The organism is Caldicellulosiruptor kronotskyensis 2002, from assembly GCF_000166775.1.
Lineage (GTDB): Bacteria > Bacillota > Thermoanaerobacteria > Caldicellulosiruptorales > Caldicellulosiruptoraceae > Caldicellulosiruptor > Caldicellulosiruptor kronotskyensis.
Genome location: NC_014720.1, coordinates 512,844 through 570,514, shown reverse-complemented (window position 1 = coordinate 570,514; position 57,671 = coordinate 512,844). Strand labels below are relative to the sequence as shown.

General features: G+C 34.9%; 51 protein-coding genes, 4 tRNA genes and 1 riboswitch (1 of these 56 only partly in view). Of the genes, 19 read left to right on the top strand and 36 right to left on the bottom strand.

The annotated features are described in order from the left end of the window. Nucleotides 1-562: the 3' portion of a metal ABC transporter ATP-binding protein gene (locus tag CALKRO_RS02270; protein ID WP_013429502.1), read on the top strand. It extends 188 nt beyond the left edge of the window; 562 of the gene's 750 nt are visible here — the last part of the coding sequence; its start codon lies beyond the left edge, outside the window; the stop codon is at nucleotides 560-562. A gap of 22 nt (nucleotides 563-584) precedes the next feature. Next, a complete protein-coding gene (locus CALKRO_RS02265; protein WP_013429501.1) occupies nucleotides 585-1,400 on the top strand; it encodes a metal ABC transporter permease in 816 nt (271 codons plus the stop codon). On the opposite strand, the gene CALKRO_RS02260 is transcribed toward CALKRO_RS02265, so the two are convergent. The 8 genes from CALKRO_RS02260 to truD form a co-directional block, all read right to left on the bottom strand. Then, entirely contained in the window at nucleotides 1,393-2,925 is a 1,533-nt protein-coding gene (locus CALKRO_RS02260; protein WP_013429500.1) for a YifB family Mg chelatase-like AAA ATPase, read from the bottom strand. The genes CALKRO_RS02265 and CALKRO_RS02260 overlap by 8 nt on opposite strands. Before the next feature lie 110 nt (nucleotides 2,926-3,035). Continuing rightward, nucleotides 3,036-3,111: transfer RNA gene (locus CALKRO_RS02255), tRNA-Lys, on the bottom strand. Between the two features lie 119 nt (nucleotides 3,112-3,230). Beyond that, a complete protein-coding gene (gene hepT / locus CALKRO_RS02250) occupies nucleotides 3,231-3,662 on the bottom strand; it encodes a type VII toxin-antitoxin system HepT family RNase toxin (protein WP_013429499.1) in 432 nt (143 codons plus the stop codon). A 31-nt stretch (nucleotides 3,663-3,693) separates the two neighbouring features. Beyond that, nucleotides 3,694-4,131: a type VII toxin-antitoxin system MntA family adenylyltransferase antitoxin gene (mntA, locus tag CALKRO_RS02245; protein ID WP_013429498.1), complete on the bottom strand. Its 438-nt coding sequence runs from the start codon at nucleotides 4,129-4,131 to the stop codon at nucleotides 3,694-3,696. Nucleotides 4,132-4,239: 108 nt separating this feature from the next. Then, entirely contained in the window at nucleotides 4,240-4,416 is a 177-nt protein-coding gene (locus tag CALKRO_RS13655; protein WP_167316271.1) for a hypothetical protein, read from the bottom strand. Between the two features lie 501 nt (nucleotides 4,417-4,917). Continuing rightward, nucleotides 4,918-4,993, bottom strand: a tRNA-Gln gene (locus CALKRO_RS02240). Between the two features lie 12 nt (nucleotides 4,994-5,005). Then, nucleotides 5,006-5,082 (bottom strand) — tRNA-His (locus CALKRO_RS02235). Nucleotides 5,083-5,140: 58 nt separating this feature from the next. After that, nucleotides 5,141-6,310: a tRNA pseudouridine(13) synthase TruD gene (gene truD, locus CALKRO_RS02230; RefSeq protein WP_041741516.1), complete on the bottom strand. Its 1,170-nt coding sequence runs from the start codon at nucleotides 6,308-6,310 to the stop codon at nucleotides 5,141-5,143. A gap of 144 nt (nucleotides 6,311-6,454) precedes the next feature. On the opposite strand from truD, the gene CALKRO_RS02225 reads away from it, so the two are divergent. Further along, nucleotides 6,455-7,522: a bis-aminopropyl spermidine synthase family protein gene (locus tag CALKRO_RS02225; RefSeq protein ID WP_013429496.1), complete on the top strand. Its 1,068-nt coding sequence runs from the start codon at nucleotides 6,455-6,457 to the stop codon at nucleotides 7,520-7,522. Between the two features lie 81 nt (nucleotides 7,523-7,603). Further along, nucleotides 7,604-7,792, top strand: coding sequence for a 50S ribosomal protein L28 (rpmB, locus tag CALKRO_RS02220; RefSeq protein ID WP_013429495.1), 189 nt, complete (start codon nucleotides 7,604-7,606; stop codon nucleotides 7,790-7,792). Between the two features lie 139 nt (nucleotides 7,793-7,931). On the opposite strand, the gene CALKRO_RS02215 is transcribed toward rpmB, so the two are convergent. The 8 genes from CALKRO_RS02215 to CALKRO_RS02180 all read right to left on the bottom strand — a co-directional run bounded on the left by CALKRO_RS02215 (nucleotide 7,932) and on the right by CALKRO_RS02180 (nucleotide 15,884). Then, nucleotides 7,932-8,123, bottom strand: a complete 192-nt coding sequence (locus CALKRO_RS02215; protein WP_148222751.1) for a hypothetical protein — start codon at nucleotides 8,121-8,123, stop codon at nucleotides 7,932-7,934. Between the two features lie 92 nt (nucleotides 8,124-8,215). Further along, nucleotides 8,216-8,974, bottom strand: coding sequence for an alpha/beta hydrolase (locus tag CALKRO_RS02210; RefSeq protein WP_013429494.1), 759 nt, complete (start codon nucleotides 8,972-8,974; stop codon nucleotides 8,216-8,218). A gap of 19 nt (nucleotides 8,975-8,993) precedes the next feature. After that, entirely contained in the window at nucleotides 8,994-10,007 is a 1,014-nt protein-coding gene (locus CALKRO_RS02205) for a LacI family DNA-binding transcriptional regulator (RefSeq protein ID WP_013429493.1), read from the bottom strand. A gap of 107 nt (nucleotides 10,008-10,114) precedes the next feature. Next, nucleotides 10,115-11,029 (bottom strand): hypothetical protein, encoded by a 915-nt coding sequence (locus CALKRO_RS02200; RefSeq protein WP_013429492.1) that lies wholly within the window; start codon nucleotides 11,027-11,029, stop codon nucleotides 10,115-10,117. Nucleotides 11,030-11,199: 170 nt separating this feature from the next. After that, on the bottom strand, nucleotides 11,200-12,417 hold the full coding sequence (locus CALKRO_RS02195) for a zinc-dependent alcohol dehydrogenase (RefSeq protein ID WP_013429491.1): 1,218 nt from the start codon (nucleotides 12,415-12,417) through the stop codon (nucleotides 11,200-11,202). A 92-nt stretch (nucleotides 12,418-12,509) separates the two neighbouring features. Continuing rightward, a complete protein-coding gene (locus tag CALKRO_RS02190) occupies nucleotides 12,510-13,760 on the bottom strand; it encodes an aminotransferase class I/II-fold pyridoxal phosphate-dependent enzyme (protein ID WP_013429490.1) in 1,251 nt (416 codons plus the stop codon). Between the two features lie 54 nt (nucleotides 13,761-13,814). Beyond that, a complete protein-coding gene (locus tag CALKRO_RS02185; protein ID WP_013429489.1) occupies nucleotides 13,815-15,476 on the bottom strand; it encodes a formate--tetrahydrofolate ligase in 1,662 nt (553 codons plus the stop codon). Between the two features lie 9 nt (nucleotides 15,477-15,485). After that, nucleotides 15,486-15,884 carry a thioesterase family protein gene (locus CALKRO_RS02180; protein WP_013429488.1) on the bottom strand — a complete coding sequence of 133 codons (399 nt, stop codon included), beginning with the start codon at nucleotides 15,882-15,884 and terminating at the stop codon, nucleotides 15,486-15,488. 203 nt (nucleotides 15,885-16,087) lie between these two features. Here CALKRO_RS02180 and CALKRO_RS02175 point away from each other — a divergent pair. The 3 genes from CALKRO_RS02175 (at nucleotide 16,088) to CALKRO_RS02165 (ending at nucleotide 17,457) form a co-directional block, all read left to right on the top strand. Next, nucleotides 16,088-16,180 (top strand) — tRNA-Ser (locus CALKRO_RS02175). Nucleotides 16,181-16,326: 146 nt separating this feature from the next. Beyond that, the gene (locus CALKRO_RS02170) at nucleotides 16,327-17,157 is read left to right on the top strand and encodes a sulfite exporter TauE/SafE family protein (protein WP_013429487.1); all 831 of its coding nucleotides are present in this window, start codon (nucleotides 16,327-16,329) and stop codon (nucleotides 17,155-17,157) included. Then, on the top strand, nucleotides 17,158-17,457 hold the full coding sequence (locus CALKRO_RS02165) for a DUF1634 domain-containing protein (RefSeq protein WP_013429486.1): 300 nt from the start codon (nucleotides 17,158-17,160) through the stop codon (nucleotides 17,455-17,457). 89 nt (nucleotides 17,458-17,546) lie between these two features. Here CALKRO_RS02165 and CALKRO_RS02160 read toward each other — a convergent pair whose 3' ends face one another. Next, entirely contained in the window at nucleotides 17,547-18,590 is a 1,044-nt protein-coding gene (locus CALKRO_RS02160) for a TDT family transporter (protein WP_013429485.1), read from the bottom strand. Nucleotides 18,591-18,755: 165 nt separating this feature from the next. Between CALKRO_RS02160 and CALKRO_RS02155 the strand changes: the two genes are divergently transcribed. From CALKRO_RS02155 to CALKRO_RS02140, 4 genes are all read left to right on the top strand, one after another. Next, nucleotides 18,756-19,559, top strand: a complete 804-nt coding sequence (locus tag CALKRO_RS02155) for an alpha/beta hydrolase (RefSeq protein ID WP_013429484.1) — start codon at nucleotides 18,756-18,758, stop codon at nucleotides 19,557-19,559. 43 nt (nucleotides 19,560-19,602) lie between these two features. Further along, nucleotides 19,603-20,205 carry a TetR/AcrR family transcriptional regulator gene (locus tag CALKRO_RS02150; protein WP_013429483.1) on the top strand — a complete coding sequence of 201 codons (603 nt, stop codon included), beginning with the start codon at nucleotides 19,603-19,605 and terminating at the stop codon, nucleotides 20,203-20,205. Nucleotides 20,206-20,324: 119 nt separating this feature from the next. Next, nucleotides 20,325-21,317 carry an FAD:protein FMN transferase gene (locus CALKRO_RS02145; RefSeq protein ID WP_013429482.1) on the top strand — a complete coding sequence of 331 codons (993 nt, stop codon included), beginning with the start codon at nucleotides 20,325-20,327 and terminating at the stop codon, nucleotides 21,315-21,317. Then, nucleotides 21,314-22,600 carry a 4Fe-4S binding protein gene (locus CALKRO_RS02140; RefSeq protein WP_013429481.1) on the top strand — a complete coding sequence of 429 codons (1,287 nt, stop codon included), beginning with the start codon at nucleotides 21,314-21,316 and terminating at the stop codon, nucleotides 22,598-22,600. The genes CALKRO_RS02145 and CALKRO_RS02140 overlap by 4 nt, the downstream gene beginning before the upstream one ends. 61 nt (nucleotides 22,601-22,661) lie before the next feature. On the opposite strand, the gene CALKRO_RS02135 is transcribed toward CALKRO_RS02140, so the two are convergent. Genes CALKRO_RS02135 through CALKRO_RS02125 form a run of 3 tightly spaced genes read right to left on the bottom strand, consistent with a single transcriptional unit; the run spans nucleotide 22,662 to nucleotide 25,322 of the window. After that, nucleotides 22,662-23,414: an aminotransferase class IV gene (locus CALKRO_RS02135; protein ID WP_013429480.1), complete on the bottom strand. Its 753-nt coding sequence runs from the start codon at nucleotides 23,412-23,414 to the stop codon at nucleotides 22,662-22,664. 16 nt (nucleotides 23,415-23,430) lie between these two features. Further along, nucleotides 23,431-24,750, bottom strand: coding sequence for an aminodeoxychorismate synthase component I (gene pabB, locus CALKRO_RS02130; protein ID WP_013429479.1), 1,320 nt, complete (start codon nucleotides 24,748-24,750; stop codon nucleotides 23,431-23,433). 8 nt (nucleotides 24,751-24,758) lie between these two features. Further along, nucleotides 24,759-25,322: an anthranilate synthase component II gene (locus tag CALKRO_RS02125; protein WP_013429478.1), complete on the bottom strand. Its 564-nt coding sequence runs from the start codon at nucleotides 25,320-25,322 to the stop codon at nucleotides 24,759-24,761. Nucleotides 25,323-25,558: 236 nt separating this feature from the next. Between CALKRO_RS02125 and CALKRO_RS02120 the strand changes: the two genes are divergently transcribed. Beyond that, a complete protein-coding gene (locus CALKRO_RS02120) occupies nucleotides 25,559-26,680 on the top strand; it encodes a DUF362 domain-containing protein (RefSeq protein WP_013429477.1) in 1,122 nt (373 codons plus the stop codon). 61 nt (nucleotides 26,681-26,741) lie between these two features. Then, a riboswitch (cyclic di-AMP (ydaO/yuaA leader) is annotated at nucleotides 26,742-26,892 on the top strand. A 6-nt stretch (nucleotides 26,893-26,898) separates the two neighbouring features. After that, nucleotides 26,899-28,257, top strand: a complete 1,359-nt coding sequence (locus CALKRO_RS02115; RefSeq protein WP_013429476.1) for a beta/alpha barrel domain-containing protein — start codon at nucleotides 26,899-26,901, stop codon at nucleotides 28,255-28,257. An 83-nt stretch (nucleotides 28,258-28,340) separates the two neighbouring features. On the opposite strand, the gene CALKRO_RS02110 is transcribed toward CALKRO_RS02115, so the two are convergent. The 12 genes from CALKRO_RS02110 to CALKRO_RS02055 all read right to left on the bottom strand — a co-directional run bounded on the left by CALKRO_RS02110 (nucleotide 28,341) and on the right by CALKRO_RS02055 (nucleotide 42,245). Beyond that, the gene (locus CALKRO_RS02110) at nucleotides 28,341-28,985 is read right to left on the bottom strand and encodes an L-ribulose-5-phosphate 4-epimerase (protein WP_013429475.1); all 645 of its coding nucleotides are present in this window, start codon (nucleotides 28,983-28,985) and stop codon (nucleotides 28,341-28,343) included. Further along, entirely contained in the window at nucleotides 28,970-30,082 is a 1,113-nt protein-coding gene (locus CALKRO_RS02105; protein WP_013429474.1) for a GntR family transcriptional regulator, read from the bottom strand. The genes CALKRO_RS02110 and CALKRO_RS02105 overlap by 16 nt, the downstream gene beginning before the upstream one ends. A gap of 103 nt (nucleotides 30,083-30,185) precedes the next feature. Continuing rightward, nucleotides 30,186-31,856: a ribulokinase gene (locus tag CALKRO_RS02100; RefSeq protein WP_013429473.1), complete on the bottom strand. Its 1,671-nt coding sequence runs from the start codon at nucleotides 31,854-31,856 to the stop codon at nucleotides 30,186-30,188. A 129-nt stretch (nucleotides 31,857-31,985) separates the two neighbouring features. Next, the gene (locus tag CALKRO_RS02095) at nucleotides 31,986-33,764 is read right to left on the bottom strand and encodes a chemotaxis protein CheA (RefSeq protein WP_013429472.1); all 1,779 of its coding nucleotides are present in this window, start codon (nucleotides 33,762-33,764) and stop codon (nucleotides 31,986-31,988) included. A gap of 4 nt (nucleotides 33,765-33,768) precedes the next feature. Beyond that, complete coding sequence (locus CALKRO_RS02090; protein WP_013429471.1) at nucleotides 33,769-34,608, bottom strand: CheR family methyltransferase; 840 nt, start codon at nucleotides 34,606-34,608, stop codon at nucleotides 33,769-33,771. Between the two features lie 3 nt (nucleotides 34,609-34,611). Further along, a complete protein-coding gene (locus CALKRO_RS02085) occupies nucleotides 34,612-35,088 on the bottom strand; it encodes a chemotaxis protein CheX (protein WP_013429470.1) in 477 nt (158 codons plus the stop codon). Beyond that, a complete protein-coding gene (locus tag CALKRO_RS02080; RefSeq protein ID WP_013429469.1) occupies nucleotides 35,089-35,556 on the bottom strand; it encodes a chemotaxis protein CheX in 468 nt (155 codons plus the stop codon). It abuts the gene before it with no gap. Between the two features lie 6 nt (nucleotides 35,557-35,562). Further along, the gene (locus CALKRO_RS02075) at nucleotides 35,563-35,925 is read right to left on the bottom strand and encodes a response regulator (RefSeq protein WP_013429468.1); all 363 of its coding nucleotides are present in this window, start codon (nucleotides 35,923-35,925) and stop codon (nucleotides 35,563-35,565) included. Between the two features lie 21 nt (nucleotides 35,926-35,946). Next, nucleotides 35,947-37,014 carry a protein-glutamate methylesterase/protein-glutamine glutaminase gene (locus CALKRO_RS02070; RefSeq protein ID WP_013429467.1) on the bottom strand — a complete coding sequence of 356 codons (1,068 nt, stop codon included), beginning with the start codon at nucleotides 37,012-37,014 and terminating at the stop codon, nucleotides 35,947-35,949. Between the two features lie 32 nt (nucleotides 37,015-37,046). Further along, nucleotides 37,047-38,483: a chemotaxis protein CheW gene (locus CALKRO_RS02065; RefSeq protein WP_013429466.1), complete on the bottom strand. Its 1,437-nt coding sequence runs from the start codon at nucleotides 38,481-38,483 to the stop codon at nucleotides 37,047-37,049. 17 nt (nucleotides 38,484-38,500) lie between these two features. Beyond that, nucleotides 38,501-40,396, bottom strand: a complete 1,896-nt coding sequence (locus tag CALKRO_RS02060) for a methyl-accepting chemotaxis protein (protein WP_013429465.1) — start codon at nucleotides 40,394-40,396, stop codon at nucleotides 38,501-38,503. Between the two features lie 133 nt (nucleotides 40,397-40,529). Then, nucleotides 40,530-42,245 carry a putative bifunctional diguanylate cyclase/phosphodiesterase gene (locus CALKRO_RS02055; protein WP_013429464.1) on the bottom strand — a complete coding sequence of 572 codons (1,716 nt, stop codon included), beginning with the start codon at nucleotides 42,243-42,245 and terminating at the stop codon, nucleotides 40,530-40,532. Between the two features lie 363 nt (nucleotides 42,246-42,608). On the opposite strand from CALKRO_RS02055, the gene CALKRO_RS02050 reads away from it, so the two are divergent. The 3 genes from CALKRO_RS02050 to CALKRO_RS02040 all read left to right on the top strand — a co-directional run bounded on the left by CALKRO_RS02050 (nucleotide 42,609) and on the right by CALKRO_RS02040 (nucleotide 45,365). Beyond that, on the top strand, nucleotides 42,609-43,136 hold the full coding sequence (locus CALKRO_RS02050) for a UPF0236 family transposase-like protein (protein WP_013429463.1): 528 nt from the start codon (nucleotides 42,609-42,611) through the stop codon (nucleotides 43,134-43,136). A 76-nt stretch (nucleotides 43,137-43,212) separates the two neighbouring features. Continuing rightward, nucleotides 43,213-44,265 (top strand): hypothetical protein, encoded by a 1,053-nt coding sequence (locus CALKRO_RS02045; RefSeq protein ID WP_013429462.1) that lies wholly within the window; start codon nucleotides 43,213-43,215, stop codon nucleotides 44,263-44,265. Between the two features lie 209 nt (nucleotides 44,266-44,474). Next, on the top strand, nucleotides 44,475-45,365 hold the full coding sequence (locus CALKRO_RS02040) for a polysaccharide deacetylase family protein (RefSeq protein ID WP_013429461.1): 891 nt from the start codon (nucleotides 44,475-44,477) through the stop codon (nucleotides 45,363-45,365). A gap of 13 nt (nucleotides 45,366-45,378) precedes the next feature. Here CALKRO_RS02040 and CALKRO_RS02035 read toward each other — a convergent pair whose 3' ends face one another. Then, entirely contained in the window at nucleotides 45,379-47,337 is a 1,959-nt protein-coding gene (locus tag CALKRO_RS02035) for a glycoside hydrolase family 127 protein (RefSeq protein WP_013429460.1), read from the bottom strand. 417 nt (nucleotides 47,338-47,754) lie between these two features. Between CALKRO_RS02035 and CALKRO_RS02030 the strand changes: the two genes are divergently transcribed. After that, nucleotides 47,755-49,644: an APC family permease gene (locus tag CALKRO_RS02030; RefSeq protein ID WP_013429459.1), complete on the top strand. Its 1,890-nt coding sequence runs from the start codon at nucleotides 47,755-47,757 to the stop codon at nucleotides 49,642-49,644. A gap of 71 nt (nucleotides 49,645-49,715) precedes the next feature. Here CALKRO_RS02030 and CALKRO_RS13075 read toward each other — a convergent pair whose 3' ends face one another. Further along, entirely contained in the window at nucleotides 49,716-54,734 is a 5,019-nt protein-coding gene (locus CALKRO_RS13075) for an endo-1,4-beta-xylanase (RefSeq protein ID WP_013429458.1), read from the bottom strand. 235 nt (nucleotides 54,735-54,969) lie between these two features. Beyond that, on the bottom strand, nucleotides 54,970-56,157 hold the full coding sequence (locus CALKRO_RS02020; protein WP_013429457.1) for an iron-containing alcohol dehydrogenase: 1,188 nt from the start codon (nucleotides 56,155-56,157) through the stop codon (nucleotides 54,970-54,972). A gap of 145 nt (nucleotides 56,158-56,302) precedes the next feature. On the opposite strand from CALKRO_RS02020, the gene CALKRO_RS02015 reads away from it, so the two are divergent. After that, nucleotides 56,303-56,689, top strand: coding sequence for a winged helix-turn-helix transcriptional regulator (locus tag CALKRO_RS02015; RefSeq protein WP_013429456.1), 387 nt, complete (start codon nucleotides 56,303-56,305; stop codon nucleotides 56,687-56,689). 49 nt (nucleotides 56,690-56,738) lie between these two features. Continuing rightward, the gene (locus tag CALKRO_RS02010; protein WP_013429455.1) at nucleotides 56,739-57,095 is read left to right on the top strand and encodes a gamma-glutamylcyclotransferase family protein; all 357 of its coding nucleotides are present in this window, start codon (nucleotides 56,739-56,741) and stop codon (nucleotides 57,093-57,095) included. A gap of 12 nt (nucleotides 57,096-57,107) precedes the next feature. On the opposite strand, the gene CALKRO_RS02005 is transcribed toward CALKRO_RS02010, so the two are convergent. Beyond that, entirely contained in the window at nucleotides 57,108-57,614 is a 507-nt protein-coding gene (locus tag CALKRO_RS02005; protein WP_013429454.1) for a DUF421 domain-containing protein, read from the bottom strand. Between the last annotated feature and the right edge of the window lie 57 nt (nucleotides 57,615-57,671).

Here is a 57,671-nt window from a genome sequence, read left to right as displayed (position 1 = left end):
ACAACATCTTACGCCGCAGGATAGGCAGAAAATATCCTTTGTTCCTCAAAAGGTCACAAATTTTAACCAGAGCTTTCCTTTGAGCGTTTTTGAAACTGTACTTTTGGGACTTGTGCCAAAAAAGGGATTGCTTCAAAGATTTTCAAAACAGGACTTCGAAAAAGCTGAAAGCATTTTGGAAAAACTTCAAATAAAGCAGCTCAAAAACAGGCTCATTGGTGAGCTTTCTGGCGGACAGCAGCAAAGAGTATTTTTAGCCCGCGCGCTCATATCCGACCCACAAATACTTCTTTTGGATGAACCAACTGTGGGGATAGACAGTCTCTCTGAGCAGCTTCTATTTGAAATTCTTGGGGAAAAAAAGAAAGAAGGGACAACAATATTGATGGTGACACACGATGTGTATGCTGTAACTCAACATGCTGATACTATAATTTGTATGGGTGATGGTATGATTTACACTGCTTGCAGAGCAAAAGACTTTTCACCTTCAAAGTATGAAAGTGTATATAAATACAAGATAAAGAAAATTGAGCACAGACATTCTTATATTAAAAAATAACAAAATAACAGGATGTGATATTATGCTTCAATATGAATTTATGCAAAGGGCTTTTTTAGCAGGTGTGCTGGTTAGCATTATGACTTCACTTGTCGGAAATTTTCTTGTTTTGAAGAGACTTTCACAGATAGGAGACTCTCTTTCACATACAGCAATTGTTGGTGTTGCAGCAGCACTGTTATTTAATTTTAGTCCAACCATTGGAGCAATTATCTCAACAGTTGCATTTGCTTTGGCTATTGAGTATTTCAAATCAAGATTTAAAAGGTTTGAGGAAATATCCCTTGCTCTTACTTCAATAACCGCCCTTGGCCTTGCCTCAGTTCTGTTTGGAATTTTAAAAAGCAGTAGCAATTTAATGAGCTTTCTTTTTGGAAGCATAGTAACAATTGGGAATGAAGATGTATGGATTATCTTTGCAGTATGCCTTGTAACAGTCACTTTTATAGCAATGTTCAGAAAAAGACTTATTCTTGCTACATTTGATGAAGTTAGCGCAATGGTCTCAGGAATAAACACAAAACTACTTGATTTTTTGCTGGGTATAATTTCAGCAACAATAATTGCTGTTTCGGTCAAGATTGTGGGCGGTCTTTTAATCTCAAGCTTGATTGTTTTCCCAACAGCAATTGCGATGAGATTTTCAAAAAATTTTAGAATGCTTCAAGTAGTTTCACTTTTAGTATCATTAATTGCTGTAATAAGTGGTTTGACTTCTTCTTATTACCTTGACATTCCTCCTGGTGGATCAACAGTTTTGATATTTGTATTAATTTTCTTTGTAGTTGAAATTACTAACATCGCAAGAAAAAGAAGTCTTGCTAAAACTTTTAAATAAGCCTTCTTTCCAACATCCTGTAAGAGATTGCCTCTTGCAGGTGCTCTGCCTTTATCTCTTCGCTTCCTTCTAAATCAGCAACTGTTCTTGCAACCTTCAAAATTTTGGTATATCCTCTAAGTGATAGCCCCAAAGTAGTAAACGCTCTTTCAAGTAGCTGCTTTTCTTTTTTCGAAAGTTTACAGAATTTATTCACAAGCGACCCTTTCATCTGAGAATTATAAAATATGCCAAGCCCTTTGAACCTTTCAAGCTGAATTTGTCTTGCTCTTTCTACCTCTTTTCTCATAGCTGCTGAATCTTTGCAAATTGAGGAATTGAAATTTTCAAGTTTGACAACCTTTACTTCAACCTGAACATCAATCCTGTCCAAAATAGGACCAGAAATCCTGCCCAGATACTGCTTAATTTGAGCAGGTGTGCATGTACACTCCCTTTCATCTGACAAAAAATAACCACATTTGCAAGGGTTCATGCTACATACAAGCATAAACCTTGCAGGATATTCAATTGATGCGTTGACCCTCGAAATTGTTACATATCCATCTTCAAGGGGCTGACGAAGAACCTCTATTGTCTTTTTGTCAAATTCGGGAAACTCATCCAAAAACAAAACTCCATTGTGTGCCAGAGAAACCTCGCCAGGTTTTGGAACTCTACCTCCACCAATTATTGCAATCGAAGAAGAGGTGTGATGAGGACTTCTAAAAGGTCTTGCAGTGATAAGCGCCTGACCATCTTTCAAAAGTCCTGCACAGCTGTAAATCTTTGTCACTTCTAAGCTCTCTTCAAAGGTCATTTGTGGCAGGATTGTGGGTATGCGCTGAGCAATCATGGTTTTGCCGCTTCCTGGTGGACCAATCAAAAGTAGGTTGTGCATTCCTGCCACTGCTACCTCAACTGCTCTTTTGACATACTCTTGACCTTTTACCTCTGAAAAATCAACGTCATATGTAAATGTATCAAGAAAATTCATCTCATCTATTTCAACCTTATAAGGTGTAGCATTTTGAGGATTATCCAAAATCTCAACAGCTTCTTTTAAAGTTTTTACAGGGAAAACATCAATTCCTTTCACAATGCTACATTCTGCCCTGTTCTCATAAGGAACAATAATCTTTTTGATACCATTTTCCAAAGCTGAGATTGTCATAAGTAAAGCCCCATCTACCCTTTTGACACTTCCATCAAGAGATAGCTCTCCAATAATAGCAATCTCATAAGGGCTAATTTTAGGGTTTATCTGTTCTGACGACTTTAGCACAGAAATAGCCACAGGCAGGTCAAAAGATGACCCTTCTTTTTTAGTGTTTGCAGGTGCAAGGTTTACAATTATTTTTCTGTTTGGAAAGTCAAAGCCACTGTTCTTTATTGCTACTCTTATTCTCTCTTTTGCCTCTTTAATAGTCACATCAGGAAGGCCGACTATATCAAAACTCGGAAGGCCATTTGACATGTCTGTTTCAACTGTAACAATATAGCCTTTTATGCCAAGGTAAGAAGATGTCAAAACTTTTGCAAGCATTTTTTATATAGCTTTTCCTTTCCCTTTTTTATTAAAACTTTATCACAGCTTAATTTCTTTTTCAATAATAAACAAAAAAGCCCTTTTTCAAGGGCTTATATTTTTGAAGATGGTGAGCCATCCGCGACTCGAACGCGGGACACCCAGCTTAAAAGGCTGGTGCTCTGCCTACTGAGCTAATGGCCCATATTTAAGGTGCATTGTTATTATAGCTGATGTCTGCTAACTCTACAATACCAAACTTTTGTTCGAAATATACGAACAATTAACTTAAAATGATTATGCTGTAAAGTTTACAATAAATATCAATTATTTTGGAGATACCTTTTTATACAACAAATATATTCTTCAAAATCTTGCATATTTTCTTTTATAAACCTATAAACCAAACTATCATCAATTTCACAATAAAGATGTACCAGTTTGTTTCTAAACCTTGCCATTTGAGAAAGCCTTGTGCTAAATTCGTCATTAATAATACCTAATTGAGACAATGCCAAAAATATATCTGCATATGTTTCAGGCGTTTTTATATTTTTACCTTTTGTTTGTTCTATTGAAATTATTCTATTTCCAATGTTGATACATGTTTCAATTGCAATTTGCAAATACCTTTGCACTGCACCTTTTAAGATTTCATTTGCCATATATTCTTCAAAATCAACTTTTGATATGTCTTTCAACAACCCTGTATATTTTTTTAAGAGCTTTAAATGAAATAATATTTTTTCGTCCATATCTTAAAAACAAACTCCTTTCAATAAATCTTTACAAAGATTTCAAAAATTCCCTATAAAATTCTTCCCTGTAAGGTTTTATATCAAGATACTTTGAAATGACCTCTGTTTGAAAGTCAACCGTTTTTTCTGTATTGCTACAGTAAACTATCTTACCAGTTTTTAATACTCCGTATCTAACAGACAAAGGTGCACTATTGAGAACAACAAGATCAATTTCATCAGTTTTAAATATTTTCATAAGCCCATCAAGAATCTCATTTTCAAGTTCTTCCACTATTGTTTTGGAAAGTTCCTTGTCAAATAAAACTGCTATGTCTATATCAGAAAGTGGAGTATATGTGCCCATTGCAAATGAACCAAAAAGATAAGCAGCAACAACCTTGTTCCCAAATCTTCTGAAAAATTCCTCCAAATCTTCAATAGCTTTTTTAGCATGATCAATATCAACTTTATTTCTTCTTATCACTTTCAAAGCACCTTCTATTACTAAATTTTAATCCTACTTAAACTTTATTTTACCCTCATCTTACCTCTAAGTTTAGTTTAGAAAAATTGTAATACAATAACTTACCAACTAACCTTCGAACAAAAATATACTCTTGCAGATATAATGTGCAACCAACAAAGATAACAAAAAATCTGTTCCAAGATTGTTAGATTGCTGAAATACAAACACAATTACAAACATAAGTAAAAATGAGATAATAAGAACTCCCAGTAGATAAGAGAGAGCACCTTTTTTGAGTTTCACTTTTTATCAACTCTCTCCTATAGTGATTCAAAGTATCTTTGAATTATTTTATCAAAAATTCCTAAACTGCGCAATAAAAGAGAATCTTTTTTCTCAATAAAATTCTCTTTTCAATATTTCTTGGGGAAAGTAGATTATTTTTGTATATTTCTTACATTCTAATTATTTACTACTATAACAGCCATAAATCTAAGGAAAAAATATGTGAAATGCAATTAATGAATTGACACAAAGAAAGTTTTTTAAACAACCTAAATTTTTGGATTTTAAACTTCTCCTAAACCCTCAAATAACCTAAATTCTCATATGTTTTCTCTGCATATTGAAAGATAACTTATTGGACATAGTAAAACCACCTCACGCACTCATTTGCGTTCGGTGGCTTTGATATCATTTTGTAAGTTCTGCTCCTTTAAAACACTGCTGGACTTGATGATTTAATTACCAATTTACATTTTTAACAATGTGTTGTAACCCATGATACTTCTCTAAAAACAAAAATGGCTGGGGTGGGTGGATTCGAACCACCGGAATGCAGGAGTCAAAGTCCTGTGCCTTACCGCTTGGCGACACCCCAACATAATTTAAATGGGGTGGATAATGGGACTCGAACCCATGACCTCCAGGGCCACAACCTGGCGCTCTAACCAACTGAGCTATATCCACCACCTCTTTAACAAGCAAATCATATTATAAAAGCAAAGACTATATTAGTCAATAGCGATTATATGTTTGTTATTGTTAAACTCTTTATAAGCATGGTCGCAAAAGAACCTGCAGGAAGATAGAATTTTATCCTCAGCTTATAATACCCTTCATAAAAATCATCTTCTTCAAAGCTTGAAACCTCAAGCTTTTCTGGAAAGATTATGGCAGGTCTTAAAAATGATTTAAAATACCAACTTTTAATTTTCTTTGTATCAAAGTCCGAAGTCTTTACTCCTCTTTCATTTAAAATTTCCAAAATAGCGTTATTTACAATATCACTCACATATGGTATTTTTGATGAGACGGTTGGAATTTGAAGATTTTTAAGTTCATTTAATGACTTTTTCGATAGTGTAGTATAAATTAAATACTCCATGATTTTACCTTTTACAGGTTTCAGTAAATCAGCATAATAAGGTAAAATGGAACTTAAAGTCCTGTTCCATATATAGCTCTGGTAAGCAGAAAGAAAAATAGACATTTCTTCTTTGGGAATAAGATTGAGCGCTCTAATTAAATAGTGTCTGCTATTGCCTTTTAATAGAGTTTTTATAATATCCCTTTCTACCTTCGTTTTACAAAGAGGAAGTATCTTTTCGAAATCTCCCCAAAGCTCAGAGATTTTTTTCTTCCTCTCCTTTTCTTCTTTTTTATCTTCAGGATGAATGGTTGTAAAATAAAGTTTGAGAGCACCGTTGTAATGTTTTTTAACAATCTTTTCGCCTATGAACTCATCTTCACTTTGGGTGCTTCCAAACCGCTGGTCATCAAAGTAGTTGGGAAAACCAAACTGCTGTACTTCGTTCAGTCTTTGTAAAATTTTTTCATCCTTATTTTTTAATTTTCTCATTGTTATTTCAAAAAAATTTCCTTCGAGAATCAAAGGAGATACAAAATCATCTGAATATCCTATAAACTCTACCTTTACATTTTCTTTGTTAAAATTTATGGTATATTCTCTTGGCACAGAAATATACTGAAAAGTGAGTGCGTGTCTGTCTTTTCTCCCAGCACAGCCAATCTTCTCAAGTGGAATCTTGTTTTCTTTTGAGATAAACCTGAGAGCATCAACAGTGTTCCAGTGCCTTTTTGCTAAAAGATAAATTTTGTATTTGCCAGATGGTTTTATTTCAATCTTAAGTTTTTCTTTCACAACAAAATCCTCTGGTAAAACCTTAATCTTCAAACTATTATCACCCTTTAAAATCCACAATTTTTCAAAACTCTTATTGACACCTTATTTTATTATGATATCATTATATATTGTTGTCAACAAACTATTTTACTGAAAAAATCGGGTAACAATAAATATTATGAGGAGGTGGTAGAAGTGGATGTATTAAAAGGTGCTGTTGACTTTGTACAGAACAAAACAAAAGTTGAAGTAAACCAGAGAGATATAGAAAAAATATTGTCGGCGCTGAACTCCACAAACCATTTTTGGGAAGTTATTTTCCTTTCACAAAAACCATTTGCTGTGGTAAGAGAAACAATCAACTATCTTATTTCAATAGATTTTGTTAAGACTGATGAATCGGGTAACTTGATATTAACAGAAAAGGGGAAAGAATTTATAAGTGCTAACAATATTCCTGTTGTAAAAAATTACACATGCCAGTACTGTGAAGGAAGAGGAATAGTCTTTTCTGAAATCAAGGATGCTTATGAAAAGTTTAAAGAGATTGTCAAGACAAGACCTGATGCAATAGTTGAATATGACCAAGGTTATGTAACAGAAGAGACAGCATATTCACGAATTGCGCTGATGATTAAAAAAGGAGACTTGGTTGGAAAAAGGCTAATAGTATTTGGTGACGATGACCTTGTTTCAATTGCAGCAGCACTAACAAAACTACCAAAAGAGGTCATAGTTTTAGAGATTGATAAACGACTTGTTGACTTTATAAATCAGGCTGCAAAAGAACACAATTTAAACCTCAAAGCTATTGAATATGACTTTAGAAACAAACTTCCTGATGATTTTGTAAAAAGCTTTGACACATTTACAATAGACCCACCAGAGACAATTGAGGCTTTAGACCTTTGCTTTACAAGGACAATTTCAAGCTTAAAAGGAGCAGGCTGTGCAGGTTACTTTGGTCTTACAAACATTGAAGCTTCACTTTCAAAATGGCATGAATTTCAAAAACTTTTGTTGAACAAGTTCAATGCAGTTATTACAGACATAATTGAAAATTTCAATCATTATGTAAACTGGAATTATCTCTTGCCATCGCTCGAAAGTAGCCTTACTTTTGTAAATGTTCAACCAAAGCTCAACTGGTACACATCAAGTATGTACAGGATTGAGCTTGTAAAGGATGTAGACATTAAAAATGAATTTATTAATTGTGAACTTTATATAGACAACGAAGCTATACTTTATAAGGAAAATTAATCCTTGCTCTTTTTCTCTTTTTTATGTTAAAATATCTTGTGGTTTTTAAGCTTTTGAGGAGAAAAGGGAGGGAAATTAAAGATGGCAATGTGCGAAGTTTGCGGTAAAAAAGTTGCTTTTGGAAATAAAGTAAGCCACTCAAACAAGAAATCAAGAAGAACATGGAAGCCAAATGTAAAGAAAATAAAAGTTCTTTTGCAGAATGGTCAGAGAAAGAGAATATATGTGTGCACAAGCTGTATAAAGGCGGGCAAGGTTGCGCGTGCCTAAAAATAGAAAAGTTCAAGATAAGCAATCAAAGTTTATCTTGAACTTTTTTCTTTATTTATCATCACTTATTTTAAACAACTTTTTTATTAACTTGCTCAAAAACCTTGGCATTTTAAACACCATGATTCTCATTTTACTTTCATCTCCCATCTTTCAAAAATAGATATATCCCTATACCTATTAACAAAACTGCGATTATAAAGGCTAAAAGCCATGGAGGCATCAGTAGCGATATCAGAATCCCTATACCAATTAGAAGTAGAACAAGACCTAACCATTTTTTGTTTTTGTGCGAAAAATGCTTGCTCATACCATAAATATATTCTTTCAACAGCTGGTTTTATTCTATTATATTCATTAGAAAACATATGAGTGACAAAAAAAGGGTGGAAACTTTTTGTGTCCACCCTTTTGTATCTTTTATCAATCCTTTAAAAACTCAACTGTTTTATCAAGTACCAATCTTTCCCATTCATACTTGTTAAATGTATGGTCAGCACCTTCAATTTCAACAAGATCAGCCCTATCCCCTAAAATCTGTTTATATTTTCTTCCAACCTCGATTGGTACGGCTTGGTCATTTGTCCCATGCAAAATCAAAACCTTACCAGGATATCTTTTTATTTCTTCAAAGAAATCATACTTTTGCAAATCGTAATAAAAATCCTGAGAAAGTAAAAGTCCTCCTAAGTCTATATATCCCTTTTCCTTAATTGTTGGATTTGTTTCAACCACATTTTTAGCAATCTCTTTCATATTACCTGCAGGTGCCCACAATACAACCTTGTAAAGTTTTTCTTTATATTCACCAGCAAGATATGAGGATATTGCACCGCCAAGTGAAAGCCCCACTATCGAAACCTTCTGCTTGTCAACAAAATCAAGAGAAAATAGATACTCTAAAATACAGCGTGCATCGTCAATCTCACGCGTAACTGTCATGTCGTAAAACTCTCCGTCTGACTCGCCAGAGCCTGCAAAATCAAACCTCACACTTGCAATCCCATGTTGTTCTAAAAGGCGCGAGAGCTTTACAAAGATAAAATGCGGTTCCATTTTGTTTCCTGTAAACCCGTGAAATATAGCAACAGCAGGGATTCTCCCCTCGTATTCCTCTGGTGTATGCAAATAACCTCTTAGCACCTGACCTATTTTATTTTTGATTTCAACATGCTTTTGCATTCAAAATCCCCCTTTGATCTTATATTGCTCTGCAGGTTTCCCCCTCAACAATTGAGTGCTCAACAATTAGTCTCTTGTATGTCTTGTAAGGCTCCTCAAGTTCTTTTATTAGCATCTCAGCTGCATAATATCCTAAATAAAATATATTGGTATTTACAGTTGTCAATCTTGGCGAAGATAGCTTAGAAAAAATTGATTCGTTAAACCCTATGACAGACACGTCATACCCTACTTTCAAATCAAGCTCCCTGCACGCTCTTATTGCTGCATATGCAACAACCTCGTCAATACACACAATAGCCGTTGGCCTGTTGGGTAATTGCAACATCTGTTTTGCCTTTTCATAAGAGCTTTGCTCATCAAACTCAGTAAACATGACATATTGGTTCTCAACTGGAATTTTGTATTTGCTAAGAGCACTTTTGTAACCAGAAAGTCTATCTTGAGTCAAAACAAGATTTTCCATTCCACCCAGAAAACCTATTTGAGTGTGTCCAAGCCGAATTAGATACTCTGTTGCCTCAAACGCAGCTTTTTTGTTATCATTGTCAACCCAATTTACATAATCTTTGTCCTTGTCAGGTGAACCTATCAGAACAAAGGGAAATTTTAGGTTTCGCAAGTATTTTATTGCATAGTCGTTTATACGAGATGTCAGAAGTATAAAACCATCCACTTTCTTGCTTTTAATAAGCCTCTCTAAACTTTCTCTTTCCTTTTCAGGAGGCACAATCGAAAGCACTATTTCATATTCAGTATTGTTTATATAGCTGCAGATTCCAGATACAACTTGGTCGAAAAACGTAGAAGTCAGAGTTTGCTCAAGCCTTCTTGGCATAAAAATGCCCACCGAATAAGCCTTTTTCATAACAAGACTTTTCGCACTTGCATTTGGGATATATCCAAGTTTTTTTATCGCTTCCATCACTCTTTTTGTTGTCTCGGGAGAAATTTTTGCTTTACCAGATAACACTCTTGACACTGTGGAAGGTGAAACACCTGCTTCTCTTGCTATGTCTTTAATAGTTACCATCTTAATCTCATCCCAACTCTTTCTTACCTTTATTCTCTTAAAGTTTAATTTCAATAATACCAAATATTCTGAAAAATTGCAAATTATACTGAAAAGCTTGATTGCCTTTAGCTCTCAGAAGATTTTATTTCTGGCAATGTCATCTCAATCACAATATGATTGTCACCAGTTGAATATGTTATCAGATATGAACCCTCAGGATAATATAGCGCAAACTTGTTTTTGAGAATATTCATCACTTCTTCAATCTTCTCATGGTTTTTTACAACATCATTGTAATATATTCTTATATTCAACATTCCTGATAGTTCAAATATTGAAAGCTGGATTACACTTTTAATTGGAAGCTGCCTTTCTGAACAACTGGTAAAAAGCTTTGCGATAAAACTCAGTGTCCCATGAAGTATAAATCTTTCTTTCACACTATCGTTGTGGAAGTTTACAACTATTTCAAAATTGTTCTTGAGTGAATAAACACAACCAGAAAGAATTGTTTGAAATAACGTAACCTCATACCACAGCGGGACAAATATGCGGTTTGAATACACGCTTGCTTCTAAGGCGTCTAAAAGTGACATGGCAAGCCCTTCAATTTCCTTTTGTCCTTTTTCAACGGCTATTCCATATATAATCTGAATATTTCTTATTATCATTTCCTTGTAATCAAAAATAAATTGGTTTTCAGCCCCACTTTCTTCTTTTACTAAATGAAATTTATTCTTTAATGTTTGCACAGCACTTTCAAATTTTTTATCATCTTCATTGAAAAACTCAAAGTTACTCTCCATCAACTTTAAAACATCCTCTATCTTCTTAACTCGTCCACCAAATTCATTTATAATAGGTAAAATCCCAAAAACATATCCTGCAGCTACAATCAAGCTTAAACTTATACAGATCAAAATCCAGGAAACTATGCTATATGTATGAGTTTGAAGCTGAATATACAAAACAAGTCCAAAAAATAACAGAAGTTCTGTAAATGTGACTATCCCATACGCTCTTGTAAACTTTTCTTTCATAAACTTCTCACCAACTGCCAATCCCTTTCTTGTATTCTTTTAAATATATACCCATATTTTTGAGACATATGCACAAAAAGTTTAGTACTTCTTTGTCAAAATACCTGTATGTTAATTCAATTTTAATATTATTTAAACGGTATTAGCAACTACTTTTTGATTGTAAAATTTCACAAAAATTTAAACACAACCTTTATACTCTTTTCACTACCCTTAGATGACGCAACTTCAATGGCTTTTTGATAATCCTCAAGTCTAAAATAATGAGTAATAAGCTTCTCATATGGAATTCCGTGCTGCTGAATAAGGCTCAGTGCAAGCTGATACGTAGACATCTTGTATTCATTTATATTCTCTGTGCTGTAACAGTAAGCACCTTTGACATTTAGTTCTTTAAACCAAATAGGAGTCAAATCCAAATCTTTCACAAGTGATGCAAGCCCCACAAGAATATAGCTTCCTCGCTGTTTTGTAAGCCACATGCCATCCCTAATGGTCTTTCTTGACCCTACACAGTCAAAGACCTTGTCAAACCCCCCAAGCAAGACTTTATCACCAATCATTGGTTTAAATATTTTAGCATCAGATATTTTGGCAAGTTCATCTAAATATCCTTCTTTTGACTTTACCACTCTGTTTGCACCAAACTCTTTTGCCAAATCTGCTTGAAAATCATATTTTGCTAAAGCCGTAATATCTGCTGAGCTTCCAAGTTTTCTCAAGCTCCAAATAACTAAAAGTCCAATTATTCCGGCTCCATAAACCAAAACCTTTTCGCTATCTTTTGGAAAACTTCTCATAACAGGATGAAGAGCTGATGCTAATGGGTCGACCAGTATCGCCTCTTGGTCCTTGACAGTAGCAGGTACTTTTATAACCTGCGACTTGTGTGCAACAAAATATTCGCCCCACGACCCACCTGTTGTGCTGCACGCTCCCATAATTGTACCAGGTGAAAGCTTTCCTTCTGTTATATTAAGACAGGTTGAAAATTCCTCTTCCTGACAAGAGCTGCATCTTGGAAGTTCTCGTGCGTCACAGTCAAGCACCGGGTCAACAATGACTCTGTCACCTATTTCAAACTCCGAAACAGCTTTGCCTTTTTCAATTATCACTCCAAGATTCTCGTGCCCTATGACGAAAGGAAATGAAGCAAAAGGTGAGGTTGAGGGTGAATCGTGTAAAAATATGAGATTTAAGTCAGAACCGCAAATTCCTGCGTATGTGGTTTTTATTTTCACATAGTTCTCTGATGGAAGCTCAGGTTCAGGAATGTCTTTAAGTTGAATACATGAAAATCTATTGTAAAAAAACTTCTTGGAAATTTTACCAAGCAAAAGAGTTCTTATGTACTTTGCAACATTTGCATCAAACACAACTGCTTTCATTCTTTATATCTCCTTTCTCTCAAAAATTCTGCCAAAAACTCTAAGAGGCTGCACACTATCCTTGCAGCCTCTTGTAACTTAAAAGCTCATATTTAAATTATACCGTATTTCTTACCCAAGTGTTCAAGGACATCTAATGTTCTGTCAAGATGCTCTTTTGTATGCCCAGCTGTAATAGACATTCTAATTCGCGAAAGTCTTCTTGGAACAGCAGGATAAAACACAGGATTTACATATATCCCTGCTTCATGAAGCTCTCTGCACATCTCTTTTACTTTGTAATCATCCCCTATAATTATTGGAAAAATAGCAGTTTGCTGGTTACCAAGATTAAATCCAAGCTTTAGAAGGTTTTCTCTAAAATACCTGATATTGTCCCAAAGTCTTTGGCGAAGCTCTGGTTCCTCTTCAATAACATTCAACGCTTCAATTAAAGAGGCTGTTGCCTGTGGTGTTGGTGCTGTTGAGAACATGTATGCTCTTGAATAAAAGTGTAGATAGTTTACAAGCTCTTTGTTTGTTGCGATAAATCCACCAACAGCACCAAGCGCTTTTGATAAAGTTCCTGCAACTATATCAACCTTTCCTTCCACATTGCAATGTTCAGGTGTTCCTCTTCCGTTTTTGCCAATCACACCTGTTGCATGGGCTTCATCGACCATGACAAATGCGCCATAAGCATGTGCTATTTCAACAATCTGGTCAAGCGGGGCGATGTCACCGTCCATTGAATACACACCATCAACTATGACAAGTTTTGTGTTGTATTTGTCCTTAACCTTTTTCAATACTTTTTCTAAAGAATCCATATTGTTGTGTCTGAAAAACTCTACATTTGTATTTCTACATCCATCGATTATACTTGCATGTACATACATATCAAGTATAGCAACGTCCTTTTCGTGCAGAATTGCTGAAATTGTCCCCAGATTGGATCCATAACCACTTGTGTAAATCAGAGCATCCTCACAGCCTTTGAACTTTGCAAGTTTTTTTTCAAGCTCTACATGAATGTCAAGTGTTCCACCAAGAAGTGGCACAGACCCAGCCCCTGTACCATACTTTTTGACAGCTTCAATCCCTGCTTTAATTGTTCTTGGATGTTTTGTTAGATTGAGATAATCGTTTGATGCAAGATTTATCATCTCTTTGACCTGTCCTGTGTAATGGTCGATAATCTTCATTGTTGGTCCTGACCCTGTTATTGAAACTCTTCTGTATTGATAATGTCTTCTTCTTACATAATCTTCCTTGTACTCCCAGAACTCTTTTGCAAGTTCCATAATATTTTTATCTTCACTCTTCATAAAATCAGCAAGTGAAAATTTTGTGGTATCAATCACTTTTTTCAACCTCCTTCTGAACACATTTTTGTGCACATGTATAACTTAAAAAAATTATTTAAAAATGGGATTTCCGCTATTGTCAATGTCAAGATGAAGAGCTGCAAAGTCTTTCCCAAGTCCCGGCATCGCTATTATATCTCCGCACATGACAACCACAAACCCAGCTCCATTTTTTATCTCTATATCTGTGACATTCAGAACAAAATCCTTCGGTCTTCCCAACACTTTCGGGTCATCAGAAAGCGAATACTGAGTTTTTGACATACAAATGGGAAAATGTTCAACCTTGAGGTTTTTTATAAGCTCAAGTTTTGACAAAGCTGCTTTAGAAAATTTTACATCTTTGGCGCCATAGATGATGGTTGCAACTTTTTTAATTTTCTCCTCGATAGAATCACTGTCTTGGTAAACAAAGTTTATTTTTTTCCTTTTATTGCTCACCTCTATAACCTTTTCAGCAAGATCAAGCACACCTTCTGAGCCATGAGTATATGCACTTGATACTGAAAATTCTACACCCATTTCCTCACAAAAAGACCTGATAAGCTCAATCTCTTCATCTTTATCGTCCGGAAACTTATTTAAAGCCACCACTGTCTCAAACCCCATGACTTTGAGATTTTCAATGTGCTTTTCTAAATTCTCAAGCCCTTTTTGAATAGAATGTACACCACTTTGTAAACCACTATTTTCTTCAATCTTCGCATGATGTTTTAATGCTTTTACTGTCACAACCAGAACAGCAGCTTGTGGATATATTCCAGATTTTCTTGCAACAATATTTATAAACTTCTCTGCTCCTAAATCCGACCCAAAACCTGCCTCAACAACTACATATTCAGAAAGCTTTTGAGCAATTTTTGTTGCAACAATGCTATTTGTTCCGTGTGCAATATTTGCAAAAGGACCACCATGAACAATTGCAGCGGTATATTCAGAAGTTTGAACAAGGTTTGGTTTTAGTGCATCTTTTAACAAAAGAGCCATACTCCCATGGACATTCAAATCCTTGGCATACACAGGTTTTTTGTGATAGGTAAAACCTACTAATATATTTCCAAGTTTTTCTTTTAGATCGTCATAGCTCATTGAAAGACACAAAACTGCCATCACTTCAGAGGCAACAGAGATAACAAACCCATCTTCTCTTATAGCACCTTTCTGGTCATTTGAAAGTCCAACTATAATGTGCCGAAGACTTCTATCATTCATATCCATTGCTCTTTTTATGGTTATAGACTTTGGATTTATTCCAAGGCTATTTCCATGATAAATGTGGTTGTCAATGGCAGCGCAAAGAAGATTGTTTGCAGAGGTCACTGCATGAATGTCTCCTGTAAAGTGAAGATTTATATCAATTGAGGGCAAAATCTGAGAAGCGCCGCCACCTGTTGCCCCACCTTTTAAACCCAAAAACGGTCCTAAGGAAGGTTCTCTTAAAGTAACGATAGATTTAAACCCCAGCCTGTTTATTGCCATAGAAAGACCAATCGCAGTTGTCGTCTTCCCCTCTCCAAAAGGTGTTGGGTTAATAGATGTCACCAGAATAACCTTGCCGTCTTCTTTGTCTGCTTTTTTCTTAAGCACATCTAAACTGATTTTTGCCTTGTACTTCCCGTAAAGCTCAAGGTCATCCTCGTCAAGCCCTATTTTCTCTGCAATCTTGGATATAGGCTCAAGAGTGGTCTCCTGCACTTTTGATATGCTTTTCATAGGTAGATTTCACCTTGCCTTTTGATATGTTTTGTTTAAAAATCTCTCGCGATTTACAATAAACCTTTCGTGAATTCCTTCTCCAATCTTTTCAAAAGCGTCATACGCCTCAACTTTAAATGTGAGTTTTCTGTCTTCAATGGCAATCAGCTGGGCAACTGCTTTTACTTTCATTCCCTTTGGTGTTGGTGCTAAGTGTAAAACATCTACTTTGCTTCCAACTGTGGTATAACCTTCTTCTAAATAATTTTCGACACAAAGAAGTGCTGCCTTTTCCATCAGCGCTATCATCGAAGGAGTTGCAAATACATCCAAAAGCCCGCTTTGAAAATGAGAAGCAAGCATGTTATCGTTTACTACTTCCTCAATCTCAAATTTAAGTCCAACTTGAAGTTCTGGTTTTTTCAATATTAAATGCGCCTCCTTTGAATGCTGCTATGTATTTGGAACACTATTTGAACATTCTTATATGGTGCACAATTTTGTTCACAATATACGCTAATAAATATATTACTTCTATTTTGCGGAATTGTCAATTACAATTATGAAAAAGTTTGACTTGAAAATGCTGATAATATGAATTATAATTGATTTTGCAAAATGAAAAAGGCGGAGAGATGGCCGAGTGGTCGAAGGCACACGACTCGAAATCGTGCGCACCCCCAAAAAGGGTGCCGTGGGTTCGAATCCCACTCTCTCCGCCATTAATATTTTTTGGGGCGTGCAATCTTCACTTCTCAAAATATATGCATTGGTAACAGAAAGATTGTCTAAGATTTGTGGTACAATAATATTTAATTAAATATTCTATAGCCAAAAGTTCTACCTAATAACAAAGGAGCTGAATACAGTGATTGCCGAAATATTCGCTGTATCAATAATTGCAGGTTTTGTAGGCTCACTTCTGGGAATTGGTGGGGGGCTTATTGTCATCCCTTTTTTGTCAATTGTATTCAAGTTCAATATGCACCAGGCTGCTGCAGCCGGGCTTGTGTCAGTCATTGCAACATCGTCTGGAGCTGCGTCTGCATATGTCAAAGATAAACTTACCCATCTCAGAATAGGAATGTTCTTGCAGCTTGCAACAGTCATTGGAGGTGTACTTGGAGCAATCTTGAGCGGTATTCTGCCTGCAAAAGTTTTGTCACTCATATTTGGAGTTCTGCTTTTATACAACTCGTTTTTGATGATAAAAAATAGAAAGTCTGATGAAAAGCCACAATCTTCAAGTTTTCAAATCTCCAAATGGGCAAAGAAGCTTAAACTTTACGGAAGCTACTTTGACAAAATCCAAAACAGAGAAATAGAATACAGTGCACAAAATATTGCAGGTGGCTTTTTGATGATGATATTTGCAGGAATACTTTCTGGGCTTTTGGGTATTGGTAGCGGGATTTTCAAGGTTTTAGCACTTGACACTATAATGAAACTGCCTTTTAAAGTATCAACTGCAACAAGCAACTTCATGATGGGCGTGACTGCACTGGCCAGTATTAGCATATATCTTGCAAGAGGCGATATTGTATACGATGCATGTGGAGCTGTTGCAGTAGGTGTGCTTTTCGGTTCATTGCTGGGAGCAAAGGTTATGCCTTACATAAAATCAAAGTATCTTCGTGTTGCATTTGCTTTAGTTCTAATCTATACCTCAATTGAGATGATAAAAAAGGGGTTGTTTTAGATGGAAAATAAAAAAGTAACCACAATGGAAGACATAATAAGTATTGTTTTGAGAGCTGGAGTGCTGCTGAGTATAATTGTTATCTGTGCAGGACTTTTTCTGCATATTGTGCTAAAACTTTCTGCAGGAAGCCTGATTATAAAAACAGGGCTTTATATTCTTTTTCTTACTCCCTTCGCAAGACTTGTTGTATCTTTATTGATGTTCTTGATTGAAAAAGATTTGATATACTTTGCTATAACACTTTCTATAATTCTAATTATAATAGGAAGCAATTTACTTGTATCAATTAATTTCTAAAATATTTGCTAAGAGTGTAAATAGCCACAGGGCTCAAATCTTCCCCCGTGGCTCTAATTATTTTCTGCATAAGATTCAGTATACTATTTTTATCTTACTAAAAGTTTCTTGTTAAATACATTTTTGAGAGTCAGTAAAATGTTATATACCCAGACAACAAACAAAATCCAGACAAAAGACTTTACAAAAAGATTTAACAACAAAAAATTGTAACTTGAATTAACTTTAAAAGTTGCAAGAACAAATATACCAATAGGGAAAATATATGCCCAGTATGCAAGGCTAAATGGAATTTTTATTTTCAGATTTTTCAGCAGTAAAAAAACCAATGCCATTAATACCCAAAATCCAAATCCCCAGAGTATTGTTGTCAGTACGTTAATCAAAGCTGGTAAAGCTGCATTATCAATTGTCCCTGTAAGTTTGAGGCTCTGCACAAAGCCCTTTAGAGCAACAATTGAGGCACCAACAGGTGCAAGAAGAATAAACATTGTTGGAAAATGACCTTTTTCAATAGGTTCTTGTAAAATAAACCTTCCTTTGATAATCGGCAAATAACTTAAAAATAGCATAAATCCTATTCCAAACATAGTCAAATTTATGAAGGTTATTATGCTTTTTTCATTGCCATCAACTACACTTCTGTTTATGATTTCATTGCCAAGTATAGGTACTATTATATTTCCAACAGGTGGCATAAAATACGCAAAGTTTAAGAGTGAACCTGGTATTTCTCTGTGAGAAAGATGAACTAAAAATGTTGTTATTGAAAATATTATCATAAGAAAGCTTCCTAAATAGAATGAATACCTTGCAAAAGCGACTGAAAAAATTTTCCCAAAGAACTGCTGGTTAATTAAAATATTTAATCCTACAATCAAAAGGGAAATTGGCATTGTAGCAAAATAGTTTGATAAAAGAGGATTTTCTATATCCTTTTTTACACTTTCAAATCCTATAAACCATTTTAGAAACCAGATTAAAAAGATTATTGCAAAAAATACAATGTTAATCAAGGCAAAAGTAATAGACAAAAAGTTATAGCCAACAGCTTTGAAAAGATTTGTAATAATTCCAGTTCCCATACAAACAACAAACCATGACGGATAAAAGTTTTTGATGATACTTTTCATTTTTCTCCACCTTTCATAATTGTATAAGAATATAATTATATTATAATGAATAAGTTCTTTAATTTCAATCAAAATTTTCAAACAGAGAAAATAGTATTATAATTTTCTCATGAGCAATACATTAATTTGTGTTTTGAAACATCTTTATATGAAAGGATGATTAATATGATTCCTCTTTGGGAAAACCAAGATGATATTCCTTTTTTTGATCCTGAAAACCCGTTTGTTCCTCATCTTGTACCTTATACACTTGAAAGCAGTAACAAACTCTCGTGTATAATTGTATTTCCGGGGGGTGGATACACCCACAGAGCCCAGCATGAGGGCGAACCTGTCTGCAAATGGCTAAACTCCATAGGAATTTCGGCTTTTTTGCTAAATTATAGAGTCTTGCCCTACAAACACCCTGCTCCTCTTTTGGATGCCAAAAGATCAATTAGACTTGTAAGATACTTTTCAAAAAAATGGAATATTGACCCAAATAGAATTGGTGTTTTGGGCTTTTCTGCAGGCGGGCACTTGGCGTCTTTGGCTGGTACACATTTTGACAGTGGCGACAAGAAAAACAACGACCCTGTTGAAAGAGTTTCCAGCAGACCCGACTGTATGGTTCTGTGTTATCCTGTTATAAGCCTTGCTGAGTATGCCCACGAAGGTAGCAAAAAAGCTCTGCTTGGTGAAAACCCCGACCCAGTTTTGGTGTGGACACTTTCATCCCACAACATGGTTTCAAGTAAAACACCGCCAACATTTTTGTGGCATACAAGCGATGATAGTAGCGTCCCTGTAGAAAACTCTCTCTTGTTTGCAATGGCTCTAAAAAAACACGGGGTACCGTTTGAGCTTCACATTTTCCCTCACGGAAGACACGGACTTGGTCTTGCCAACGAGACTTTATATGTCAAAGAGTGGACAAACCTCTGCGAAAAATGGTTTGAAAGCATAGGGTTTATAGGATATAATGTTTGATAAGAAAAGATGTAATTTAAAACTTACAAGAAAGGGATTGTAAATGTTTCTTAGAAAAGAAGGTAGAAGAGCTCAGAAAAAGTTAATCAAGGAAAATAAGCTTTTAGATGCTGCTTATAATCTTTTTATTGAAAAGGGAATAACAGCCACTGCTATAGATGAAATAGTTAAAAAAGCAGGCGTTGCAAAGGGAACCTTTTATCTTTATTTCAAGGACAAGGAAGATATTCTTGAAAAGTTAATTCTCAAAAAAAGTAGTGAGATTGTCAAAAAAGCATTGCAAGAGGTATCTACAAGAGAATTTTCGTCTTCTGTTGACAAATTTCTTTATTTTCTTGAGTATATTATTGACTATTTAAGTAAAAACAGAGTTCTTTTTAAATTTTTAAAAAAGGATTTTTCATGGGTGTTTTATAAAAAGATTACCGAAAATGAACAGTTTGCAGAATTGAAAAGAGCAAAAGAAATGTTTCTAAAAAATTTTAATACAAACTATACCCAAGAAGAACTTGAGATAGTTGTTTTTATGATACTTGAACTTGTCAGCTCGCTCACCTATTCAAGTATTGTAAATGACGAGCCTGCTCCAATCGAAAAGGTAAAACCTCTTCTTTTGTCCACAATTCGAAAAATTCTTGAAAATTGAATTTCACAATTTCTTAATCTCCTTTCACAATCTTTTCACAATTTGTTCACACACCATCTCTTTTTTTGCCTTATAATAGATATTACAAAAACTGCACAGAAGGAGCTTAAAAAACTGCGATGGACACAGCCTTGATTTCAAATAAGACAAAGATTATAAAATCAATATTTGCACTTGGCACAGACATTCATTTTATTTTTTACCAATCAAACTTTGAAAGTGCATTTGATAGAGCTTACAAACTCATTTTAGACATGGAAAATAAGTTGTCAGTTTTCAAGCCTAAAAGTTTGGTCTCAAAATTAAATAGATATGGAAGTTATATACCTATAAAGGTTTGTCCTGAGGTTTATAATCTCATAAAAAAATCGCTTGAATATAGCAAATTTTCAGAAGGCTATTTTGACATAACAATAAAAAGACTTATGGACCTGTGGAAAGAAGCAAAACAAAAAAATAAGATGCCGTCAAAAGAAGAAATAGAACTTGCTCTCACTTTTTCAGGCTCAGAAAATATAAAGCTTTTACCAAACTACAAAGTAAAGCTCAAAAACAAAGTCAAACTTGACTTTGGAGCTATTGCCAAAGGCTTTGTGGCAGACAAAATACGTGAGATTTTTGAACAGGAAGGTATAAATTCAGCAATTGTCGACCTTGGTGGGCATATACTGACAGTTGGGAAAAAACATGATGAGAGCCTTTGGAAGGTGGGAATTCGGCATCCTTTTAAAACAAGAAAAGATATACTGGGTTTTTTAGAACTGGGTAGTACTTCAGTTGTAACATCCGCAAGTTATGAAAGGTACTTTACAATTGATGGTAAAAAACTTTCACACATAATCAATCCAAAAACAGGATTTCCTGTAAAAGATGACATTGCAAGTATAACCGTTGTTGACACAAACTCAACATTTGCAGATGCGATGTCAACTGCTCTTTTTGCAATGGGATTTAAAAAGGCCATAAATTTCATACAGGACAGCAAGACTATTGAAGCAGTGGTTGCTACTTCTTTTCGAGAAATATATATAACACCAGGGCTTGCACAAAGGTTTACCCTGTGTGATAGCTCTTTCAGAATTATTAAGACAAATGAGGTGATTGTTCTGTGAGAAAAAAAGTAATGCCAACACAAATACTAAGGTTTTTCATCCAGCTTATTTCATTTATTTTCTTTCCTCTTTCTTTTGCAATGCTTCTATCTCAAATAAAAAGTCTGTATTTAGCCTTTTTGGGCAAGGAAAACTTTCAATTTAATCAGAACTTTATAATGCTTATTGTAACCCTGATTATCACAATCTTTTTGGGAAGGTTTTTTTGCGGCTGGGTATGTGCGTTCGGAAGCATTTTAGAATGGATACATTTTTTGGGCAAGAAAATCTTTAAAAAGACATTTGAAATGCCTAAAAAATTAGATAGCTTTCTTAAAATGATAAAATACCTTGTGCTTGTGTACCTCATTGTAATTGTGTGGACGTTTGGAAAAACTTTTTATGCTGACCCCTGGGATGCCTTTGACAACCTGCTTTCTTTGAATTTTGATATAAAGACATACTTGCCAAGCTTTGTATTTTTTGTGTTTGTATTAATCTTGAGCCTTTTTGTAAACAGAGCCCATTGCAGATACTTCTGCCCACTTGGTGCAATCTTCAATATAATCTCCAGAGCAAAACTTTTATTTGTCAAAAAGGTAGACAAAAACTGTGGAAAGTGCAGAATATGCACTAGTGCTTGCCCAATGGGAATAGATATGAACAATGTCGAAAATTACAAAGGCGAGTGCATAGCGTGTGTAAAATGCGTTGAAAGCTGTCCAATGTTAAATATTGAGCTGAACATCGCAAAGACCAAAATAGACCCACGGTATACCTCTGCCGCAGCCATTGCAGGCGTGTTTTCAGTTGCAAGCTTTTTTGCTACTGCTTCTTCTATTGAACTATTGAACCAAAAATTTACATCTTCAAAATCTTCAACAACTTTTTCACAAAGTATTCAATCTGAAAATAACACGGGCTTGCAAGAAAATCAAACTGAATCAGAAAATACAGGCCTTGCTACACAAAATTCTCAGGAAACTACCACACAAAATTCTGCCTCTAAAATTTACAGAGATGGAACATATACAGGCGAAGGTTTTGGATACAGACCAGGGCTTGTTGTTCAGGTTACAATCAAAAACGATAAAATTACAGATATCCAGATAATCTCTCATCACGAAACACCAAGCTTTGCACAGCTGCCATTTGAGATCATTCCAAAAGAGATAATAGAGTCTCAGTCAACAAATGTTGATATTATCTCTGGTGCGACAAGAACGTCTTATGGTATTATCATGGCAGTTGAAGACGCACTCAGTAAGGCAAAAATTGAAAATGATGAGTCGGCACAAAATTAAAATACACGGGCTGCTCAAAATTAAGAAAGTTTAGCAGCCCATTTTTTTCGTTTGTTATCTTTTAGCTAACCCATGGGCGGTTAAATTTATCCATGCTCAGTAAATACTCTGCAAAACTTCTCTGTTTAAACTCAATATTTTCAATCCGCAAAACAGGGAAAATACCTGCTATGCTGCTTGTAATAAAGCACTCATCCATATCTTTGATATCTTCTATTTTCAAAAAAGCTTTTCTTACTATATATCCTAATTTTTCAGATACTCTTATTACATGTTTTCTTACAATGCCGGGAAGCAGTCCGCACGAAATGTGAGGTGTGTAAATAACCTTATCTCTTCTAAAAAAGATGTTGGCAAACGCTGCCTCGCATATAAAACCATCTTGATTGAGAAAAAGACAGCTGTCAAATCCTTTGTTTTTGGCACTTTTTTCTTCTATCAAATTCACACCTATATTGGTAGTTTTTATGTAGTTAAGTATATTGGCTTTATCCTTTCTTGTGCGTGCGATTTTCAGCTCAAATCCCTTTTGGAAAAGAGCTCTGCTGTATCTTATTTCCTTTTGCTCCAAAATCAAATTGCCATCAACATATAAAACCCTCATCCCACCATAATCTCTACCACAAGAAACCATATACCTTTCTATAGCTTGTTTGAACTTTTCAAACTCCAAATCAAACTCAACTCCAAGTATCCAGAAGGCTCTTTTAAATCTTTTAAAGTGTTCAAACAAAAAATGCACACCTTTTTTGTCAAAATAAACTGTCTCAAAAGGAATCAATACAAAACTATACCACCGAAAAAACTCTTCCAAAATTCCTGCCTCCTTTTTACATAAATGTTAAATTATTAATTCCTAAAATTTCTATAAACGGTCTTCCTTTGTGGATTGTCTCCCACCACTCTTCCTCTTCTTGAGAGTCCCAAACAATTCCGCCCCCAACACTAAAGTATGCTGTGTCCTGTTCTATAACAAGCGTTCTGATTGCAATGTTAAAATCCATGTTGAAATTGTTTGAGATATAACCAATAGAACCACAGTATATCCCCCGCGGACACTTTTCAAGCTCCTCTATAATCTTTATAGCATTCAGTTTTGGTGCACCTGTTATTGACCCGCCTGGAAAGGTTGCTTCAATTATCCTTTTTAAATCTATACCATCAAGAAGCTTTCCCTTTATAGTTGAAACAAGATGAAAAACTGTTGAGTATTCTTCAACATCAAAAAGTTTTTCAACCTCAATGGACTCTGGCAAACATATCTTAGCAAAATCGTTTCTCTCAAGGTCAACAATCATCAAAAGCTCTGACCTGCACTTTATATCGTTATATAGCCGCTTTTTTAAAATTCTATCTTCTTCTGGGGTTTTTCCACGTTTAGATGTACCTTTTATTGGTTTGGTTATGAGGATATCTCCTCTTTTTCTTAAAAAAAGTTCGGGCGATGTTGATATTACAGATGCTTTTGGAAGCTTTATATATGCATGGTAACAGCCATAGTTACTTTTTCTGAGGTTAAAATACAAAAAGTCAGAGTCAAATACTCCTTTTACAAAAAAGCGCTGTGAAAGATTTACTTGGTAAACATCACCTTCAAAAATATAATTCTTTATTCTTTTCACCGCTTGCATGTATTCTGACTTTTCAAAGTTGCACCAAGCTCTTTCAATGCAGGTTCTTTTAAAGCTTGGCAGAGCAAGGTTTTCACTTATTAGGATCATTTCGAATTCTTGTGCTAAAGCTTTAGATGTAAAAGAAGCATATGTCTTTTTTTCAAAGTGGTCAATAACAACAAAATCTTCAAAATATCCAAAATACGCTTTGGGGATAGGAGAAGTATCTTTTTTTCTTTCAATTTCAAAAAGGTCAACACCAAAGTTGTAAGAAAAATATCCTGCAAAACCTCCATTGAAGATAAAGTCAGAAGGGCAATATTTACTTGTTATTTTATTTGAAAGTTGGTTTAAATACTCAAAAACATCATCCTCTTCATCTAAGATATAAACTTCTTTGGGCTTTAAAAACAAAAAAGAATATCTTCCATACCTTTTGCTTAACATACTGCTCTCAAGCAAAACTGAAAAATCGGTTTTCAGATGACAAAAAATCAAAAATGGGTCAACTACTGTGTTATAAACCAAAATCTGCACTTAAATTCTCACCCTTTTAAAAAATTTTTAAGCATCAAAAGCCCATGCTGAGTTGCAATTGATTCAGGATGAAACTGCACACCTTCTATTTTAAACCTTTTGTGTCTTATACCCATAACCTCTCCCTCTTTTGATACTGCTGTGATGGTAAGCTGCGTGCTGTCAACATCATCTATCACAAGAGAGTGGTATCGCACAACGCGCAGAGGGTTTTTGAGATTTTCAAATACTCCTTTTTGGTCATGAAATACTGTATCTACAATCCCATGCATAGGCCTTCTTGCTTTTTTTAGTTTTGCCCCAAAGAACATGCCAATTGCCTGATGTCCAAGACATACACCAAGAATACTTTTTGACTCTTTAAATTTATCTATGATTTCAAACAAAATTTTATCGTCAGTAGGTCTTCCTGGTCCAGGGGAAAGGACAATGTGAGTAGGGTTTAGCTGCAAGATTTTTTCTGTGGTAATCTTATCTCGGTTTATTACAGTGGTAGACACCTTGAGTCTTAAAAAATAGTTATAGAGATTATATGTAAACGAATCAAAATTGTCAACAATCAAAACCTTCATTGTAAAAACACCCTCTTTACCTGGCCGGAGACTATATTTTGATAGTATCCTTTTTGATACCTTATATCAAAAAAGTGCATTCTTGTACTCTTCTACTTTTCACTATTATACTATAACTTGCAAAGGCACACATCAATATTTTGCAACCTTCTGCCAAATTAAAGCTATTCACAAATTTCAAAAAAGGATTATAATTTTACTTACCTGAAAATTTTGAAAGGAGTTGAAAATTGAAAATGGCAAAATCAAAGGTGTATTTCACAGATTTTAAAACCAAACCGGGGTACAATATGCTTGACAAGCTTGAAAACCTTGTGAAAAAAGCAGGAATTGAAACAATAGATTTTAAAAACAAGTTTGTTGCTATCAAGGTCCACTTTGGAGAACCAGGCAATCTTGCGTATATAAGACCAAACTACGTTGCAAGGATTGTAAAACTTATCAAAAGTCTTGGTGGCAAGCCTTTTGTAACAGATGCAAACACACTTTACACAGGAAGAAGGAGCAATGCTTTAGACCATTTAGAAGCAGCTTACGAAAATGGGTTTAACCCGCTTGTGCTTGGCTGTCATGTAATAATTGCAGATGGGCTAAAAGGTACAGAGTACAGAGAGATTGAGGTGAATCTCAAGCACACCCAAAAAGCAAAGATAGGTTCTGCCATCGCAGATGCTGATATTATAATTTCAATGAACCACTTCAAAGGTCATGAGATGACAGGGTTTGGTGGTGCAATCAAGAACATTGGAATGGGCTCAGGCTCTCGCGGTGGAAAGCTTTTTATGCACTCATCCTCAAAGCCGGTTATAAAGACATCAAAATGTGTTGGCTGCGGAATGTGCGTCAAAAGCTGTGCTCAGCTTGCTATAACTTTGAATGAGAAGAAAAAAGCTGTCATTGACTATGAAAAATGTGTTGGATGTGGTCAGTGCGTTGCAGTTTGTCAGTTTGGCGCAGCAACTGTAAGATGGGATGAGGCAGCATCAATCGCAAGTGAAAAGATTGCTGAGTATACCTATGCAGTTTTAAAAGACAAACCCAATTTTCATATAAACTTTATAATGAACATTTCACCTGATTGCGACTGCTGGTCACACAATGATATTCCCATTGCACCAGACATTGGCATTGCAGCATCATTTGACCCTGTTGCACTTGACAAAGCATGTGTTGACCTTGTAAATAGTTCTGCATTCACACCAGCTGGGTCTGCATTTGAAAAGGCAAAACATATTGAGATTGACGGCAAAATTGACAGATTCAAGAGTATTCATCCTGACACAGACTGGCAAGTAGCACTAAAACATGCTCAGGAGATTGGACTTGGAAGTATGGAGTATGAACTTGTAAAAATATAGAGATGCTTGCTTGCCAAATTGCTGGTTTTCTGATATGATAAAAATAATTATAATAAGAATAAAATTAAAAAAGCTGAATTCCTGTGTAAAAAGCACAGGATAGGGGGGACCCATTTTTTGGGGTGAATCAAGGCATTTTTGCCTTGTAGGGCAAACGTCCCTTTCTGCCCGAACCCGTCAGCTAACCCCCGAAGCTTTGAAAGGGAGGTTTGTTTTTTATGAATGTAAAATTTAATCAAAAGACTCACATTCTTGAGATTGAGTATCAGTTCAGGGATGTTGAAGAGCCAAATCTTTTCAGGAACATCTATCCTTACAATGAGGTACCAAGGCTTGTTTTCAACCACAGAATTGTGCCAATGAATGTTCCTGAGCGGCTTTACATCACAGACACAACTTTCAGAGACGGCCAGCAATCACGCTCACCGTACACTGTTGATCAAATTTGTAGAATTTATGACTACTTGCATGAACTTGACAATGGGAGTGGCGTTATTCTTCACACAGAGTTTTTTTTGTACTCAAAACAGGACAAAGAAGCAGTTTTAAAGTGTTTAGAAAAAGGTTATGATTTTCCAAAAGTCACCGCTTGGATTCGGGCAAAAAAAGAGGATTTTGAGATTGTAAAGAGCCTTGGTATCAAGGAAACAGGAATTTTGGTTTCATGTTCTGACTATCATATCTTCAAAAAATTAAAGATGACAAGAAGTCAAGCAATGAAGCAATACTTAGAAATTGTGTCGGCAGCTTTAGAGGCAGGAATTATACCACGCTGCCATTTTGAAGACATCACAAGAGCTGATTTTTACGGATTTGTCTTGCCGTTTATTAATGAACTTATGAAACTTTCAAAAGAGGCAAATATGCCTGTGAAAATCAGAGCCTGTGACACACTGGGGCTTGGATCACCAATACCGGGTGTGGCTCTCCCAAGAAGTGTGCCTCAAATAATCTATGGTATTGTCAACTATGGTGAAGTGCCATCTGAGTGGCTTGAATGGCACGGGCACAACGATTTTTATAAGGCAGTCATAAACTCAACAATGGCATGGCTTTACGGTGCTTCAATGGTAAACACCTCACTATTGGGAATAGGTGAGCGAACTGGAAATACACCATTAGAGGCAATGGTGATGGAATATATTCAGATAAGAGGCAGTGCAGATGGCATGAATGTTGCTGTGATATCTGAAATTGCTGAGTATTTCAAAAAAGAAATCGGGTATGAGATTCCTCCAATGACGCCTTTTGTCGGTGACAACTTTAACGCAACACGGGCAGGAATCCATGCAGATGGACTTATGAAAGATGAGGAGATTTATAATATATTTGATACAGGAAAGATTCTGGGGAAGCCTCCTAAGGTGATTATAGATGCATACTCAGGCATTGCAGGAATTGTAATCTGGATAAATAGGTATTTCAAAGATAGCGGCATTGACATTCAGGTTGACAAAAAAGACCCAAGGGTTCAGAAGGTCAAAGAGTGGGTAGACAGTCAATATGAAAATGGAAGAAATACATCAATAAGTGATGAAGAGTTAAAAGAGGTTGTAAGTAGAATATTTGGACTGTAAAAAAACAAGCAAGGCTGCCACATGAAAACGGCAGCCTTATGTTGTATTAACAATCCTTTCTTGTGCTGGGGGGAAGTAATTTTTTATTTTTGCCCATATTTTGTCATGTATCTCTCATGAGCTCTTTTTACCTCATCAAGCGGAATCTCGATAGGCTGGCCCATCATCTTTGCAATAAACACTGTCTTTGCAACATCTTCAACCATCACAGCCGCTTTTACAGCCTCATCAACTGTCTTACCTATTGTGAAAACTCCATGGTTCTGAAGAAGAATCGCCGGACTTTCTCCTATATACTCAACTATCACCTTTCCTATGTCCTCACCACCAATTTGAGCGTACGGACCGCACGGAATCTCACAGCCGAACTCATCAGCAATTGCTGTCAAATACACCTTTATTGGCTGACCCAAAGCTGCAAACGCTGTTGCATAGTTTGAATGTGTATGAACAACAGCATTTATGTGCGGCATGTGTTTGTATACATAAAGATGAGTTAGTGTATCTGTTGACGGCTTTAAATCTCCTTCAACAACATTTCCATCCATGTCAACAACAACCATTTTGTCAGGTGTCAAATCATCATACATTACACCCGATGGCTTTATAACAACAAGGTTTGTCTCAGGGTCGCGTGCTGAGACATTACCAGATGTCCATGTGACAAGACCAAATTTTGGAAGATAAAGATTGTATTTGCAAACAATCTCTTTTAAGCTTTCAAGCATTCCTGTATTCCTCCTCTTGTAGAATTCCTGTAAATAATCTCACACTCTATTTCTTCACTTACATGCACTTTATTTTTCTTTATCATTGCAATAGTGGCTTTTGCTGCCATCTCACCAAGCTTTTCCTTAGGATGTTCAACTGTTGTGAGCTTTATATCTGTTAATGTTGCTAAAAGTGAATTGTCAAACCCTGTAACAGATATATCCTGGGGAATTCTAAATCCCATTTCTTTTAGCTTAACACAAAGAGGAAGAGCAATCTTGTCGTTGTAACAGACAACTGCATCAAACTTTTCTCTTGATATAACCTCTGCTGCCCTTTTGTGAACAAAATTGTATTCCTCACTTGTGAAAAAGATTGCATCAAATTCTACATTGGCTTCTTTGCAGGCTTTTTCAAACCCACGGTACCTTTTTATTCCTTGCAGGTCATCACCTTTGAACACACCAAAAAGTCTTTTACACCCATTTTTTATAAGGTTGGTAGTAAGTTTATATACAGCCGATTGGTCTTTTGTTATTATATAGTTTTGAGTCACTTCTTCTAAGATGGTGTTTATGAATATAACAGGTATGTCTTTTTGTATAAGCTTTTTGTAAAGTTCCAGATTTTTGGATGGCAGCGCACTTTTTGTGGGTTCTATTATAACAGCATCAATATTGGGGTTGTTGATTATACTTTCCAAGTGGTATCTTTCAAACTCGTAACTATTGTCTGTTGAAAATAGTAAAAGTCCGTAACCTTCATGTGCTATAACCTTTTCAATTCCCCTTATAATTAGTGGAAAGATATAGTCAGAGATAAATGTTGTAAGAACTGCGATACATTTAGAACTGTCTGCACTCTTTTTTGCAACAAACGTGCCTCTTCCTTTTAGCGATACCAAAAGCCCTTCAAATTCAAGCTCCATTATAGCTCTTCTTACAGTGTGCCGCGAAACTTTGAACTTCCTTGCAAGCATATTCTCTGAATAAATCTTTTCTCCCTCTTTAAATTTGCCAGAATTAATACCCTCAATTATGAAATCCTTTATCAATTCATATTTTGTCTTACTCATTTTACCATCATCTTGTATATACAAGTTTATTTTAATCATACCATTTCTAAATTTTCAAATCAATCTATAATTATAACCTGCAGGCTGTCGGAAATTGTAAAATTTTGAAGACAGCCTGCAAGTTACAAATTAAATGCATTTGTTACATTTTCGAAACTTCATCTTTTATCTCTTTTAGTCTCTTCATTACATCATTTGCTCCTCTTCCAAAATAGTCGTGAAGTGTTCTGTATTCTCTGTATAGCTTTTTGTAAACCTCATGGTTTTGCAGATTTGGTTTATAAGAATAGTCTTTAAGTTTTGCCATTTTCTTTGCAGCTTCAAATATGCTGTCATAACCACCTCTTTCTTTTCCTGCAGCAACAGCACCAAACATTGCAGAACCAAGTGCCGGTGTTTGAGGTGATGCAGAAACCTTTATTTCAAGCCCTGTCACATCAGCATAAATCTGCATCAAAAGCTCATCTTTTTCAGCAATTCCTCCACACGCATAAAGTTCTCTTACTTCAACACCGTGCTCATTGAAGTTATCAATTATTATCTTTGTGCCATATGCCGTTGCCTCAATCAGTGCTCTGTACATCTCCTCTGGCTTTGTAGTCAAGGTCATGCCAAGCATCATACCAGTGAGGTCTGCATCAACCAGAATTGACCTGTTACCATTCCACCAGTCAAGCGCCAAAAGACCACTCTGGCCGGGCTTGAGTCCCTTTGCTTTTTCTTTCAGTAGCTGATATATGTTGAGTCCTTTTTGTTTTGCCTCATCGTGATATTGAGCTGGCACGCAGTTTTCAACAAACCACTCAAAATGATCTCCAACACAGCTCTGTCCTGCCTCATACCCATAAAAACCAGGTAAGATTCCATCTTCAACATATCCGCAAATTCCTGGTACCATCTTCTCTTCATTCCACAAAAGCATGTGGCATGTAGATGTTCCAATTATCATTAGCATCTTGCCAATATCAGTAATCCCAACAGCAGGAACTGACACATGAGCATCAACATTTGCAATTGCAACAGCAGTACCAGGATTTAATCCTATTAGCTTTGCCATCTCTTCTGTGAGCTCACCAGCTTTTTGACCAATCGGGTATATATCGCGTGACAGCTTTTCATCAACAACATTTTCAAGCCTTGGATGAAGTGCTTTGAAAAATTCTTTTGAAGGATATCCTTCCCTCTTGCTCCAGATAGCTTTATATCCAGCTGTGCATGAGTTTCTCTTTTCAACCCCTGTCATCTTAAACACAATCCAGTCAGCAGCTTCTATAAATTTGTCTGCCTCTTCATAGACTTCTGGTGCTTCTTCTAAAATCTGCATGATTTTGGGGAATAGCCATTCGGATGAAATCTTTCCGCCATACCTTTGTAAGAATTTTTCTCCTCGCTCTTGTGCTATTTGGTTTAGCTTATTTGCATATTTTTGAGCAGCATGGTGTTTCCACAGCTTAACATAGGCATGAGGATTTGATTTGAACTTGTCTATCATGCAAAGCGGTGTTCCATCTTTTTTGATAGGAAGCATTGTGCAGGCTGTAAAGTCAATTCCTATTCCAATCACATCGTCTTTGGAAACACCTGCTTTTTTCAAGACATCTGGAACGGTTGTTGCCAAGACTTCTATATAATCCTGTGGATGTTGAAGTGCCCAGTCATGAGGAAGTTTTGTACCGTCTGGCAAGCTCTCGTCCATAACTCCGTGAGTGTACTCTTTCACACTTGTTGCAACCTCTTCTCCTGTCTCAACATTAACAAGCACTGCCCTTCCTGACTGTGTCCCAAAATCAATTCCTATACTGAACTTTGCCATAAAAATCCCCCTTTTCCCCTTTGCTTGTGCATACATGTTTCTTTAAAAATATAGTATCATATATGCAAAAAGAACAAAAGAGAAGGAGCAAAAAAAGTTGTACGCGGACAATTTAATGCTCCTTCTCTTTTAGAGCCTAAAATATTCTGGATTCAATACAAGTATCACATTGCCTTCATAATCAATTGTTGTTCCTAAAAGAAGTTTGTTGTTTTCCAGAAACTTGGGAAGAGGTTTTAAAACAAATTCTTCATTTTGCATTAGTTTTTCAACACATATAGCTATTTTTACACCCCTTATATTCAAAATTACAACTGAAAGTTCATCATCTTTTGTAAATCTTTTAACAACATCTTCACTACAAGAATCTTCCTGATAAAGCACATATGAAATGGGATAAAGGGGAATTGGTTCATCTCTTACATCAATAATAAGTTTATCAACATACCCATATACATTTTTCATACTTATTTTTACAGTTTCTTCAATATATTCGAATGGTATTATAAACTTTTGCGAATTATAAACAACTACAATACCCTGTGAAACAGCAGCTGTTGTTGGAATTTCAAGTATGAATTTACTTCCTTTACTTTTTTCTGTTTTAACTTCAACCTTTCCTTTTAACGCTTCAACAGTATTTTTAACAACATCCATTCCTACTCCTCTGCCAGAAATTTCATCTGCAATATCCTTTGTAGAAAACCCAGGTTCAAAAATTAATTTTATTGCTTCATCGGCTGTGAGACTTTTTGCCTTTTCCTCAGATAAAATTCCCTTTTCTATTGCTTTTTGTGTTACTCTTTCAATATCTATTCCTTTGCCATCATCAATTATCTCTATAACAATGTTCTGCCCCCTATAGTATGAAATAAGCTCTACTTTCCCATGCTCTGGTTTGCCAATCTTCTTCCTTTCGGAAGCACTTTCAATACCATGGTCTATAGAATTTCTGATTATGTGCATAAGCGGTTCGCTAAGTTTTTCTGCAACACCTTTATCTATTACCACATCATTACATGTAAATATAAATTTAACTTTCTTGCCTGTCTTTTTAGCAGTCTCTCTTACAAGTCTATTAAATCTTTTTACAACCAGCTCAAAAGGAATCATTCTTATCTTCATAATGTTATCCTGAAGAATCTCAGAGGTCCGATGTATAAAACGAAAAAGCTCTTTGAATTTTTTAGAAAGTTCAACATCATATTTTTCAAGTTCTTTTGAAAGATAATAAAACGTGCTTTTAGTTGTTATAATCTCACCAACAAGCCCAAGCATTTCGTCAATTTTTTCATAACTAATTTTTACTTCATTAAACTCAGAAGAAAGTGCTGATGTTGTCGATTCGATAATCTTTTCAATATTATCTTTCTTTTCAATTTTGTCAGAAAATTCCTCATTGCCTTCCTCTTTTGCTTCAAAATCTTTTTCAAAATATTCATCCTTGGTTTCTTTTTCTTCAACCTTAGACTTTAAAATTTCAGTCTCTATAAGACTTTCTTTTTCTTTTTCAAATAGTTCTAAATTAAATTCTTCCTCAATCTCAATATTTCTCTCTCCAGTTTTTCGTACCTCACTGAGACCAAAGACAATCTTTTTTATAACATCGCTTCCTTTAAGAAGAAAATCTATAACGTCACTGCTAACATTTATTGTTCTGTTTCTTATTTTTGCTAACACATCCTCAATAATCTGACATAATTTTGTAAATTCATTCATTCCTTCAAAAAATCCTGACAATCCTTTTATAGAATGATATTTTCTAAATAAACTGTTCACAAGCTCTTCATCGGTAACTCTTTCCTCCAATGCTAAAATTTCTGCTTCTATATTGTTGAGATACTCACACGACTCTGACAAAAAATCATCCAATATCTCAAGTTCATCTTCTTTTACTACAACTTTCATCAAATCACCATCCACTTTCGCATTCTTTATAATAGAAAAAATAATCATTTATTCTTCTTACATTGAATTTGTCAGAAAGCCTTCCAACAGATTCTGAATGCCCTAAAAAAAGATACCCTCCACAGTTTAAAATTTCATACATCTTGTCAATAACTTTTTTTCTCTGTTCATCACCAAAGTATATAAGAACATTTCGGCAAAATATAAAATCAGATTTTGAAAAAATAAAGTATTTAGCAAAATCAACCAAATTGTGATGTATAAACTTTATATTTCTCTTCATTTGGTCCTTAACTTTGAACTTACCATCATTTGTAATATCAAAATACCTATTCAAATAATGATGATGAACAAATCTCACATTTCTCATTTCATAGATGCCTAATTCTGCTATTTTTAATGCCTTTGTATCAATGTCAGATGCAAAAATCTCAAATTTAATCTCATCTTCTAAAAATTCATTTAAAATTATAGAAATTGTATATGCTTCATCACCTGTTGCACATCCCGCAACCCATATTTTTATTCTATCTTCTCCACTTTTCTTTTTAAACTCTATAACCTCAGGTAGTATCACTTCTGCAAAAGCCTTTAATTGTTCAAACTCTCTAAAAAAGTATGTTTCATTTACTGTCAAAAAATTTATAAAATCTTGAAGAACTTTTTCATCTGTCACAAGATTATAATAAAAATGACTCAAATCTTTTATAGTACCTTCATTTATTTGCTTTTTTAACTTTTGCAATACAATACTAATTTTCTGGTCGTTTAAGTATATCCCAGTTTTATCAAGAATAAACCTTTTTATTTTGTCAATCGAAGCAGCATCAATATCTTGTATCATATACTAATCTTTCCCCCATACGCTTATATTAATACCTATAGAACCCTTTTCTGTCGAAAATTTTATGTCAACAGATTCATATCTTGTCATCATTATATAGACTTCATTCCCCATAACAAGTGTGGGAGGAGTTATATCCACCTTTTCACCACCAAGTTCAGCAGACATATTATTTGCAATATATGCAGAAAGCATATTACCAAGTTCCAAAATGGTGCTTCTTGCCATGGGATCATCCAATGTGTTCAAAAACCCACCTGTCATAATGCTAACAAGTTCTTCTGCTATGTGTTCATTCAGTCCAACTATCACATATCCGTTAATTTTCCCAAGAAATCCTATTGTAACATTTACAGGATAGTCACTTTCATTATTTTCCTTTTGCTGATAATAAGAAAGCCTTATATCACTTACGCCAAACTGTTGCAGGATTGCAATGGTTGCATTTTTTACAGCTTCAATAATATTCTCATTCACCATTTAAATACCCCTTTCAAAACCAACCTCAATAAACATTTTTCCATACTCAAATGCATACTCAATTTTCTTTCTTTGAATCTTGGGCGAAACAATCAACATATTGTCACCAAGAAAAATTGAAGGTGGAGTTGGTCGCAAGATAGTATTATAGCTTTTTTTGCACTCAACTAATGTATTTCCTACAATCATGTTGAAAATCTCATACGCAACATCAAGGATATCACTGTTTGTAACAATATCCTGGTCATAGACCATTTTTACAAAATATGTGGAAAGTTCAAAATCAATACCTATTATTACTCTCCCCTTAATTTCCCCCATAATGCCCAAAACTCCAACAACACCAGAGTACCAAAATTCATCAAGTTCAGGAACAATTTCTTGTTTGTTATTTGCTTCAATATTAAAATTTTCTGAGATTATTTTTTTCAAAACAACATCAGCTATATTCAACGCTTCATCTATCACTTTTGCCTAACCCCCAAACGCCTTATTTATAGCATTTTGTATGTCCTCACTTTTGAAAGGCTTTCTTATAATTGCTACTATATTTGAAGGGTCATTCACATTTAAAAGTTCCTTATCCCCGATTGCACTTAAAAATATAACTTTACATGATTTATCCTTTTCGATAATTTTATTGTACGCTGCATCACCCTCTAAAACTGGCATAGTAACGTCCATGAAAATAAGGTCTGGCTTTAGTTCAAAATACTTTTCAACAGCTTCTTGCCCATTTGTTGCACAAAAACACACTTCATGACCTAATTTTTCTATCTCCTTTTTTAAAAGTTTGTGAATCATCGGTGAATCATCAACTATCATAATCCTTTTCATAACTGTTATCTCCTCCCTATTTTAATCTTCTTGCCCAATAAGCTCAATAAGTTTTTCTGCTATTTTATACGATGGAAGAACATAATCAGCACCACCACGCAAAATCGCCTCTCTCGGCATTCCAAAAACAATTGCCGTCTCTTCAGATTCTGCAATTGTAATACCGCCTCTTTGTCTTATTTTCACCATTGCATCAGCTCCATCATCACCCATACCCGTCATAAGCACCCCAATGGTATTTTCCTGAAACTTTTCCAGTACAGACATCATACATACATCCACAGATGGCATAAATCTATGTTCTGGTTTTTGTGTAAGTCTTATCCTTAAATCTTCAATATTTGTGCCGTATAAAGTAAGATGGTATCCGCCTTTTCCTACATAACATTTTGACTTTTCTACTTTCATCCCAGCTGATGCCTCAATAACTTCAATCTGGCAGTTTTCATTGAGTCTTTTTGCATACTGAGCAGTAAAAGTAGGCGGCATATGCTGAATTAGAAATACACATGCGTTCAAGTTTGGTGGAAGGTAAGGCAAAACATCCATAATTGTTTTGGGCCCACCTGTTGAAATACCTATAACAATAGCTTTAAATGGCTTTTGTTCTTCATGTTGAGTTGATATTGTCGGCCTTGCAGATACATCAAACATGGTTTTCTTGGCAAGTTCTTTCCTGACAACAAACTTTTTTGAAGATGTTGCTGCAGCTCTGACTTTTTCAATAATATCCTCTTTTACCTTATCAATGTCAAGTGAAATAGTTCCGCCAGGTTTAGGAACAAAATCAAATGCGCCCATTTCAAGAGCTTTTAAAGTAATCTCAGCACCTTCTTGTGTAAGAGAGGATACCATCACAACTGGTGCAATCTTTTTTTGCATCAAAATCCTCAGTGCAGTAAGCCCATCCATCCTTGGCATGTTGATATCAAGAGTTATCACATCAGGTAAATACTCTTCAGCTTTTCTGATGGCATCCTCTCCATCCCTTGCAGTTGCAATAACTTCAATCTCAGGGTCACTTTCTAAAATCTCTGTTAACTTTTTTCGCATGAAAGCTGAGTCGTCAACAACTAAAACTTTTATCATGAACCTTACTCCTTAAACCTTTGTCAAGTTTTTTATTCTTCAAGAATTATCTCAGGGTCAATTTGGATAATTAAATCATCGTTATGTTTTATTATAGCTTTTATATATTTTATATCCAAGTTGCTTAATTTTTCTTGCATTTGATCATCTTCAATAGAGTTATCAACCTCAATAATATTTTCCGCAGAAACCTTTGAAACACTCAATACCTTCTTTGCCAGAATTCCAAATCTTTCCCCTCTTAGCTCAACAATTATTACTCTGGATGAATCATTAATTTGTGTCTCTTCACCGTATAAAAGTATGCCAAGGTCAATAATAGCTATAATGTCTCCGCGCAAATTTGCAATTCCTTTTAAATACACTTTTTCGTTTGGCACTTTAACAATACTTGGTATTCGATTTATTTCTTTTACCTTCTGAATGTCTATTGCAAACTTCTGATTATTTATTTCAAACAGCACAACCTGTTTTTCATCACTGGTCTTCAACATTTCCAAAGCCTCTTCTCCCTGATTTTTAATCTCTTCATAAATAGCACTGCTAACTTTTTCAAAAATTTTGTTTATACCCAAAATAATAAACATTCTTTCATCAGATTTAATTGTTCCAGTAAAAATATCTTTATAGTTTGCAATTGTTGGAAGTGGTTTTATTTCATATTCGTTAACTGAAATTACAGACAAAATTTTGTCAACAATAAATCCAAATTTAAACCCTGAATTATATGCTATGATAATCTTTGTTTCATCATCTATTTCTTTGCTTTCTGCTTTAAGTAGTTTTTGAATGTTAATAATAGGAATTATTTCGTTTCTTAAATTTATAATACCCAGTATATCCTCACTCTCAGATGGAACTGTTGAAAAATCAGAAAATCGTATTATTTCTTGAATATTGGCAATATTAAGTGCATAGTTTTGACCATCAATTTGGACTAAAATATACCTTTCCTGTTTTAACACTTTTTGTTCAGTCTCCTCTGTCTTTGAAATGCTCGATTCTATGTTAATCTTCTGAAAAACTGAAAGTTCAAGGTTCTCTTCAAGGATTTTGTCAGTGTCAATGAACGTAATTAACTTATCTTCTTCCTTCTGCTTAATAACAGCCTTTACCTCTTCAATTGTTGTAACTTTACACTCGTTTACCTGCGATTGATCAATGCTGCTTATATTCAAAACCTTGTCAACAAGCATACCAATTTTTACGTTATTCTTTTCTATGATAATTATCCTTGCATCTTCACTTTTAATGTAACTTTCTATTCCGTACTTTTCTCTTAAATTTAAAACAGGAATAACATCACCTCTTAAATTTATAAGTCCTGCAACATGGCTTTTTGTAAGTGGAACTGGAGTGATAGATGGAACCTTTATAATCTCCTTTACATTGTCAAGGCTAAACGCAAAGTTCTGCTTGCCTATCTGAAATACAATTACATTTAAGTCAAGTGTTCCTATCTTGCTCATACTCAATCATCCTTTCGCTACATGGCTAAAATTTCTTCAGCCAAGCTTGCAACATCCTGTATAGCCGAAAGCAGTTCATCAGCACCAAGTCTTTGTTCATTTACAGCTCTTGTTGCTTCTTCAAGTGATGCAAGGTTTTCTTGTGCTGCTGCTGAAATATTCTCTATTCCTTTTGTAAGCTGCTCTAAAGCAGATTGGATCTGCAGTATCTCCATGTTGATAGAATTTGTTGCTTGTTTCATGTCCTTTATCATACCCATTGTCTGGTTTAAAATCTCTATGTCTCGTTTTGACTTTTCTACCATATTTGATGTCGAAAGAGTTAAATTTTCTATATCGCTTGTAAATCTTAAAACCTTCCTTTGAGTACTTTTTACTATATCTTTCATCTTTTGAGCATTTTCAGATGATTCATAAGCTAAGTTTCTAACATCATTAGCAACAACAGAAAATCCTCTTCCATATTCTCCAGCTCTTGCTGCCTCAATTGATCCATTTACAGAAAGCATATTTGTCTGAACAGTTACCAAAGAAATTTGCTCAATGAGTTTTTCTAAATCAGCAATATAGTTATCCAAACTTTCAATAAACTTCAAAACCTTGTTATTTGATTCTAAAACATTTGACAGATCTGATATAAGACCTACAGTTTTTTCAATTACCTCACCCATCTGGTCATTAAATGTATTGATTATATCATTTAACTCATTCGAAAGGTCTTTATTCTTTCTTGATTCTACTACTATTTCATTTATGTTGTTCCTTGCAAGGTTAGCGTTTTCAACCTGAATTTTTGACCCACTCTCAACCTGAGAAAATGCCTCGGCTATCTGGCTCAAAGACTGAGAAATTTCTTCAACAGCTGAGGAAAGCTCATCAGATGATGCTGAAATTTTTGTTGCATCCTTTTCTACAGCAGTTGAAACTCTCATCTCTTCTGCCAGCTGATTCAAATCTTCTGCTTTTTCACTTGCAATCTTGTATGCTTTCACCTGTTCATTTACTGTCTGGCTTATCTCTTCAATTGCAGCTCCTATTTGTTCTGATGCTGAAGCAATGTTTGTCATAAGTTTTAAAAACTCGTCCATAGAATTCGAAGTTCTCTGGGAAGACTTTTGTATTTCATTTGCATTTGTTAAAACTTTTTCGAAAATCCTTGTTGTCTCTAAAAGTTTTGTGAGAATTTCCTCACCTGTTGCTGCTTTTGAATTTTCATACTCAACAGACTCTTTTATCTCATTATCTATATTCTGAATTTCTTCATTAATCTTATTGACATTTTTGCTCACTGAATCTGTAAGTTTTTCAACAACCTCAGCTAAATTTCTTATTTCATCAGCAACAACAGCAAAACCTCTTCCATACTCGCCAGCTCTTGCAGCTTCAATTGCAGCATTTAGCGCTAAAAGATTAATTTGGTCAGCAATCTTTCCAACCGAAATCACAATATCATTTATATCCTTTGCAGACTCGTTCAGCTGTTTCATAAACTCGCTCGCCTGAAGTTTTTTGTAAGCAGAAAGCTTTACTTCTTCAATAATTTCATGAATTTTTCGTGTTGTGTCCATAACAGATATGTTTAACGTCTTTGCCCTGTCGACAAGGTCAATTGCATTTTGAAATGCTGTGTTTGCTGATTTTTTAATCTCATCTGTTGCAGTTTTTGACTCTTCAACAGCAGCCGCTGTCTCTTCTGCAGCTGCCGCAAGCTGCTCAACATTTTTATTTAGCTCCTCAACAGCTGCAGTTGACTCTTCAATCCCCGCCATAAGCTGAGCTGCTGCAGCGGCAAGTCTTTCTGAAAGCTGTTGCTGACGAAGAAGTACCTTTGTTTTTGCCTTTTCCTCTGCTTGTTTTTTGCTTTCAACCTTCTTTGTTGTAGCAATATCATTCTTCAAAAGCTTCTTTTCCATATACAAACCTCCCCACCTACAAAAATTTTTATTGACAATTTAAAAATATCTTTCACAAAAATATATACCCTCTTTTTGAGTTCCTGTAAACTTTTTTTTTTTTTTACAATAATGGAATTTTGTTTATATATTATTAGTTATCATTATTGTAAACTACAACCTCTTCTATATTTACAGGTTTTGAAAAATAATAACCCTGAAATTGGTCACAACCAAGCTCTCGCAATATCTCATATTGTTCTTTATTTTCAACACCCTCTGCAACTGTCTTTAAATTCATTTCCTTTGCCATATAAATTATATTCTTTACAATTACATATTCATTGCCAAATAATTGTATCTTATCAATAAATTTCTTATCAATTTTAAGAGCATAAATTGGAAGCTGCAGAAGAAGCTCAAATGAAGAATATCCTGTACCAAAGTCATCTATAGATATTTTTATACCTTTTTCATGTAAGCTATTAAAAATTTGTTTTGTTAATTCCACATTGTTCAATATTGCTCTTTCTGTAACTTCAATTTCAATATCTTCAGGCAGAAGATTATGGGTTTTTAAACGTTCATTTAAAACTCCAATCATATTGTACATTGCAAATTCCTTACCAGACAAATTTACAGCAACAGGAATAGTTTTTGAAGTTTTTTGCTTAATGTACTTTATATCCTTACAAACAATATCAAGCACAAGCCTGTTCAAATCATACACAAGCCCGCTCTCTTCTGCAATTTGAATAAATTTGTCCGGAGTTAAAATTCCTTTTTGGGAGTTCCACCTAAGAAGTGATTCAAACCCGACTACCGTTCTACCATCATAAGATACCTTCGGCTGATAAACCAAAAAGAACTGTCTTTCCAGAATTCCTCTTGAAATTTCTGACTCAATCTCAACTCTTCTCAAAATCTCTTCTTCCATTGAGATTTTATAAAATTCATATTGGCTCTTTCCATAATCTCTTCCATGTTTTTTAGCTTCGGTCAGAGCAATCTCTGCATTCTTCAAAAGCGTATCAGCAAACTCTCCATCCTGCGGATACCCTGAAATCCCAACGTTTATGTTTGCATATAACCACTTTCCCATCACATTCCATGGTCTTGAAAATCTTTCTATGAGGTTTTCAACTACCATTGCAACAGAAGTTCTCTGTATGTTTGATGTCAAAACAACAAATTCATCTCCACCAAATCTACAAAATGTCCAATCCCTTGGCAAAAACTTTTTTATCTCAAATGTTATAGCTTTTAAAAACTCGTCCCCTACTGAATGACCAAATAGCTCATTTATATACCCAAAGTTACTTACCTCTATAAATATTACCCAAAAGCCAGAATTATCTTTTTTGCTCTTATCAATTTTTTCTCTCAAGACTTCATTCAAAAAGTTCCTGTTAGGAAGACCGGTTATTTCATCATAATATGCTATAAGTTCAATATATCTACTTAATCTCAAATCACACGAAACATGTGGAGTTACATCCTCAAATGTACCAACTATCTTTAAAGGCTCCTGTTCACTATATAAAATAGTAGCACATACAAAAATCCATCTACCATCCTTCAGTTTTATTCTGCTCGAAAAACCATTTTGACCTTTTTCTATACTGTCTCTTACAAGCTTTTTAAGATGTTTAAACTCACTTTCAGTCATTACATCTTGGATAAAATTAACGCTACCATTTATTTGGATAGAAATGTATTCAAAACCGTTTGAAATGTAAACTCCTTTTTTTTCTATATCATAGAGCCAAAATCCTCTTTCTGATTTAATTAATTGTACTAATCTTTCATAATTACCTTCTATTATGTTTTTAAAATTATTAATCCAAAAATCATTAGAAGATTCACTCATACATCTTTTTCATCCTTTCTAAATGATTAATTTAAACTTTCTTTATTTATACAAGACTTATTTTAATCTTTTCTGTATTCCATTTCAATGGTTTTAAAATAGTTTCGAAATTTATATTGTTCTTGAATTAGTACATTAGTTGACTATAATTATAACTTATGTATACTAATCTGTTTTCTTTGGTTATTCTATTATTAAACTTTATTGGTTATTAATAACATCCACGGGCTTATGTCAACTTAAACACAAAATTTCGATAACAAAATTTTTGTAGGTGAGTGCCTGACCGGGCTTTTTCCAAGACTGTGGCTGTTATACTAACCTTGAATAAATAAGATTGCATTTGAAATGGGGGTTTGATGTATGTATGAAATGAATGAAAAAGAGGCAATTATTCTGGAAAGATTCACAAACTTGCTCAAAGAAGCACCTCAGATGCTTGAAAGGCAAAAAGACTTAGATAAGTTTGCTGAAGAGGTAAGTAAAATTCTCTATAGTCTATTGATTGAAATCATTGTTTATTCAATTGAAAAACTTGATGACAAAATCAAGGAGTCTGAAGATGTCAAAGAAAATTGGAAAAATATAAAAAGAGATTATAGAACTATCCTCATGCCTCATGCAGTTGTGGTTTACAAAAGACGATACTATCAGCACAAACAGACCGGTGAGTATGCATACCTCGTAGACAAATTTTTAGGAATTGATAGTTATCAGCGTCTCAGCCAGCATTATGAAGAAAAAATAAAAAGTCTTTTTAGAATCCACAAATCCTTTGCTGGTGTTTTAAAAGAACTTGCTAAAGCCTCAAGCTCTACCGAAATAAGCGCACAAACCATTAGAAATAAAGTTTTTAAAGATAAAAAGAAAGAAGAAAAAAAACAAAACTAATAGTCATTTTTCAGAAAAAGTGATATAATAAATATAAGATAAAATTAAGTCAATTGATATTTTGGGAGGTGAAAAAATGAAAAGATTATTAAGACTTATATCAAGCTTATTAGTTGTTTTAATTTTACTTTCTATGTCTGTATCCTACATTTTAGGTGCATCAAATCAGCAATCACAGACATCTTTACTTGAGAAAAGTTTCAAAGCAGAGCTTGCAAAAATACTAAACCCTGACTCGCCTCTTTCTTGTGACATAATTTCTTCATCATCCGGGCAAAAGTCACTTGGTTATGGTCTGAATCTTGCCATTAACGATATGAAAACATACAAAATAGCTTTTGACAGAAAAAATAAAAAACTTTATGTGCAGACTAAAAAAGACAATGTAAATCAAGCTGTTTTTATAAACGGGCAAAATGTTTATAGGCTTGACCCAAAAGATAATAAATATACTCATTTGAACATACCAACAAATTTATGGATGAGTATAAATATAATTGACAGTACTCTTACTCAACCTGTGAATAAGCTATATCAGAACATTTTAAACTATCTTGGTTCTCAGTCATCTTCAATTGTAAAAAGCGCAGTAAAGACAACAACATCTGTAGGTTCAAAAAAGATAACCTGCTGGCAGCTTAGCGCTAACCTGCCAAGCAAGATATTAGAGCCTGCATTTAAAGAATTTTTATCTACATCTTCAAAATCTGTTATTTCTCAGCTTAAACTTATGTTTGACATCTATTTAAAGTCATTGACTGATGATGAGAAAAAGGCATTAAGTTCACTGAACATTGATGTCAATAAAATATCATCTGCTGATATATCCAAACAGCTTGAAATTTATTTGTCTAAGATTATTGCTTCATTAAAATTAGATGACTATAAGATTATCTTCTATATTGACGAAAAGACAGGCAAAATTGTTAAGTTAATAATAAAAAATCTGCCTTCAACCGGCAGCGGCATTCTGTCAAGAGTGGAGATTTCAAATATTCAAACAGGAAACGATGTAAAGTTCCCTCAAATTCCTCAGAACATGATAAAAACTCAGTCAAATCAAGTAGATATAGTTGGTATTTTAAAACTGATTGAAAATTTTGTTTCAAAAATGCAGCAAATTAAATAAAGCTGTAGAAAATTAAAAAGCATGGAGACTGCCACATAAGGTTACCAAATAAAAAAGGTGGCAGTCTTTTTATTTTTAGATAAAACAACTATTGCGATAAATTATCTAATTTTTGTAACATTCTTTTAAAAATAATCACACAAAATATCTTTATAATCTTTTAATTGTGAGGCAACATATGTTCATCAAAAAAGAAGGTGAAATTGCAAATGAAAGTTAGATTTGTCTCAGCATTTTTTGCAGTAATATTAATTTATACACTTATTTCTTCTGATTTAGTTTTCGCACAACCTCAGCAAATAAAGATACCAGTACTTGTATATCACTATTTTGCAAAGGACCAAAAAGAAGCTCAAGATTATAATTCTTCAACAGTTGTAAACATTCAAAAATTTGAAAGACAAATGGAATATTTATATAAAAATAATTTTAAAACACTGACAATGGAAGAATTATATAAATTTTTGAAAGGCGAGTATACTCCCCCTAAAAAATCAGTTGTGATTACAATGGATGATGGTTACAAAAACAATATTACCTTAGCATATCCTATCTTAAAAAAATATAGGTTTAGAGCATGTATATTTGTAATTGGAAAATTTTTAATATCTAAAAATTCCTCAAATGAATTTGAGTATCTTTCATTTGAAGACACTCTTAAATATACAGACGTCTTTGAGTTTGGTTCCCACACATATGACATGCATAGGCTGCTAAATGGAATGCCCATTCTCCTTCAGGCTAACATGCTGGACATCATTTTTGATTTTGTAAACAATCAAATGCTTATAAATTCTCCTTATTTTGCTTATCCGTTTGGCGCATATGACGAAAAAGTAATAGAAGTTTTAAAGTCTTTTAACTACAAATTAGCTTTTACTACCAAAAAAGGATATGTGACATCTTCTACTGACCCGTATGAGATCCCACGGTTTACTATCTCACAAAAAACTACTTTTGACCAGTTTGTAAAAATTGTAAATGGTGAATATTTTGATGTATATGTGCACAAATCCAGCAACAAAATCCGCAAATCTAAACAACCTACCAAATTGCTTGATGAAAAACTACAATACAATTTTATTCAAAAGAGAGGCTAAAAAGCCTCTCTCTTTATTTGGTAAGAAGCCATACCCTCATCTCATTAGCTCCCCTATTTGCCCAAGCATAATAAGGAATGAGCTTTATTTTTGCTGGAACAAACTTTGGCCTGTGGCTCTTGTAAAGCTCTTCTCCAAAATCATCTTCTGCCATCCTAAAACCATCTACTTCAACTGTGTACAAACCTCCTAAAATATTGCTATCAAATTCTAACTTGCCTTTGCCATTTACATCAACAAAAAGCAGATGCAAATTCTTGCCATTGTCTGCTTCTTCTGCACAAAATACAACAGGGCCTTTCACAACTGCCACTTTACCTACATTGCTCCTCACCTGCGGGTGTGAACTTACCATTTTAACCTCTGTTGGTATCTTTAATATAACTTGATCATTTTCTTTCCACAACCTCTCAATGCAAACATAGCCGCTGGGCGGTTCTTCTGGCTCTTCTTTCTTCCCATTTACATAAACCTCATAGCTTTCACACCAACTTGGAATTCTAAGATAAAGCTTAAATCTTGCTTCTTTTGAAGGTTTTAAATCTATCTTGACTATGTCTTCAAAAGGATAACTTGACATTTGCTGGAGTAAAACCTTAACACCACCTACTTCAACCTGAACACTGCTGCCAATGTATAAATTCACGTAAATCCCTTCATGGTTGTAACTATAAATATACCTTCCCAAAGAGGCTAAAAGCCTTGCAACATTTGGCGGACAGCACGCACACCCAAACCAAGGTTGACGTTCTGGTTTTACATGGCGCCTGTCAAACCTCTTTTCCACTTCTTTCGGATATACCTCAAGAGGATTTACATAAAAATACTTTTTACCATCCTGCGACATAGAACCAATAACGGTGTTATAAAGAGCTCTTTCTACAACATCATAATACTTAGCATGCGGTTCTATTTTGTTTAAGCGATGTGCAAAAAAGATAAGACCTACAGATGCACAAGTCTCAGCATACGCTGTATCATTTGGCAAATCATACTCAAATGTAAATGCCTCACCATGAGCAGATGAACCAATTGCACCTGTGATATACATCTTCCTTTTGACTATGTCATCAAAGAGAGTCTTGCACACATCAAAAAGCTCTTTATCTTGTGTATATGCTGCAACATCTGCAGCTCCAGAATAAAGATAAACTGCTCTTACTGCATGACCAACAGCTTCTTTCTGCTGCCTTAAAGGCCTGTAGGCTTGCAAATACTCTCTGCCAAGACTTTTAAAACCAGCCCAGTGACTTTTTTTCCCTCTTTTTTCATACTCAATATCAAAGTAGTAAGGCTCTTGACCTCTTTCATCAACAAAAAACTTTGCAAGCTCTAAATATTTTCTGTCCCCTGTCACTTCATAGAGCTTTACAAGCGCAAGTTCAATCTCTGGATGACCATCATACCCCGGAATTTTACCTTCTTCTTTGCCAAAAACATTGTATATGTGGTCTGCAATCTTTTTTACAATCTCCAAAAGGGTTGTTTTGCCAGTTGCCAGAAAATGCGCACAACCTGCCTCTATCATGTGCCCTGCAGTGTAAAGCTCATGACACTCTTCTAAATTTGTCCACCTTTTACCCTTTTCTTTGATAGTAAAATATGTATTGAGATATCCATCTTCCCATTGAGCCTTGCCAATCAGCTGTATAACCTCATCAACTTTCTTTTCCAAATCAGGGTTTGGGTACTTTTCAAGGACGTATGAAGCTGCCTCAAGCCACTTTGCAACATCGCTGTCTTGAAAAACAAATCCTTCAAATTCGCCTTCCTCAAGTCCTGCTGCTATCTTGAAATTCTTTATTGCATGGCTTTTGACTGGAATATCAACATTATCATTGAGTATCTCCCATTGATATGGAACTACCACATCTTTTACAAGGTCTATGTATTTTCTCCAAAAAGGATCTGTGATTGAAACATCTTTTATTCTGGGAGAATTCAAATATACTGAAAAATCTTTATCACTCATCTTTTTCACCTACCTAAAATATTTTTTGTTTTTCTAAACTAATTTTATTTTCTAATATTTTTATTCACTTTTCAAGATGAAAAATCTAAAATTACCTAAGGAAAATCAGCTAAATCTTTTTAAACGACACTCAAATTTATCAATGGAAAATATAAATTTTCACCAAATTGTCTCTTTTGTTTTTGTACATATTTTTTTTACCTTATTTTAGCTTTTATTTGAAAAAGATAAGTAAAATCAAGCCCTTTGCTTGTCTTTTGAAACTGTTTATTCTTTGTTCAAAACCTCTACAATTCTTTGTATTCCTTTTATCTTAAAACATCAAAATAACAATTGAAATAAAGCTTTCCGGGGAATATAATTTTGTAATCATCTGAAATAGGCTTAAAATCATCAAGTTAAAGGAGGAATTTTAGCTTGTTTGAGAAGCTCAAAAGAATTCTCATAGGAAAGCCTCTGCCAAACGAAGCTGAAAAGACAGAAAAATATGGTGTTTTATGGGGATTGCCAATTTTGTCAAGCGATGCTATATCATCAGTTGCATACGCTGGACAAGAAATTTTGTATGTACTCTTGCCTGCAATAGGATTTCTTGCTTTTAAAGAAATATCTGTTGTAACTACTGCAATCATAATACTTCTTTTTATTTTAATGCTCTCTTACAGACAAACTATTGAAAACTATCCAAATGGTGGCGGCGCTTTCATTGTCGCGAAGGACAACCTCGGCGTTTTGGCAGGCATTGTGGCAGGAGCAGCTTTGTCAGTTGACTACATCTTGACAGTAGCAGTTTCTATCTCGTCGGGTGTTGACCAGATTGTAACCGCACTTGAATTTTTAAAGCCTTATAAGATTGCCCTATGTCTATTTTTAGTTCTATTTTTGATGATTGGAAATTTAAGAGGAATAAGAGAATCATCCAGAATATTTGGTATACCTGCTTATGCTTTTATGTTTTCAATTTTGGCTTTAATTTTAGGTGGATATATAAAGCTAAAGATGGGATATGTTCCGCCAGAGCCAAAAGTAAATTATTCTTCACATCCTGTTACTCTCGTTTTGCTTTTGAAGGCATTTGCAAGCGGGTGCACAGCACTGACTGGAATTGAGGCTGTATCAAATGCTGTTCCAAACTTTAAAGACCCGGCAACAAAACATGCTAAAACTGTTTTGCTTTTATTATCGTTGATAATCCTCGTGTTATTTGGCGGAACAACACTTTTGGCAACACACTACCATATAGTTCCTTCTGAAGGTGCTATGCTTGTTTTGATGGCGCAAGAAATTTTTGGCAAAAGCTTTATGTATTACATTGTTGCTGCAACAACCTTTATAATCCTTGTTTTTGCTGCAAACACAGCATTTTCGGGTTTTCCAATGCTTGTTGCTGTCATGGCAAAAGAAGAATTTGTTCCAAGGCAGCTGAGTCTCAAAGGTGACAAGCTCTCATACTCAAATGGAATTATCATCCTTGCTTTGGTATCCGCCCTTTTGATTGTAGCATTTAATGGTAACGTTACAGCACTCATTGGACTTTATGCGGTTGGTGTTTTTATATCATTTACACTATCTCAATCAGGTATGTTTGTAAGGTGGCTTAGAAACAAAGGCAATCACTGGCATATAAAAGCATTTATAAACGGATTTGGTGCACTCACAACATTTGTTGTTGTCATTATAATTGCAATAACTAAATTCAAAGAAGGTGCGTGGATTGTTGTTCTTTTAATTCCTCTACTTGTCTTTGCAATGATAAAGGTAAAGCTTCATTATATTGCCGTTGCCGACCAGCTGAGAGTAACACCTGAAGATAAAGAACTTTTGGATGTTGAACACAATATATATAGAAACAGGGTTATTGTTCCAATTGAAAGTTTAAACAAGGCAAGCATTCGTGCTTTAAGATTTGCAAAGACAATCTCAGACAATATAATTGCTTTTAATGTATCAATAAATGAAGAGCAGGCAAAAAAGCTACAAGAAAGATATAAAATGCTCAATTGTTCCATCCCACTTGTAATAAGGTATTCACCTTATAGAAAAATATTAGAACCGCTTTTAGAGTATATAAAGTCAGAAGAGTACAACTATCAAAAGGGGGACATGATAACAGTCATCATACCCAAATTTACCGTACAGCGCTGGTGGCAAAAGGTTTTGCACAACCATACATGGCTGTTTATAGAAAAAGAACTTTTAAAACACAAGCACATTGTTGTATCTGTCATGCCACTGCAGTTGAAAGATGATGATGTGGTTTTGAAGAAAAAGAACAAACCTTTGTGGAAGGTGTTGGAGGAAGACTAAAGATTTTCTCCATAAAATTAAGTAAGGGAGCTGGCCAATGTTTTTTTGGGCTCAGCTCCCTTTATTATAGTTTACTTTTTGAGATTGTTAAGTGCTCTGAATAATATTGTCAAAAGTTCAGCTCTCGTGATTGTATTTTGAGGTCTGAATGTTCCATCTGGATAGCCTTTAACAATACCAAGCTTGTATGCTTTTGCAAGATATTCAACATCTATCGATGACTGGTCAAACAGATCACTAAACTCAATTTCAGCTGGTTCAACCGTCACACCAATCTTTTCTAAGGTCTTCATTATGATTGAAACTGCTTCAATTCGTGTAAGTGGTTTGTTTGCATCTTCTACTTCAGAAATAACTTCATTATCAAGCAAAGCTTTCACAGCTGTTGCTGCCCAGTCAGGAACATTTGAAGGCTTTGTAGCATCTTTTGCTTGAACTTCGAATGCTCTTTGGACAATAACTGCTGCTTCAGCAAGTGTCACATTTTTTGCAGGTCTTAGTGTCATGTCGTTATAGCCAACAACCAATCCAGATGTTACAGCCTGCTTGAATGTGTCATATGCCCAATGTGTATTTGTAATATCTTTATAAACCTCTTCAAGCTTTGCTGAAACAACCATTATTGTTCCTTCTTTTGTAGTATTTACAACAACTTTGTTTAAACCCTTCTTAACTGGAACAAGTGTAGGTTTGTTTGCTTCATCTATGACAAATGCAACAGGTATCTTGTTATCTTTAAAAACTTCTGGATCAACTTTTATTTCTATTTGAACAGGTTTCACTATATCCGCATTTTCAACGTTAACCTTAATAGCCGGTGCAATAACTGTACCAATGTTAACAGCTACAGGTGTTTTTTCAACTTTTTCTACATTGATAACTGCATTTTTATTTGTTACAGCATCAGGTACAACTATAACCTTTGTATCCTGTCCAAGATTTACTGTTGCTGGTTTGTCAGCTTCAACCTTAATTGTTGCAGAATTTTGAGAAGTTACTTGTTGAGTTTGCTGTAGCTGTTGTGCTGAAGTTTGCGTCTGTGTTTGTTGTTGCTGTTGTGTTTGTTGAGTTTGCTGAGTTTGTTGTGTTGTGGTAGATGCACCTGTTGAAGGCGTTGATGGAATTATTGTCGACGGTGAAGTAGTTGTTTGAGCATTTCTTGTAACTGTTATAGTATAAATCTTTTCAGAATTATCATCAGCAACCACCTTTACTCTTATTGTATTGACACCAACATTCAATGATATAGCATTTGTATTACCCAAAACGTCATTGATATAAACCAATGATGTTGGAACCTCTGGTACTGCAGTGACTGTAATTGAAGATGTTTCATAAGGCACTGTTACAGTGTAAGCTGTTATATCTTTATTAAATGCAGGTGATAATGTGCCTGTACTGATATTAAGCTGTTTAAGATTTTTATTCTTAAATAGTGCCAATTCAATGCACCCAAATCCAGTAGTATCTCTCCAGTCATTTCCACTCTTGTCGTTCCAAGTAATCACATTTACTCTTCTACCTGTATGATCAGCATCGTTTACCTGAACATCAAAACCTATTATCATGCCTTCAGAAAGAACTGTTGTTCTCATATATACTTTCGCTTCAACTGTGTATCCAAATGGAGTTATCTTCGTGCTTGTTATAAAGTTCTGTGCTGAACCATTTGTACCAAATGTCTGTGTGTTTTCGTAGTTCACTCTGTATTGAACATCGTCATCTTCATAGAAAGAGGTTTTATGATTATTCTCATCTACAAAGAATTCAATCGAATCCTGTTCCCATGGATTTGCATTAGCTTTGTTTAAAAGTGGGTCATATACGTCTGCCCAAATATACAGAGCAGTTTCATCCCATAAAAGTTTGACATTTGCATAAGCTGCTGCATATACTGTGCCACTTACCTGAATTGGTGTTTGTGTTGTTATCTGTGTTGCAAAGTCCCAAATAGCATCCGCTTCACCATCTATCTTAGGTGTACCTTTGTAAACTGTTGCAAACTTTATGCTATCTGACATGCTTAAAATTCCATAATTGTCTGTTGCATATAACTGAGAATTTGTCTTATCATTCCAGCAGAAAACGTTAGCATCATCCCTTACTACTAAATCAAATCCAATGTTAGTTCCTTTGGAAAGTTGATTGTCAAGAAGTATCTTAGCTTCAACAACATATGAATCTTGCTTTGATACAACTTTATATGCTGCAACCTTGCCATCTTGAAGTTCAGTCAAAACGCCACCTCTTGTTATAATAGCCCAGAAATCGTCTGATTTGAATTCAGGAAGTTTTGCATTGTCTTGGTCAATACATATCATAACATAATCAGTTGATGGATTGTATATTGCGTCATTTACGTATACGTACAAATATACTTCATTAGCATTCCAAAGCATCCTCGCTGTAGCTTTTGTATTTCCCGCATCATCTTTAATTTCAATCGGAACAGCACCTCTGTATTCTCTGTCCATAACACCATCTATTGTAGCTGATGCATTTATAGCATATGCCTTGTTTATTGCAAGAGGCAAAACTGAAGGTTCAACAATTGCCCAGTAGCTGTATTTTGCCTGGTAATTGCTATCGAAAAGCAATGGCCAGTTGTTCCTATCTTTTGATAGCCATGAATAATCATCTTTAAGACCCCAAAGCGTTACATTTGTAATTCTGTCACTGTGACGTTTTAACATCTCAAATAGTTCTTTGAACTTTAATGCTTGTTTGATTGCTACATCTTGCGGTAGAGTGTCATAACGCTGGCTGCTACTTGTGTAAACACTTATGTCAAGCTCTGTTACTTGAATCTCAAGCCCAGGAATTGTTGAGAATAGATTGATTGTGTCTTCTATCTCTTTTACTGTTGGAGAATCCACATTAATATGCCCTTGCAAACCAACACCATCAATTAAGTCCATATCGTGCAATTTTTTGACCATGTTGTATATAAACTGTCTTTTCTTTGGATTTTCTGTGCTGTAATCGTTATAAAAGAGTTTTGCACTTGGGTCTGCTTGTCTTGCATACTGGAATGCAAGCACAATGTATTCTGGAATACCATTTGTCTCGGGTGTTGGTCCAAGAATTCTGTACCATTCACTTCTTCGATAGCCATCTGGCTGGCTTTCGTCAATAGCTTCGTTTACAACATCCCATGCATAAATTTTACCTTGATACCTTGACATAACAGTCTGAATATGAGTTCTTAATCTATCTCTTAAAAGTTGTTTATCCTCTGGATTGCTTGGATCAAGCGGCGTTCCGTCACTGTGCTGGAAGAACCAGTTGGGCACTTGGCTATGCCAAACAAGTGTATGTCCTCTTATTCCAATGCCATTTTGTTGCGCAAAGTTAACATACTGGTCTGCTATAGTAAAATTAAACTGACCTTCTGTTCTTTGCAGCGCATCTGGTTTCATTTCATTTTCAGCTGTTATGCTGTTGAAGTGCTTCAGTACCATTGCACTTTCAACAGGGTTTTGCAGAACCTTATATGGTATTGCGACACCAATTTTGAAATACTGGCTGTACTGCTGACAAAGTGATGGAATCTCCCATTCTGGCTGTTTTACAGCAGCGGGAATTGTAACTGGATTTTTGTCAATTGCTGTAAAATCGTCAAGATAAAAGCTCAAGGTAGCATTTGGTGACTCAACATAGAATATAAGCTGTGTTGCTGTTTGAGGTACTGTGTATGAACCTGAAAGTTCTGTCCATGCTCCCGATGGAACTGTTTGCTGATACTTTATAGAATCATAGTTAGTACTACCATCTGTATTTTTTCTTTGCATTGTGAGAGTTATCTTCTGGTCACTTCCACTGTTCTGATATACCCATATACTAAATTGATAGTCCTTACCTTTTTCAAGTAGACTTGTCATATCTATCTGGGCACCATTCCATGTTGATGCCCTTCCGCTTACATACAAAGCTTTAGTTCCTGAATGATAATAGACATTGTCAACAACGGTTAATGAAACACTACTTCCTCTTGGTACAAAATCTTCTGTAGTACCACTTTCAAATGTACAAGACTTAATGAGTCCTGGATTTACAACAGGAGGATTTTTGTCAATTGCTGTAAAATCGTCAAGGTAAAAATCAAAATCAAGGGCCGGTGATTCAACATAGAATATAAGCTGAGTTGCCGTTTGAGGGACAGTATATGAACCTGTAACCTCTGTCCATGTTCCTGATGGAACTGTTTGTTTCCATTTTATAGTATCATAATTTTCTGTATTGTCTGCATTTTTTCTATACATTGTCAAAGTAATCTGTTGGTCTTTTCCACTATTTTGATACACCCATATACTGAACTGATAATCCTTACCCTTCTCAAGCACACTTGTCATATCTATTTGAGCACCCTGCCATGTCTGTGCTCTTCCGGTTACATATAAACTCTTGCTACCTGTATGTGCAACTGTGTCAACAACAGATATTTGTGCATCAGTGCCAGTTCCTCTTGCCTGCCAGCCTTCGGTGCTACCGCTTTCAAACGTAGATGATTTTACAATGCCTGATGAAGTTGGCTGAGCAGATGTTACAATCACACTGTCAAGATAAAATTCAAGTGATTTGTTAGAAGGGACACATACAAGAAGTTTAACTATTTGGAGAGGATTAGATGTACTAATAGTAAATTTACCAAATATTTGTTTCCAGTAATTTGGCATTACTACCTTATCTGCAATCTGTATATATTTTTCACCTGCACTGTCTTTTACATATGCGTATACTGCAAATCTTTGCGGCTTTGCATCATTGTGATAAACAAACATAGATACAGTATATGTGGTATTTACCGAAACGTTAGAAGTAATATCAACAACTGCTCCATCCCATGATGAATTTCTGCCCGAAACTTTTAAAGAGTAGTCTCCTTCATAAGCCACTCCGTAAACGGTTGCAACAGTAGTTGAAACACCTCTTCCTGTCCACCCCTGGATACCGTTTTCAAAGTCAAATTTTAAATTAGTTTGGCTGCTTTGAGCTTTTGCAACCGGTGTCAAAAATGATAGGTACATTGGATTTAGCAATGAGATGACAAATATTAACATCACAAGAAATGCTATAAGTCGCTTTTTCATTATTTTATCTTCCCTCCCTTTATTTTGGCTTGAGAATAATATATAACATTAAATTTCAAACTTAAACCCCAAAAATTTGACTAAAATCTCCTAAAAATTAAATTAAATTTGATTTCAATATTGACTAAATTTTTCTAATATTCTTTAATATTTCATTTATAACAAACAAAATAAGCACAGCAGTTTTTTACTTATGCTGTGCTTGAATAATATAAACTTATCTAAATTCTACAATTTATTTATATGCATTTTTCATTATCTGTACAGTTTCCTCAAAAGAAAGCTTATATGGATCAACCTCAAAAAGTCCGCCCATTGTTTTTATAGCATTATCAGCAAGCTTTTCAATCTCATCCTCTTTAATTCCATAGTCAGACATCTTTAAATTCCCAACTCCACACTCTTCCTGAAGCTTTTTCATTGCCTTGATAAATGCAAACGGTCTTTCATCTTCTGGAAGTTGTTCTACATCAACACCCATTGCTCTTGCAAGCTGAATGTATTTTTTAGGCACCTTTGATGCAAAGAATGTATGATAAGCTTCAGATAGCATTATAAGTCCTGCACCATGTGGCAAATCTGGATAAAATGCAGAGAGGGCATGTTCCATTGAATGCTCTGATGTACAGCTGGAAGTCGACTCAACAAACCCTGCCAACGTGTTCGCAAGCGCAACATATGTTCTCGCCTCTATATTTGTCCCATCTTTTACACAAATCGGCAAGTACTTTGCTATAAGCTCAACGCTTTTGAGTGCAAACATATCACTTACTGGAGTTGCAATCTTTGCAATATACCCTTCAACTGCATGGAAGAAAGCATCAAACCCTTGGTAAGCAGTAAGATGCGGTGGTACACTTAGCATAAGCTCTGGGTCTACAACCGACAAAGTTGGAAATGTGTACTGGTTGCCATAACCTATCTTCTCGTTTGTCTCTTCATTTGTTATAACAGTCCAAGGGTCAGCCTCTGTTCCAGTTCCAGCTGTTGTGGTTATTGCAACAATTGGAAGTGCACCGTTTGATGGAAATTTGCCTTTCCCGCTGCCTCCAACAATATAGTCCCAGTAATCTCCATCGTTTTTAGCCATAATAGCAATACTTTTTGCAGAGTCAATGCTACTTCCTCCACCAAGACCAATTACAAAGTCGCAGCCTTCTTCTTTTGCTAATTTTGCCCCTTCCATAACATGTTTCTTGATAGGATTTGGCAAAATCTTATCAAATACAACATACTCAATTCCCTTTTCTTTTAATATCGCTGTAAGCCTGTCCAGATAACCATACTTTTTCATAGATGTTCCAGTAGATATTACAATCAAGGCTTTCTTTCCGGGCAAATTTTCGTCTTTGAGCCTGTTCAAACTTCCTGGTCCAAACAATATTTTTGTTGGTATGAAGTAGTTAAATACTAAATTCTCCATATTTTTATCCCTCCAAAATTCAATCTAAAACTTTAAAAGCAAAATTCCTTTTAAGTTTAGTATAATATTCTTGTCAACGTTTACAAGAGTGCACTTTTTGGATATAAAGTATCATACATGATACTAAAGGAAGGTGTTAACAAACATGACCCAAAAACAAAAAGTTAAAGAAGCAACATGCGAAATAGAAGTTGCATTTGAGGTCATAGGCGGAAAATGGAAACCTCTCATTTTGTGGTATTTAGGAGAATATGGTACACTCAGATTTGCTCAGCTGCAGCACTTAATCCCTGATATTACCCATAGAATTTTAACAAAGCAACTCAGAGAACTTGAAGAACATGGTCTTGTGGCAAGAAAAGTTTACCCTGAAGTTCCTGTAAAGGTAGAGTATAGTCTTACCGAAAAGGGAAAAGATGTTCTGCCAATATTAGATATGATGTGTAATTGGGCTGATAAGTATGATTATTTCGGATATAAACTAAAATACAATTTATGCAATGAAGAGTTGTGTGATTTGCAAGAAGAATAGCCTTTTGTCAAATTAAAATTCAAGTTAGTTAGGGGGGTTACAGTTTATTGTGTACCTTTTTGTTTATGGTTCTCTTCTTTCACATAACAGTCATAATTATCTTCTAAGTGGTTGCAAATTTATTGGAAATGCTATCTTAAACGGTTATGCCCTTTACAAGATAAGCTGGTATCCTGCAATAGTACCCAAAAACGGATGCAAGGTAGCCGGTGAGGTTTATAAGGTTGATGAAAATACAATTGAAAAAATAGATGACTTTGAAGATGAAGGAGAAATTTATAAAAGACAAGAAGTTAATGTCGTATTAAATAACTCTGAGATTATAAAGGCATGGACATATGTGTATCTACGTGAAGTTGATGAAAAAAATTATATTCCTTTTGAAAATCAGCCGTGGAGAGAATAAGGCAAAAAGGCTTTATTCTCGTTTTTTTATTCTTGGTGGTATTTTCTTTTTCACATATTCACTTTCTGATTTTTTAGAGATAATACTCACATTACCATCCATTTCCAAAACAGCAAGCTCCACATCTTCAAGCAACGCCACTCCATGTTCTCTCACAGTTTCAAGCAGTTCTTCTTTTGTAATTTTTACTTTAGCTAAATTTTTTTCATTTATTTTCCCTCTGTAGACCAATATTAACGGTTCACCTTCAAGTAAATGTTCTATTTTCGGAAACCTATATACAATAAGTTTTATAACAAAGTTTACTGCAAATAGAGAGGTTGCTGAAACAAGTCCACCGAAAAGACTTGAATCAGATCCTACCATAGCATTTTGAACAGAATTGCTGAGGAGCAAAACAAAAACTAAATCGGTAATCGATAGCTGCGAAATATCTTTTTTGCCAAACAGCCTAATAGCAATGATAATAAATATATACACTGATATTGAACAAAATGCTATGTAAAGATATTTTAGCATTTTCTTAAAACTCCTTTTATAACTTAAAATATTTGTATTTTGCTAAGATTTATTATG

Excerpts from the sequence above, each read along its gene's own strand:
- CALKRO_RS02070 (WP_013429467.1), bottom strand. The coding sequence starts at position 37,014 with ATGATAAAAGTTTTAGTTGTTGACGACTCAGCTTTCATGCGAAAAAAG.
- CALKRO_RS02035 (WP_013429460.1), bottom strand. The coding sequence starts at position 47,337 with ATGAGTGATAAAGATTTTTCAGTATATTTGAATTCTCCCAGAATAAAA.
- CALKRO_RS02120 (WP_013429477.1), top strand. The coding sequence starts at position 25,559 with ATGGCAAAATCAAAGGTGTATTTCACAGATTTTAAAACCAAACCGGGG.
- CALKRO_RS02210 (WP_013429494.1), bottom strand. The coding sequence starts at position 8,974 with ATGCAAAAGCATGTTGAAATCAAAAATAAAATAGGTCAGGTGCTAAGA.
- CALKRO_RS02205 (WP_013429493.1), bottom strand. The coding sequence starts at position 10,007 with ATGGTAACTATTAAAGACATAGCAAGAGAAGCAGGTGTTTCACCTTCC.
- CALKRO_RS02055 (WP_013429464.1), bottom strand. The coding sequence starts at position 42,245 with ATGAGTGAATCTTCTAATGATTTTTGGATTAATAATTTTAAAAACATA.
- CALKRO_RS02260 (WP_013429500.1), bottom strand. The coding sequence starts at position 2,925 with ATGCTTGCAAAAGTTTTGACATCTTCTTACCTTGGCATAAAAGGCTAT.
- CALKRO_RS02165 (WP_013429486.1), top strand. The coding sequence starts at position 17,158 with ATGGAAAATAAAAAAGTAACCACAATGGAAGACATAATAAGTATTGTT.
- CALKRO_RS02095 (WP_013429472.1), bottom strand. The coding sequence starts at position 33,764 with ATGAAAGTTGTAGTAAAAGAAGATGAACTTGAGATATTGGATGATTTT.
- CALKRO_RS02100 (WP_013429473.1), bottom strand. The coding sequence starts at position 31,856 with ATGGCAAAGTTCAGTATAGGAATTGATTTTGGGACACAGTCAGGAAGG.
- hepT (WP_013429499.1), bottom strand. The coding sequence starts at position 3,662 with ATGGACGAAAAAATATTATTTCATTTAAAGCTCTTAAAAAAATATACA.
- CALKRO_RS02195 (WP_013429491.1), bottom strand. The coding sequence starts at position 12,417 with ATGAAAGCAGTTGTGTTTGATGCAAATGTTGCAAAGTACATAAGAACT.
- rpmB (WP_013429495.1), top strand. The coding sequence starts at position 7,604 with ATGGCAATGTGCGAAGTTTGCGGTAAAAAAGTTGCTTTTGGAAATAAA.
- CALKRO_RS02150 (WP_013429483.1), top strand. The coding sequence starts at position 19,603 with ATGTTTCTTAGAAAAGAAGGTAGAAGAGCTCAGAAAAAGTTAATCAAG.
- CALKRO_RS02110 (WP_013429475.1), bottom strand. The coding sequence starts at position 28,985 with ATGCTTGAAAGCTTAAAAGAGATTGTTTGCAAATACAATCTTTATCTT.
- CALKRO_RS02265 (WP_013429501.1), top strand. The coding sequence starts at position 585 with ATGCTTCAATATGAATTTATGCAAAGGGCTTTTTTAGCAGGTGTGCTG.
- CALKRO_RS02155 (WP_013429484.1), top strand. The coding sequence starts at position 18,756 with ATGATTCCTCTTTGGGAAAACCAAGATGATATTCCTTTTTTTGATCCT.
- CALKRO_RS02145 (WP_013429482.1), top strand. The coding sequence starts at position 20,325 with ATGGACACAGCCTTGATTTCAAATAAGACAAAGATTATAAAATCAATA.
- CALKRO_RS02200 (WP_013429492.1), bottom strand. The coding sequence starts at position 11,029 with ATGAAAGAAAAGTTTACAAGAGCGTATGGGATAGTCACATTTACAGAA.
- CALKRO_RS02160 (WP_013429485.1), bottom strand. The coding sequence starts at position 18,590 with ATGAAAAGTATCATCAAAAACTTTTATCCGTCATGGTTTGTTGTTTGT.
- CALKRO_RS02005 (WP_013429454.1), bottom strand. The coding sequence starts at position 57,614 with ATGCTAAAATATCTTTACATAGCATTTTGTTCAATATCAGTGTATATA.
- CALKRO_RS02075 (WP_013429468.1), bottom strand. The coding sequence starts at position 35,925 with ATGAAAAGGATTATGATAGTTGATGATTCACCGATGATTCACAAACTT.
- CALKRO_RS02045 (WP_013429462.1), top strand. The coding sequence starts at position 43,213 with ATGAAAAGATTATTAAGACTTATATCAAGCTTATTAGTTGTTTTAATT.
- CALKRO_RS13075 (WP_013429458.1), bottom strand. The coding sequence starts at position 54,734 with ATGAAAAAGCGACTTATAGCATTTCTTGTGATGTTAATATTTGTCATC.
- CALKRO_RS02060 (WP_013429465.1), bottom strand. The coding sequence starts at position 40,396 with ATGGAAAAGAAGCTTTTGAAGAATGATATTGCTACAACAAAGAAGGTT.
- CALKRO_RS02115 (WP_013429476.1), top strand. The coding sequence starts at position 26,899 with ATGAATGTAAAATTTAATCAAAAGACTCACATTCTTGAGATTGAGTAT.
- CALKRO_RS02015 (WP_013429456.1), top strand. The coding sequence starts at position 56,303 with ATGACCCAAAAACAAAAAGTTAAAGAAGCAACATGCGAAATAGAAGTT.
- CALKRO_RS02090 (WP_013429471.1), bottom strand. The coding sequence starts at position 34,608 with ATGATACAAGATATTGATGCTGCTTCGATTGACAAAATAAAAAGGTTT.
- CALKRO_RS02085 (WP_013429470.1), bottom strand. The coding sequence starts at position 35,088 with ATGGTGAATGAGAATATTATTGAAGCTGTAAAAAATGCAACCATTGCA.
- CALKRO_RS02020 (WP_013429457.1), bottom strand. The coding sequence starts at position 56,157 with ATGGAGAATTTAGTATTTAACTACTTCATACCAACAAAAATATTGTTT.
- CALKRO_RS02065 (WP_013429466.1), bottom strand. The coding sequence starts at position 38,483 with ATGAGCAAGATAGGAACACTTGACTTAAATGTAATTGTATTTCAGATA.
- CALKRO_RS02040 (WP_013429461.1), top strand. The coding sequence starts at position 44,475 with ATGAAAGTTAGATTTGTCTCAGCATTTTTTGCAGTAATATTAATTTAT.
- CALKRO_RS02105 (WP_013429474.1), bottom strand. The coding sequence starts at position 30,082 with ATGATTAAAATAAACTTGTATATACAAGATGATGGTAAAATGAGTAAG.
- CALKRO_RS02185 (WP_013429489.1), bottom strand. The coding sequence starts at position 15,476 with ATGAAAAGCATATCAAAAGTGCAGGAGACCACTCTTGAGCCTATATCC.
- CALKRO_RS02125 (WP_013429478.1), bottom strand. The coding sequence starts at position 25,322 with ATGAAGGTTTTGATTGTTGACAATTTTGATTCGTTTACATATAATCTC.
- CALKRO_RS02050 (WP_013429463.1), top strand. The coding sequence starts at position 42,609 with ATGTATGAAATGAATGAAAAAGAGGCAATTATTCTGGAAAGATTCACA.